Origin of the sequence: Chryseobacterium sp. MYb264, assembly GCF_035974275.1 — a bacterium.
GTDB lineage: Bacteria > Bacteroidota > Bacteroidia > Flavobacteriales > Weeksellaceae > Chryseobacterium.
In genome coordinates, this window is record NZ_CP142422.1 from 519,043 (window position 1) to 576,713 (window position 57,671).

Annotated in this window: 43 protein-coding genes and 1 tRNA gene (2 of these 44 only partly in view); 38 read left to right on the forward strand and 6 right to left on the reverse strand. The window is 37.3% G+C overall.

Annotated features, from left to right (window positions below; all coding sequences use genetic code 11):
- Positions 1-401, forward strand: the 3' portion of a protein-coding gene (gene frr / locus VUJ46_RS02245; RefSeq protein ID WP_326983390.1) for a ribosome recycling factor. The gene continues 154 nt to the left of window position 1, outside the view; 401 of the gene's 555 nt are visible here — the last part of the coding sequence; the start codon falls outside the window, past its left edge; the stop codon is at positions 399-401.
- Between the two features lie 54 nt (positions 402-455).
- On the opposite strand, the gene VUJ46_RS02250 is transcribed toward frr, so the two are convergent.
- The 4 genes from VUJ46_RS02250 to VUJ46_RS02265 all read right to left on the reverse strand — a co-directional run bounded on the left by VUJ46_RS02250 (position 456) and on the right by VUJ46_RS02265 (position 6,117).
- Positions 456-1,088, reverse strand: a complete 633-nt coding sequence (locus VUJ46_RS02250; protein ID WP_326983391.1) for a hypothetical protein — start codon at positions 1,086-1,088, stop codon at positions 456-458.
- Between the two features lie 151 nt (positions 1,089-1,239).
- The gene (locus VUJ46_RS02255; RefSeq protein ID WP_326983392.1) at positions 1,240-2,688 is read right to left on the reverse strand and encodes an LptF/LptG family permease; all 1,449 of its coding nucleotides are present in this window, start codon (positions 2,686-2,688) and stop codon (positions 1,240-1,242) included.
- A gap of 121 nt (positions 2,689-2,809) precedes the next feature.
- Complete coding sequence (locus VUJ46_RS02260; protein WP_326983393.1) at positions 2,810-3,457, reverse strand: LolA family protein; 648 nt, start codon at positions 3,455-3,457, stop codon at positions 2,810-2,812.
- 68 nt (positions 3,458-3,525) lie between these two features.
- Positions 3,526-6,117, reverse strand: coding sequence for an FtsK/SpoIIIE family DNA translocase (locus tag VUJ46_RS02265; protein ID WP_326983394.1), 2,592 nt, complete (start codon positions 6,115-6,117; stop codon positions 3,526-3,528).
- A gap of 526 nt (positions 6,118-6,643) precedes the next feature.
- Here VUJ46_RS02265 and VUJ46_RS02270 point away from each other — a divergent pair.
- The 8 genes from VUJ46_RS02270 to VUJ46_RS02305 all read left to right on the forward strand — a co-directional run bounded on the left by VUJ46_RS02270 (position 6,644) and on the right by VUJ46_RS02305 (position 19,235).
- Positions 6,644-10,813 (forward strand): T9SS type B sorting domain-containing protein, encoded by a 4,170-nt coding sequence (locus VUJ46_RS02270; RefSeq protein ID WP_326983395.1) that lies wholly within the window; start codon positions 6,644-6,646, stop codon positions 10,811-10,813.
- A gap of 595 nt (positions 10,814-11,408) precedes the next feature.
- A complete protein-coding gene (locus tag VUJ46_RS02275) occupies positions 11,409-11,960 on the forward strand; it encodes a cysteine hydrolase family protein (protein WP_326983396.1) in 552 nt (183 codons plus the stop codon).
- Between the two features lie 44 nt (positions 11,961-12,004).
- On the forward strand, positions 12,005-12,649 hold the full coding sequence (locus tag VUJ46_RS02280) for a cysteine hydrolase family protein (RefSeq protein ID WP_326983397.1): 645 nt from the start codon (positions 12,005-12,007) through the stop codon (positions 12,647-12,649).
- A gap of 43 nt (positions 12,650-12,692) precedes the next feature.
- Positions 12,693-13,337, forward strand: a complete 645-nt coding sequence (locus VUJ46_RS02285; protein WP_326983398.1) for a cysteine hydrolase family protein — start codon at positions 12,693-12,695, stop codon at positions 13,335-13,337.
- 75 nt (positions 13,338-13,412) lie between these two features.
- Complete coding sequence (locus VUJ46_RS02290; RefSeq protein WP_326983399.1) at positions 13,413-13,997, forward strand: Crp/Fnr family transcriptional regulator; 585 nt, start codon at positions 13,413-13,415, stop codon at positions 13,995-13,997.
- 432 nt (positions 13,998-14,429) lie between these two features.
- Positions 14,430-17,675: a cytochrome c biogenesis protein gene (ccsA, locus tag VUJ46_RS02295; RefSeq protein ID WP_326983400.1), complete on the forward strand. Its 3,246-nt coding sequence runs from the start codon at positions 14,430-14,432 to the stop codon at positions 17,673-17,675.
- Between the two features lie 313 nt (positions 17,676-17,988).
- Entirely contained in the window at positions 17,989-18,855 is an 867-nt protein-coding gene (locus tag VUJ46_RS02300; RefSeq protein ID WP_326983401.1) for an SPFH domain-containing protein, read from the forward strand.
- A 191-nt stretch (positions 18,856-19,046) separates the two neighbouring features.
- The gene (locus VUJ46_RS02305; protein ID WP_055986973.1) at positions 19,047-19,235 is read left to right on the forward strand and encodes a hypothetical protein; all 189 of its coding nucleotides are present in this window, start codon (positions 19,047-19,049) and stop codon (positions 19,233-19,235) included.
- A gap of 124 nt (positions 19,236-19,359) precedes the next feature.
- Here VUJ46_RS02305 and VUJ46_RS02310 read toward each other — a convergent pair whose 3' ends face one another.
- The gene (locus VUJ46_RS02310) at positions 19,360-19,560 is read right to left on the reverse strand and encodes a hypothetical protein (protein WP_326983402.1); all 201 of its coding nucleotides are present in this window, start codon (positions 19,558-19,560) and stop codon (positions 19,360-19,362) included.
- Positions 19,561-19,694: 134 nt separating this feature from the next.
- Here VUJ46_RS02310 and amaB point away from each other — a divergent pair, with 134 nt between their 5' ends.
- The 26 genes from amaB (at position 19,695) to hisIE (ending at position 46,965) form a co-directional block, all read left to right on the forward strand.
- Positions 19,695-21,245, forward strand: coding sequence for an L-piperidine-6-carboxylate dehydrogenase (amaB, locus tag VUJ46_RS02315; RefSeq protein WP_326983403.1), 1,551 nt, complete (start codon positions 19,695-19,697; stop codon positions 21,243-21,245).
- A gap of 111 nt (positions 21,246-21,356) precedes the next feature.
- Positions 21,357-22,685, forward strand: coding sequence for an L-lysine 6-transaminase (lat, locus tag VUJ46_RS02320; protein ID WP_326983404.1), 1,329 nt, complete (start codon positions 21,357-21,359; stop codon positions 22,683-22,685).
- 62 nt (positions 22,686-22,747) lie between these two features.
- Complete coding sequence (locus tag VUJ46_RS02325) at positions 22,748-22,978, forward strand: DUF2007 domain-containing protein (RefSeq protein ID WP_326983405.1); 231 nt, start codon at positions 22,748-22,750, stop codon at positions 22,976-22,978.
- 195 nt (positions 22,979-23,173) lie between these two features.
- Positions 23,174-23,449, forward strand: coding sequence for a SemiSWEET family sugar transporter (locus VUJ46_RS02330; protein ID WP_326983406.1), 276 nt, complete (start codon positions 23,174-23,176; stop codon positions 23,447-23,449).
- 223 nt (positions 23,450-23,672) lie between these two features.
- A complete protein-coding gene (locus tag VUJ46_RS02335) occupies positions 23,673-24,185 on the forward strand; it encodes a GNAT family N-acetyltransferase (protein WP_326983407.1) in 513 nt (170 codons plus the stop codon).
- 117 nt (positions 24,186-24,302) lie between these two features.
- Positions 24,303-24,758 carry a transcriptional regulator gene (locus VUJ46_RS02340; RefSeq protein WP_326983408.1) on the forward strand — a complete coding sequence of 152 codons (456 nt, stop codon included), beginning with the start codon at positions 24,303-24,305 and terminating at the stop codon, positions 24,756-24,758.
- 2 nt (positions 24,759-24,760) lie between these two features.
- Positions 24,761-25,945, forward strand: coding sequence for an efflux RND transporter periplasmic adaptor subunit (locus VUJ46_RS02345; RefSeq protein ID WP_326983409.1), 1,185 nt, complete (start codon positions 24,761-24,763; stop codon positions 25,943-25,945).
- A 1-nt stretch (position 25,946) separates the two neighbouring features.
- Positions 25,947-29,093, forward strand: a complete 3,147-nt coding sequence (locus VUJ46_RS02350) for an efflux RND transporter permease subunit (protein ID WP_326983410.1) — start codon at positions 25,947-25,949, stop codon at positions 29,091-29,093.
- An 84-nt stretch (positions 29,094-29,177) separates the two neighbouring features.
- Positions 29,178-30,593, forward strand: a complete 1,416-nt coding sequence (locus VUJ46_RS02355; RefSeq protein WP_267406305.1) for an efflux transporter outer membrane subunit — start codon at positions 29,178-29,180, stop codon at positions 30,591-30,593.
- A 469-nt stretch (positions 30,594-31,062) separates the two neighbouring features.
- Positions 31,063-31,136: transfer RNA gene (locus VUJ46_RS02360), tRNA-Ala, on the forward strand.
- 1,983 nt (positions 31,137-33,119) lie between these two features.
- Positions 33,120-33,500 (forward strand): hypothetical protein, encoded by a 381-nt coding sequence (locus VUJ46_RS02365; protein WP_326983411.1) that lies wholly within the window; start codon positions 33,120-33,122, stop codon positions 33,498-33,500.
- 163 nt (positions 33,501-33,663) lie between these two features.
- The gene (locus tag VUJ46_RS02370) at positions 33,664-34,236 is read left to right on the forward strand and encodes a C40 family peptidase (RefSeq protein WP_326983412.1); all 573 of its coding nucleotides are present in this window, start codon (positions 33,664-33,666) and stop codon (positions 34,234-34,236) included.
- 54 nt (positions 34,237-34,290) lie between these two features.
- Positions 34,291-34,893 carry a methyltransferase family protein gene (locus VUJ46_RS02375; protein WP_326983413.1) on the forward strand — a complete coding sequence of 201 codons (603 nt, stop codon included), beginning with the start codon at positions 34,291-34,293 and terminating at the stop codon, positions 34,891-34,893.
- 105 nt (positions 34,894-34,998) lie between these two features.
- Entirely contained in the window at positions 34,999-35,811 is an 813-nt protein-coding gene (locus VUJ46_RS02380) for a 2,3,4,5-tetrahydropyridine-2,6-dicarboxylate N-succinyltransferase (protein WP_326983414.1), read from the forward strand.
- A gap of 28 nt (positions 35,812-35,839) precedes the next feature.
- The gene (locus VUJ46_RS02385) at positions 35,840-37,009 is read left to right on the forward strand and encodes a glycosyltransferase family 87 protein (RefSeq protein WP_326983415.1); all 1,170 of its coding nucleotides are present in this window, start codon (positions 35,840-35,842) and stop codon (positions 37,007-37,009) included.
- 4 nt (positions 37,010-37,013) lie between these two features.
- A complete protein-coding gene (locus VUJ46_RS02390; RefSeq protein ID WP_326983416.1) occupies positions 37,014-37,943 on the forward strand; it encodes a glycosyltransferase family 2 protein in 930 nt (309 codons plus the stop codon).
- Complete coding sequence (locus tag VUJ46_RS02395) at positions 37,944-38,720, forward strand: polysaccharide deacetylase family protein (RefSeq protein WP_326983417.1); 777 nt, start codon at positions 37,944-37,946, stop codon at positions 38,718-38,720.
- Positions 38,717-39,814 carry a glycosyltransferase family 4 protein gene (locus VUJ46_RS02400; protein WP_326983418.1) on the forward strand — a complete coding sequence of 366 codons (1,098 nt, stop codon included), beginning with the start codon at positions 38,717-38,719 and terminating at the stop codon, positions 39,812-39,814. Before VUJ46_RS02395 ends, VUJ46_RS02400 begins: the two co-directional genes overlap by 4 nt.
- A gap of 250 nt (positions 39,815-40,064) precedes the next feature.
- Positions 40,065-40,922, forward strand: coding sequence for an ATP phosphoribosyltransferase (gene hisG, locus VUJ46_RS02405; RefSeq protein WP_326983419.1), 858 nt, complete (start codon positions 40,065-40,067; stop codon positions 40,920-40,922).
- 1 nt (position 40,923) lies between these two features.
- A complete protein-coding gene (gene hisD, locus VUJ46_RS02410; protein ID WP_326983420.1) occupies positions 40,924-42,219 on the forward strand; it encodes a histidinol dehydrogenase in 1,296 nt (431 codons plus the stop codon).
- Positions 42,206-43,231, forward strand: a complete 1,026-nt coding sequence (gene hisC, locus VUJ46_RS02415) for a histidinol-phosphate transaminase (protein ID WP_326983421.1) — start codon at positions 42,206-42,208, stop codon at positions 43,229-43,231. Before hisD ends, hisC begins: the two co-directional genes overlap by 14 nt.
- 4 nt (positions 43,232-43,235) lie before the next feature.
- A complete protein-coding gene (gene hisB / locus VUJ46_RS02420) occupies positions 43,236-44,330 on the forward strand; it encodes a bifunctional histidinol-phosphatase/imidazoleglycerol-phosphate dehydratase HisB (RefSeq protein ID WP_326983422.1) in 1,095 nt (364 codons plus the stop codon).
- Position 44,331: 1 nt separating this feature from the next.
- Positions 44,332-44,910, forward strand: a complete 579-nt coding sequence (gene hisH / locus VUJ46_RS02425; RefSeq protein WP_326983423.1) for an imidazole glycerol phosphate synthase subunit HisH — start codon at positions 44,332-44,334, stop codon at positions 44,908-44,910.
- Positions 44,911-44,913: 3 nt separating this feature from the next.
- The gene (gene hisA, locus VUJ46_RS02430; RefSeq protein ID WP_326983424.1) at positions 44,914-45,636 is read left to right on the forward strand and encodes a 1-(5-phosphoribosyl)-5-[(5-phosphoribosylamino)methylideneamino]imidazole-4-carboxamide isomerase; all 723 of its coding nucleotides are present in this window, start codon (positions 44,914-44,916) and stop codon (positions 45,634-45,636) included.
- Positions 45,629-46,381, forward strand: a complete 753-nt coding sequence (gene hisF / locus VUJ46_RS02435; protein WP_326983425.1) for an imidazole glycerol phosphate synthase subunit HisF — start codon at positions 45,629-45,631, stop codon at positions 46,379-46,381. The genes hisA and hisF overlap by 8 nt, the downstream gene beginning before the upstream one ends.
- Positions 46,378-46,965, forward strand: coding sequence for a bifunctional phosphoribosyl-AMP cyclohydrolase/phosphoribosyl-ATP diphosphatase HisIE (hisIE, locus tag VUJ46_RS02440; RefSeq protein ID WP_326983426.1), 588 nt, complete (start codon positions 46,378-46,380; stop codon positions 46,963-46,965). Before hisF ends, hisIE begins: the two co-directional genes overlap by 4 nt.
- A 511-nt stretch (positions 46,966-47,476) precedes the next feature.
- On the opposite strand, the gene VUJ46_RS02445 is transcribed toward hisIE, so the two are convergent.
- Positions 47,477-48,925, reverse strand: coding sequence for an IS1182 family transposase (locus VUJ46_RS02445; RefSeq protein ID WP_326980898.1), 1,449 nt, complete (start codon positions 48,923-48,925; stop codon positions 47,477-47,479).
- Positions 48,926-49,691: 766 nt separating this feature from the next.
- Between VUJ46_RS02445 and VUJ46_RS02450 the strand changes: the two genes are divergently transcribed.
- The 3 genes from VUJ46_RS02450 to VUJ46_RS02460 form a co-directional block, all read left to right on the forward strand.
- Positions 49,692-51,287, forward strand: coding sequence for a T9SS type A sorting domain-containing protein (locus tag VUJ46_RS02450; protein WP_326983427.1), 1,596 nt, complete (start codon positions 49,692-49,694; stop codon positions 51,285-51,287).
- 6 nt (positions 51,288-51,293) lie between these two features.
- The gene (locus tag VUJ46_RS02455) at positions 51,294-54,089 is read left to right on the forward strand and encodes a hypothetical protein (RefSeq protein WP_326983428.1); all 2,796 of its coding nucleotides are present in this window, start codon (positions 51,294-51,296) and stop codon (positions 54,087-54,089) included.
- Between the two features lie 116 nt (positions 54,090-54,205).
- A protein-coding gene (locus tag VUJ46_RS02460; protein ID WP_326983429.1) for a DUF6443 domain-containing protein crosses the window boundary here: on the forward strand, positions 54,206-57,671 show its 5' portion. It continues 227 nt past the right edge of the window; the window shows 3,466 of its 3,693 coding nt (coding positions 1-3,466); its start codon is at positions 54,206-54,208; its stop codon lies beyond the right edge, outside the window.

Consider the following 57,671-nt stretch of genomic DNA (forward strand, 5'->3'; position numbering starts at 1 on the left):
CGCTTAATCAGGTTGCCAACGTTTCTGTACCGGATGCCATGACAATCTCTATTCAACCTTGGGACAGAACAGCGATTAACGCTATTGAAAAGGCAATTATTAATTCTAACTTAGGTTTTGCACCTTCTAACAACGGGGAAAATATTATCCTTAATGTACCGCCTTTAACAGAAGAAAGAAGACGCGAACTGGCAAAACAGGCTAAGGGAGAAACTGAAGATACAAAAATCGTTGTAAGAAACGCAAGACAAAACGGTTTGAAAGAACTTAAAAAGCTAGACGGTGTTTCTGAAGATCTTGTTAAAGGTATTGAAGCAACTATCCAAGAGCTTACAGATAAATATGTGAAAGCTTGTGATGATCATCTTAAAGTAAAAGATGCTGAAATTATGAAAGTATAATTTTCAGTCTTGAAAATAAAAAAGAGGTTTCCGTTTTGGGAACCTCTTTTTGTTTTATAAGCAAAGTACTTTGTCTTTTTTATCTTTATTTTTCAGGATGGTTTGGTAGGTTTTCATTAATTCTTTCACATCACATTTGCCTTCTTTATTCGGAACCGTTTCAGGGTCTATATTTTTACCGACAGATCTTATGATAAAGTTTTTCTCTAAACATTGGATCGGGTTATCGTTTTGCAGATAAATTCTTTGTTGATTGATGCTGTCTTTGGTAATCGGTTTTTCAGGAGTTCCGCCATCAAACTGCCATAAGGTATCTTCTTTAAATATAAAAAATACCTTGTCGTTTTTTATATAATACTTTGCTACCGAAGAATAATGACTGTCTGATATGAAATGTTTGACCATTCTCAGTTTTTGCTGATCATAATAGAAATGCACTTCGCCTTCTAGTTCCTCACAGTGGTAGTCAAAGCCTGTTGAATCTAATTTTTTAGCCAGCAGCTGTTCATTGAGAACAGTAAATTCCTGTTTGATCTGGTCTGTGGTTTCCGGGGATTTACCGGATGACAAAGTGCCTGCCTGGGCTACCGTGCTGTCCTTTGGTGATCCGTGTGGAACATCAGGATTATTTTCTTTTTTACATGAAACGAGCAATGCCAAGCAAAGACCGGAGATAAAAATTTTCATATTATTAATTTGGATGGTCAATAATACAAAAAATAGAAGGAATAACAGGTCACCATGGGGAAAAATATAAGTCAAAAATTTTTCATCAAAAGGAGATAAAATTGTCCTCCATAAAAAAAGACCCGTTATGTCGGGTCTTTTGTATTGTTTTTTATTGATATCTTTTATGTTCTTCGCTTTTCACAAATAGTTTTCTGATAGGCTTGAAGAATGCTTTGTATTTTTCAGCATCAAACAACTGAGAGTCGGTGAGTGCTTTGAAGGTCATCCATATTCCAAAAGGAAATAAAATCATATTCGGAAGCCATGCTGCGAGATAAGGATCCATTTTTCCACCCCATGCGATATTTTCGATCCCAAGGTTCATAACATAAAAAATAATGAATATGACAATGGCAATAATAACAGGAACTCCCATCCCTCCTTTTCTGATAATAGATCCCAAACTGGCTCCAATTAAAAAGAAAATAATACAGGTTACTGAATAGGATATTATTCTTTGCTGATAGATAATTACTTTGCTGAAATATTTTACATTTTGGTTAATTTCTGTTGTTTTTCCCTCTACTGTATTTTTAAGGTTGTCCAGACGACTGTGTGCAGAATAAATCATTTCCAGCTTTTTAGCCTCTTTTACGGTATCCAGCTTTACCTGTTGTTTAGGTTTGGCTTTTGACTTATTCTGATCCATATAACCAATAACCGGATTGGCCTGGTTAATGGCATCACTGCTTACTGTCGTAAAAAATGTCTGGTTATCTTTTTTTATTTTTGAAATGGTCGTATTGAGTTCATTGTAGGTGTTAAAACGATAGTCATCCGTAATTTGCTCTTTTTCAATAGCCTGATCAATAAGTTCACTAATATCGAAGTGGGAAACGAGTGTATCAAATTTTATAGCCTGATCGGGTTGCTTTTGCCTTGCATCGCCACCTTTGATATTATCTTCGTAGATATACCCATTGTATAACACCAGTTTTAAAAAGTTTTTATTCACTGCCGGAGCAAATTTTCCTTTTTCAGCAACAATGGTCTGTTGATTTTCGTAGGTACTTGCTTTTTTATGAACGAATACACCTTCAATATTTTCTCCGTTTTCACCATAGATCTTATCAAATTTTACCATATATCCCGGAAGCTGATCCAGAAACTGTCCCGGCGTAAAGTTAAGCGCGGGTTTGGTTTGGGCGATATTGAAAAGCATATTCTTGGCTTTCTTCTGAAAATCAGGAATGATATTATTGGAAAAGAAATAGAGGAGGATAGCCAAAACGGTAGTCACACCCAGTAGTGGAAGCATCACCCGGGTCAGCGATATCCCGGCTGCCTTCATGGCAGCAAGTTCATAACGCTCTCCAAATTCTCCGAAAGACATGATACTGGCCAGAAGAATGGTAAGGGGCAGTACCAGACTGACAACGCTGACTCCCAGATAAAAGAGAAGTTTTAGGATTTGCCAGTAGCTTAATCCCTTTCCCATAAATTGCCCCAATTGAACCCAGATAATGTTTACAATAAAAATGAAAAACAAAACACTGAATATAAAGAAAAACGGTCCAAAGAAGGTTTTTATGATATATCGATCGAGTATTTTTAACATGCGCCAAAATTAATGAAAAAGCCACAAAGTTTTCTTTGTGGCTCTTATATTTTATGAAATTTTTATGAAAGCAAATGACCTTTTCTCGAATTCACTGTCGGATATCATCTGCCACAGAGTTTTATAATTCTGTAATCACGTAATTTTTAAATTTATTCTTGTCAAATACGAACATATTGGGATCCAGATCCTGGTTTTCCTTGTATTCTTTAATGGCGATTACGGCAACATCCTTATTGTTTCCGTGCTGTTCAAGTTTTACCATCTGGTTTTTCGAAGAGTCTACGAAGAGATAGACATATTTTAATCCGTTGGCTTTTACCGGAGTCAGTTTGATGAAATCAGCATTAACGCCATTGACATTCTTTTTGCCTCCATAGCTTACGTTATAATCATTTCTGTAGGTTGTCAGATAATTGATAGGGGAGAACATGCTGCTGCTGCCATTGGGTTTTGCTATTGTCACCTCCATGTCTTCGGCGTTGATATTATAGATTTTACTGCCATCAAAGATCTGTTCAGTGTCCATGATCTTCAGTTTGTATTTGTTGCCTGCCGAGTAATAAATACCGGGTTCTGTTTTGGCAACCTGACCGTTCACGCCTGTCCCGAATGAAAATTTAAAATAGGAGTTTTTTTTAGAATTATAATTGGCGGTAATATCATCTAGTATTTTTTTTGCTTTGGCATCTATTTTCTGTGCATTCGAAAAACCAACAGCTCCTGCAACGAAGCTTCCCAATATAATTTTTGAAATAATACTTTTCATTTTTTCTTAATCTTTAATTTTAGATTTTTAAAAGTCTTAAAAGTTAAACATAAATCCTTTGTTCAGGCTTAACTGCGCAGATCTTCCAAAAATTGTTCCAAAGAGTGAAGGTCGCTTATAATAACTTCCCGAGCCTTAGCTCCGTTGAAACCACCTACAATTCCGCTTGCTTCCAGCTGATCCATAATTCTTCCCGCCCTGTTGTATCCTAACTTCAACTGTCTCTGAAGCATTGAGGTAGAGCCTTGCTGTGTTGAAACAATAATTCTTGCTGCTTCTTCAAATAACGCATCTTTTTCATTAGGGTCAAAGGCTCCAACTGAACTTGTCGCTTCTTCAGAAACGTATTCCGGAAGAATAAATGCCGAAGGATATCCTTTCTGTTCCCCGATAAATTCTGCTAATCTTTCAACTTCCGGCGTATCTACGAAAGCACACTGAAGTCTTAAAATTTCGTTTCCATTAAAGTAAAGCATATCTCCTTTACCAATTAATTGGTCTGCTCCCGGAGAATCCAGAATCGTTCTGGAATCTACACTTGAAATTACTCTAAATGCCGCTCTTGCAGGGAAATTCGCTTTAATCATACCTGTAATTACGTTTACAGACGGTCTTTGTGTTGCAACAATTAAGTGAATTCCAACCGCTCTCGCAAGCTGTGCTAATCTGGCAATTGGTAATTCTACTTCTTTTCCGGCTGTCATAATCAAATCTGCAAACTCATCCACCACCAAAACGATGTAGGGTAAATAACGGTGACCGTTTTCAGGATTTAATTTTCTTTCCGTGAATTTTTTGTTGTATTCTTTTAAGTTTTTACAGAAAGCGTTTTTAAGCAAATCATACCTCGTATCCATTTCGATACAAAGAGAGTTCAGCGTGTTGATTACTTTATTGGTGTCTGTAATAATCGCTTCTTCCGCATCCGGAAGTTTTGCCAGATAATGTCTTTCTATTTTAGAATATAAAGAAAGTTCCACTTTTTTAGGGTCTACCATCACGAATTTCAGCTCGCTTGGATGTTTCTTATAAAGAAGGGAAGTCAAAATAGCATTAATCCCAACTGATTTACCTTGTCCCGTGGCCCCGGCCATCAGTAAGTGAGGCATTTTTGAAAGGTCGGCCATGAAAATTTCATTCGAAATCGTTTTACCAAAAACAACAGGCAAATCCATATCTGTATTTTGGAATTTCTGAGAAGCAATCACCGAACGCATTGAAACCATCGTAGGATTTTTTCTCGGAACCTCAATACCAATTGTTCCTTTTCCAGGCATCGGAGCAATAATTCTGATTCCTAAAGCAGAAAGATTTAACGCAATATCATCCTGCAGTTTTTTAATGGCTGCCACACGGATTCCCGCTTCCGGTACAATTTCATATAATGTAACCGTTGGCCCGATCGTCGCTTTAATTTCCGAAATTCCTACATTAAAGTTTTTCAGCAATCCAACGATTTTGTTTTTATTTTCTTCTAATTCATCTTTGTTAATAGAAATTTCTTCGTTTCCGTAATCTTTCAACAATTCGATAGGGGGCATCTGGAATTTAGCCAAATCAAGCTTATGATCGTAAAGGCCATGCTGATCTACTAAATCCTGAGATTTTCTGTCTGCATCATCCAAAATATCTATAACCGGAGCTACCTCAACATTAAATTTAATTTCCTCTTTTACTGCCGTAGAAACTGCTGCCACAGGAGTTGGAGTAGGTGTAGGTGAAAGATCAAAAGCCTGTTCCGGAGTTGAAGTCGGGAAGTTAGGTTTAGTATTTACGTTTAAATTAATCGAGTTTGAAAAATCATTTTTGTTGTCTTCTTCAAAGGAAGTATGATTTGGCGTAACGATCGTATCTAAATTGGCAGAAACCGGAACTTCAGGAAATCCTTTCGGAACGCTCACTGGCTCTGGTTCTGTAAATTTCGGAGCCGGTTTTTGAACAACTTCTGTTACGGTAACTTTTGGTGTTTCTATTTTTACCTCTTCGATTTCTTCTGGCGTTTCAATTTCTTCGATCAATTCTTCATCTGCTTCAAAGTTTTCTTCAGAACTTGGCATCATTGATTTTACTTTTCCAATCGTGTTTTCGTTGATTTCGTTGAATTTATTTTTAATCGAACTTGGTCTTAAATTAAATTCCAGTACGAAATACAGAATAATGCTCGATGCCAGCACCAGCCAAAGACCGTACGTCCCGATAATGGCGTTCAGGGAATCCATGATCTGGTACCCGTAGACTCCACTTAAAACACCCTGGCCTTTAGTAATGGCTCCGAATAAGATGGGTAGCCAGCATATGAAAAATAGAGAATGTCCTACGGTTTTCCATGGCTTAAAGATTTTCTTCTTCAGAATAAGGGTTCCGAAAACCAAAAATAAAAAAGCGATAATAAAGGAAGCTACTCCAATACTCTCAAAAATAAAAATATTTCCAAGCCAGTCGCCTAATTTTCCGAAAATGTTTGAAGATTTTATGCTTTTATCCAGCATAGTTCCTGCCTGACTTTGATCGGCTTTCCAGTTTGTTAAATAGGAAACAAATGAAAAAGTAAGAACTATGGAAAAAAGGATAAAGGTGAGCCCTGAAAATACTCTGGGCTTTGATAGGAGTTTGCCTTTGTCAGGCGATTCTTTCTGCGTATTCTGTGTCTTTTTATCCATAATATGTGGGCAAATTTAGTGCTTTTTTTTCAGGATTAAACGGAATTTTTTCTGAAAAGATTCTTAAATATACGGAAAGATTTTATTTGTTTAATACAGGCATATTGCAGATGTGAAAAATTGTGTATGCTTTTATTTTCTATTCATTTTTAGCTGTTGATCTACTACAATTATGCTCCTTTTAGTATGGTAAATTGTTGTATTTCAAATTTTTATAAAGTTGCTGTTAATATGTAGTATAGGTACCTGGGCAGCCCTCTGTTATTTTTGTTTTTATTAATATCTGCTACACGTTGAGATTTTTATGGGGTATCTGAAGGCTGTTGTCTCTGGAAATCAACAGGATATTGAATCTTACTGGTTTAGGCAGATAAAATTTTAAAGTTATAGTGACCCAATATTCTCTTATTAAGTGTATTTAATGATGAAAAAAAAACTACTTGTATTTATTGCTCTTTTAACATGCTGTAAAATATATACACAAATTGTTACAAGATATCACGAATCGATAAAAGGGGGAGTAGCCATGATAGGAAATTCATGGTATTACAGTACTTCCCCTACCGGTTCCCGCCTGATACCGGATATAGACAATGATTCTTCTACGAATTGGTCTACTTCAGCAGATCTTATTTTACCGGCAGGATCTACGGTTGAGAAGGCATATTTGTCTGTAGAAAATGATCTTTCGGCTTTCAATTCCGTGCGTTTTAAAGCTCCGGGCAGTAATTATACAACTTTAAATCAGAGTTCAAGTGTGGTCAACCGAACATCTACGGGATATTCTCAACGGATATGGGATGTAACTGCTCTTATTCCCACTAACGGTTATGTAAGCGTGGCCGCAGGTGGTGCAGGCGGAAGATATTATCTGGCAAATCCCTCACCAGTGCCTTCTAGGATGGGTGGCTGGTCGATAATAGTAGTTTATAAAAATGCAGGTTCCAAGTACAGAAATATAACGATTGCCGATAACTGGAGATATTTCGTTAATTCTTCGGTGACAACAAATATTACAGGAATAAAAGTTCCTGCGAACGGTAGTGTAAAAGCCGTTGTTGGGGTTACCGGAACTTACGGTGACCGTGGATATACTGATCTGCTGAATTTTGGGAGAACAGGGACTGCTCTCACTGCACTGGCAGACCCTATGACTCATTCCAAGACTGATGTTCTTAATTCATCTATTGCATGGGCACCTGTGAACAATGTTACTGCCGATGGGGGGCCTGCTATTTCCGGGAATTATACGGCAAGAAATCCGATAAGTAAGGGGCACCTCTATGGAGCTGCCGAAGCTTATGACTTTGATGCAGATATTTTCGATGCCTCCGGAATCTTACAAGGGTCTCCTAATCCGGTTGATATTACGCTTGAACAGCGAGGGTTGGGGGGAGATGTCTTGGTTAGCGGTTCCTATTTTATTTCTGTCGATCTTGCTGAAGCTCCGGTTCTTACAAAGAATTTATCTCCTACGGTAATTAACGATGGGGAGACGGCTACTTATACATGGACAGTTACCAATACAAAATCTGATGCAGTTGTACAGACCATTGCTTTTACAGATACTCTTCCCGCGAATATAAAAGTAGCTGCAGTTCCTAATGCTTCCGTGAGCGGAGGCAGTGGCGGGACTGTTGCTGCAGTGGCGGGCTCAGGTACTGTTACAGTCAGTAATCTTGTTCTTAATCCCGGGGAATCAGCCACTATAAAAGTGGATATTACCAATGTTCCGGGACAGCTCAATGCCAGCTGTACCGGAAATCCATCTCCTTTTACCAATAGCTCTGCAAATATAAGCTTTCCCTCGGGGATTAGTCTGGATACGACATTGATGCTTCCTCAGTGTTTGATTGTTAATGATTGTGCTTCTGTACAAGACAGTAGTCTTAGCGTATGTTCAGAGACTTCATCTGCTGATTTCGATCTTACTGCGGCTGAAGGGGCGATTTCTCCTGGACCCGGACTAAGTTTTCAGTATTATGAAAATCTTTCCGATGCTACTGCAGGCAACCTGAATATTATTCAGAATCCATTGGCTTATCATTCAGATACAAAGACGGTATATGTACGTGTAGGGAAAGGGTCGTGTTTTAAAGTAGCTGAACTACATTTGAATGTAAGCATAAAACCCCAATTTCAGAATGCGGGCTTAAGTGTATGTTCCGATACGCCAACAGGGGTCTTTAATCTGAATGCTGCAGAAGGAAATATATCGGTTGATCCCGGTGTTGTGTTTTCGTATTATGAAAATGCGGCAGACGCGGATCTAGGTAATGGAAATATCATCACAACTCCATCAGCCTATTCTTCGGCAAGTAATATTATTTACGTCAGACTTACGAAAGGACTTTGTTTCAGTGTGGCAGAATTAAAGCTTACAGTTAATGTAAAGCCTGTTGTCTCAATTATCGCTCCCGATACGGTGATTTGTCATAATAATCCGGTTACGCTGACTTCGAGTCTTGCTTCCGGAAATCTCTGGTCTACGGGAGAAACTACGCAAAGTATTGTGGTTAACAACGGAGGGGTGTACACACTGTCAAATAACGATGGGGTATGTGAAAGTGATCCTGTAGCTGTTACCATTTATAAAGATGAAGATCCTGATCTACAAATCAGCGGACCTGCTTCTACCTGTGGAGAAACAGTTGTTCTTACGGCTGTGGCGAAGGGTACAGGCAATATTTTCAGCTGGTCGACAGGCGATTCAGGTGATACAGTCAATGTGAATAATCCGGGAACCTATTCAGTAACTGTGAAAACTCCTTTGGGTTGTGAGTATCAGAAATCATTTACGGTAAGTATAGGATCATCACCTTCTGTTCATAATTCTGTAATAAGCCTCTGTTCTGATACACCGAATGCAATTTTTAATCTGAATACTGAGGAAGGGAATATATCAGTGGATCCCGGTGTTGTTTTTTCATATTATGAAAATGCAACAGATGCAAATGCGGGTAACGGAAATATTATCGCATCACCTTCTGCCTACTCTTCGGGAAGTCAGATTATTTACGTCAGAGTGGCGAAAGGAATTTGTTTCAGTGTGGCAGAATTAAAGCTTACAGTTAATGTAAAGCCTGTTGTCTTAATTATCGCTCCCGATACGGTGATTTGTCATAATAATCCGGTTACGCTGACTTCGAGTCTTACTTCCGGAAATCTCTGGTCAACAGGAGAAACTACGCAAAGTATTGTGGTTAGCAATGGAGGGGTATACACACTGTCAAATAACAATGGGCTATGTCAAAGTGATCCTGTAGACGTTACCGTTTATAAAGATGAAGATCCGGATGTACAGATCCTGGGAAATCTGATTTTTTGTGAGGGAGATTCTACCATACTAACCGCTTCGGCAAACGGTACAGGGAATACTTTTCTTTGGTCCAATGGTGTTGCCGGCCCTGTCAATACGGTAACCTCGCCAGGATTATATACGGTAAAAGTAACAACTCCTTTAGGCTGTATATATGAAAGGACAGTCACTGTTGAAATGGATCCTTTGATTATTATCAATATCAATCCTCCCACAGAAAACATTACCTGCAATGTTCAGGATATTATGTTGGATGGTTCAGGTTCTGTTTATCAGCCGGGCTCTGTATTTTTATGGACAGCGACCGGGGGTGGAAATATCGTTTCCGGTGCCGATACGCTTACTCCCGTTGTTAATAAAGGCGGTACGTATACCCTTACCCTTACCAGCCCTGCTTCTGGTGGTTGCGTAAAGCAGTCTTCAGTGAATGTATTGGAAGATACGGTACCTCCACCGGTCACATTAACTGCTTCCAGCTTAATTATCTGTAAAGGAGATTCTGTAACATTAAACGCTCTGGGAGCAGTTTCTTATGAATGGACGGGGATTCCCGGAAATGCTGCGTCCCAGGTAGTATCTCCGGAAACCACCACTGTTTATACTGTAACAGGAACAGGTAATAATGGTTGTAAAACAAGTGTTTCCGTCACTGTTGCGGTGGTTCCGGCAATTGTTTCCTCCCTTCATGATATTCAGATCTGTGAGGGGCAGAAGGGAATGCTGGATGCAGGGGCAGGTCCGGATTATACTTATCAGTGGAATACAGGAGAAAGTACTCAAACCATTGAGGTAAATCTGAACGGAGTATACACTGTAACCATTGATAATGGTGTTTGTTCCAAAGTCTACACCGCCGAAGTGCATTATACAAAAGTTCCCGATATTATTGATATCGCATACAAAGATAACATCCTTACCATAAAAGTTCAGAATAATGAAAATATTGCTCTGCAGTATTCTATTGATAACGGGGTATCCTGGCAGGATTCTAACATATTTTACAATGTGCTGAAGAATACAGAATATACGATCAGGGTAAGGAATATACGGACGCTGTGTGATGCATCTGTTCTGTATTATACCTTTATGCTCCCCAATGTTATTACGCCGGAAGGGGATGGGCACAACGATGACTTCAGCTTTGAGGGGATTTCAAAATTCAAAAACTTTTCAGCAACCATTTTTGATCGGTATGGGCAGCAACTTTTCAAGGCTACTCCACAGAAGCCCGTTTGGGACGGCAAGTATCTGGGAAGGGTAATTCCCACTGCTACGTATTGGTATATTGCATCCTGGGAAGATCGCCTTAGCGGAAAGCTCTTTAAAATTTCCGGGTGGATATTGCTTAAAAACAGAAACAATTATGATAGGCGATGAAATAATGTAATACACTAAAGGAGCCGGAAGTTAGCCATATCCTTTTGTGTTTATCAGTAGATTCCCCATATATTAAGGTTTGCTTCTTTCTGCTTCCGTTTTTACTTAGCTCCTGTTTAAAATTTTAAGCAGGAGCTACACTTTACTGATGATATTTTTTATTTTTCCATGTCTGTTATGTTTTGGTGAATATTTGACTATGAAATAAAATCTATGTCGAAAAGAACGATGAAATTTCATCAATGAAATCTAAATGGGGTTTTATACTATTTTATCTTTGAAATTCCCTTTCAATTATTTACCATTTTCAGCGTTATAATAGCATTGAATTCATATACATCGGGTTTCACCCGACGCTACTGATATTTAACCCCTTCTGGGTTTTTGAGGTGAATTCAAGAAGAAAACAGTATTACACTTATTGTATTATTGAAAATCTGTATTTCAACGGTTTTTTATAACGATTCTTCGCACTGTTATGTTCCTGTTCTCGATCTGTGAGGTTCTGTTCTTCTTTTTTGAACTAGTTCAAAGGAAATGGGTTTTCGGCGCGATAACTTTGCCAAAGTAAAATTAATACAAAAATATAATTCTTATGAAAAATGCACTTTTAATTATTGATATTCAGAATGATTATTTCCCAGGTGGAAGTCATACGCTTGATCAGCCGGAAAATGCAGGGGAGAATGCAGGGAAATTACTTGAAAATGCCCGTAAAATTGGTATGGAAATTATCCATATTCAGCATATTGCCGTGAATGATGGCGCAGATTTCTTTCTACCCGATACATACGGAGCTGAGATTCATGAATGTGTAAAACCTGTGGGAAATGAAAAAATAATTAAAAAGAATTATCCTAACAGTTTCAGAGAAACTGAGCTTCTTACTTATTTACAAGCAGGGCAGATCGAAAATATTGTGGTGTGCGGAATGATGACAGATGTCTGTGTAGATGCAACTGTAAGAGCGGCAATGGATTTAGGTTTTTCCACCACGCTCATTGGTGATGCCTGCGCTACGGAAAGTAGAACACTGTATGGTGAAGTCATAGAAGCTCGCGGTATTCATTCCGGTTATCTTGCCGGGCTTACAGCATTAGGCGGGCTTTATGCCAACGTGATAACTACCGAAGACTATCTTAAATAAGACCGAAAACAATTTATAATAATTAACTAAAATTAAAACGAATAATGAAATTTCTTTTGAAAAGCTGTACGGTCGCATTTGTCCTGCTTATTTCTTTTTTCCAAAATGTACATGCACAAAATGCAAATATTGATAACAGTGCACTCCTTATTATTGATGTTCAGAACGATTATTTTCCTGGGGGAAAAATGACTCTTGTTAACGCTACAGAAGCAGGCGTGAAAACACAGGAGCTTCTAAAGATCTACCGGGCAAAAGGACGACCGGTGATCCATATCAAACATATCGCGACCAATGCGGGAGCTACTTTCTTCCTACCCAATACTCCGGGTGCGGAGATTAATGAACTGGTAACTCCCAAGGCTGATGAAAAAGTGATTGTTAAACACTATCCCAACAGTTTTCGGGAAACAGACCTGTTGCAATATCTTAAAAGTATAGGAGTCAAAAACCTTGTGATAACCGGGATGATGACCGATGTCTGCGTAGTTTCTACCACAAGAGCGGCTTTCGATTTCGGCTTTGGCAATACAGTTATAAGTGATGCTACGGCTACAAGAGACCGTAACCTTAACGGAAAAACAATCCCCGCAGCCAATGTACAGAAATCTTACCTGGCAGGGCTAAATGCTTTGGGGAGTTTGTACGCGAAAGTAAAGACCACGTCGCAGTTTGTTAACGGGCAGTAAATAAAATAAAAACAAAAGTTACAATTTAATTCAATAAAAAAACATGAAAAAATTATTTTTAGGGGTATTATCTTTAATGCTGATTGTACTTACAGCGTGCCACGATTCGGACGCTGTTAAAAATAGCCAGTCGGATACAGCGTTACTTATTATCGATGTGCAGAATGATTATTTCCCTGGAGGAAATATGGAACTTGTAGGAGCGAATGAGGCGGGAGAAAATGCCCGGAAAATGCTGGAGTACTTTAGGGTTAACAATCTTCCTGTTATTCATATTCGGCATATTGCTAACAATGAAGGAGCCACTTTTTTCCTGCCTAACACGCCGGGAGCCGAAATCAACGCTGTGGTGGCACCTAAAAAAGGAGAAAAAGTAATCGTTAAACACTATCCTAATAGTTTTCGTGATACCGACCTGCAGGAGTATTTGCAGTCTAAAGGAATCAAGAATCTTGTGATTACTGGAATGATGACAGATGTCTGCGTAGAGTCTACAACAAGAGCGGCTTTTGATCTGGGTTATAAAAATACCATTATCGGAGATGCATGTGCCACGAGAAACCGAGAGCTTAACGGTGAGATGATACCTGCAGGTATTGTTCATGAGTCTTTTCTGGCGGGAGTTTCGGCGCTTGATAATCTTTACGCCATAATTGTTAATACACAAGACTATATCAGAGGAAAATAGCAGTCATAAAAAAATAATATGATGATAAATAAAGATACCAGTATTATTGGTATCTTTATTTGTAAAAAATAGAGAATGTTTGAGAAGCTTTATCAAAATATAAGTCTCAGGGTCCGCTTTTCTGAAGAAGAGTTTAAACATTTTTCGGCTCCGTTTGAGCATAAAAAGTTTAAGAAAAGGGAAGTCGTTCTCAGTGAAGGAGAGTACTGTCTGTTTGAAGGTTTTGTTATCAGCGGATGTTTTAAGGTGTATTTTCTGAATGAAGAAGGGTTTGAACAGACGCTGTATTTTGCGGTTGAAAATTGGTGGATCGTAGATCTTGACAGTCTTATTAATAATGTTCCGAGTACTTTGAATATTGAGGCTCTGGAAGATAGTGAGGTTTTGATGATCTCCAAAAAAGAGAAAAACAGATTGTATGAGACTATGCCTCAGGTAGAAAAGCTGTTCAGAATAATGAATCAGCAGACCTCTATTTCTTTGCAGAGAAGAATTTTATCGCTTATGAATAAAACGGCAGATAGGAGATATCTGGAATTTTTAGAAAAATATCCGACCCTTGAACAGCGCTTAACTCAGCAGCAGGTGGCTTCCTATCTGGGTATTTCCCATGAGTTTTTGAGCAAAATCAGAAAAAGGATTGTTCTGGGGAGATCATGAATTTCCATAAAGATTTGCCTAAACAGCTATTTACACTCATATCACCTCATTTTTGGTGTCTTTTGAGGCTCTTTTAAACATTATTTATCATTTTTACGTGAATAGGAATCCGTTAGATCTTCGGATGATCAGTAAATTTTTATCTCAAAACAAAAGTGAAATAATAAATTCATGAAATTCAGTAGGTTATTGGTTGATTGCGGAGGGGATTTTAATAGCCACCTGCCGTAGGAATAGAATTACTCAATCAGATGAATAGCTATTTTTAATCTCATTTTATTTTAACTTTCATTTTAAATTTTTCCTAATAAAATACATCTTATTAAGAATGATTCAAAATAGCGCTAACAGGGGCTAAAGTGATAAAAAACAGCTTTTTTTAACGTCTTTATGGTTTATCATGCTTATTTTTGCATGTCAAGTATATAAATCATGAAGAAGCTCCAAGATATTCTTATCTCAACCAGGACAATGGCAGTGTTGTTGCTGGTTTACGCGTTCGCGATGGCTTATGCAACGTTCCTTGAAAATGATTATGGAACGCCTACAGCAAAAGCCTTAATTTATGAAGCAAAATGGTTTGAACTCATCATGCTGTTGCTCATTCTCAACTTTATCGGAAATATCGGAAGATATAGACTTTGGAAAAGAGAAAAATGGCCGATTTTGGTTTTCCACTTAGCATTTGTATTGATCTTCGTTGGAGGTGCTATCACAAGATACATCAGTTTTGAAGGAACAATGCATATTCGTGAAGGGGAAACATCCAACGAAATTGTGACCGACAAAAATTTCTTTAAAATTAAAATTGAAGAAAAAGGAGATGCCCTGGATTATCAGGATATTCCATATATGATGTCGCCGTTGCACAAAGATTTTAATGCCACTTACGATTTCCGCGGGAAACAAATCAAAATTGAAACTAAAGATTATATTCAGAGAAAAAAAGACAGCTTAATTGCTGATCCTAATGGTGCTGAATATCTTCATTTGGTATCCACAGGAAATACAGGAAGACAAAATATCTACATTAAACCGGGAGAAACCAAATCGATCAACGGAACTTTGGTGACGTTTAACAGAGCGATTGATGGCGCTGTTGAGTTTAGAAATGATGGTGGAAAATTATTCATCAAAACTCCTGTAGATGCAACGTATATGACGATGGCAACACAGGCAACGGGAAATACAGCGAAAGACGAATTTCAGCCGTTGGCTATGAGAAGCTTATATACAATTAATGAATTGAAATTAGTTGTACCTGAGGGACTTAAAAAAGGAAAGTTACTGGCTTATGAAGGCGACAGAAAAAAGGATCTGAACGTTCCTGATATGTTGAAAGTTGAAATTCAGGGTCCTAAAACAAAACAATTGGTTGAATTATCAGTTGAGAAAGGAAATCCAAATGGTTTCAAACAAATCACCATGGATGGTTTAAATATTATGTTAGGTTTCGGACCTAAAGTGTATAACACTCCTTTTGCACTTAAATTAGATGATTTCGTGATGGAAACCTATCCGGGAAGTTCATCGCCAAGTGCATATGAAAGTCATATTAAAATTATTGATGAAGGAAAGGAAACTCCTTTTAAAATTTATATGAACCACGTTTTGAATCATAAAGGATATCGCTTCTTTCAGTCTAGTTTCGATCCGGACAGAATGGGGACTGTACTTTCTGTAAACCACGATTATTGGGGAACATTGATTTCTTATATCGGATATACATTTTTATTCGGGGGAATGTTCTTTATGTTCTTCTGGAAAGGAACACATTTCTGGAAATTAAATAAAATGCTGAAAGATGTAAACAAAAAGAAAACAGCTGCTGTTGTTTTATTACTTTTAAGCTTCGGTTTAAATGCTCAGAAAATTGAAACCCACGGAACAACCGACGGAAGCAGGGAACATATTCATGTAGAAGGTGATGGTCATACGCATGATACGAACGCTGAAACCATTCGCCCTCAGGGGGCGCAGCCTTTCGGTAAAATGAAAGTGGTTTCTGCAGATGAAATTATTGCCAGAAACAAAATCAGCGCAGAACATGCCGATAAATTCGGACATCTTTTAGTGCAGAACTTTGAGGGAAGAATTGTTCCCATCAATACGGAAGCACTTGATGTATTAAGAAAACTGTATAAAAAAGATGAATTCAAAGGAACTGACGGCAAATCCCTTACTGCAGACCAGTGGTTTTTATCAGTAAATACAGATACGCCGAGTTGGACAATGGTTCCTATGATTAAAATAGGATCAAAAGGAGGTGATGCATTAAAGCAAAAAACAAAAGCTAATGATGATGATTATACATCATTAATGAATCTTTTTCCGGCAGATAAAAACGGAAACCTAACGTATATTCTTGAAGGTGATTATAATGCAGCTTTCCGTAAAAAACCGTCTGAACAAACGAATTATGATAAAGAAGTCATTGCTGTCAATGAAAGAGTTCAGATTTTTAATGAATTTTTCAGCGGACAGTTTATGAGAATCGTTCCTGTAAAAAATGATGCCAATCACACATGGCATTCCTGGCTGGATCAGAAATTCGAACCGGATACGGAATCTCAGCAGGTTATGGGACCTTATTTTGCTGAGGTTTTACAGGCTCAGCAATCCGGAAATTGGTCTAAGGCAGATACTGAATTAGCAAAGCTTTCAGAGTATCAGCAAAAATGGGGTAAAGCGGTTGTTCCTGCAAAATCTAAAGTAGATCTTGAGGTTTTCATGAATAAGGTTAATATCAATTTTAAGTTGTTGATCTTCTATACCATTGTTGGAGGTCTGCTTCTCATTCTCGGTTTTGTTGAATTATTTAAGAAAAATAAAGTTTTAAATAAAGCGATTAAAGTAATTATCGTACTTGGGATTATTGGCTATGCTTTCCATTTCTTAGGATTGGTGGCGAGATGGTATATTTCAGGTCACGCACCTTGGAGTAACGGTTACGAAGCTATTATCTTTATCTCTTGGGTAGGTATTACTGCTGGTTTAATTTTATATAGAAATTCAAACGCTTTGATTCCTGCAGCTGGATTTATGGTGGCGGTTATTATGATGGGATTTGCACACGGCGGTTCAGCGCTTGATCCGCAGATTACACCGCTTGTGCCTGTATTAAAATCATATTGGTTGATCGTTCACGTAGCGATTATTACTTCAAGTTATGGTTTCTTCGCCTTGTCGATGATCATCGCTGTAATTTCACTGGTATTCTATATTATTTCAAATAAAGAAACGTATAAAATTCACCATGATACCACATTGAAGGAATTAGTAATTGTCTCTGAAATGTCTTTAACGATTGGTTTGTTTGCGTTAACCGTAGGAAACTTCTTAGGAGGAATCTGGGCCAACGAATCCTGGGGAAGATATTGGAGCTGGGACCCGAAAGAAACCTGGGCATTCATCTCAATCATGGTGTACGCATTTGTATTACACATGAGATTGGTTCCGGGATTAAGAAGCAAATGGGCATTCCACGTAGCGACAATGTTTGCATTCTGTTCAATGGTAATGACGTATTTCGGAGTTAATTATTACCTAAGCGGATTACACTCTTATGCGGCAGGAGATCCGGTTCCGGTTCCGGCTTGGGTCTATATCGGATTGGCCTCAATGGCACTTTTATCAGCTGTTTCTTTCTTTAAATTTAAAGCGTTAAACAAGAAGTAAATTCCATTTATAAATAAAAAAGAATCCCTGAAATTAATTTTCAGGGATTTTTTTTATGCAATTTTAGCAACTTAGGAAACTGAAACGTTAAGAAAATTAAAAATTAATCCGTTAAAAATTCCCACTGTTCGAAGTGCGACACAAATGTTCAATCCAAGAACCAATCCTGAAATCGCGTAAGTTTTGGGGATTTTAGTATTAAATTTTAATTTTTAGCGGAAGTTTCCAAGTCTTGAACTTTTGTTTCAAGACAAAAGAAATTATTACTATCTTTATGATATCAAAATAATATCAAATTTAAAAAATAATATTTATGGAAAAAATCTTAAAACCAATTTCAGGTTACCTTACATTAGTCATTTGTTTAGGCTTATTTATTGTATCGGCATACCTTTTTATTACGGCTGTTGAAACTAATATTTTGCTGGTGGGTGTGGCATTGATCTGTTTTCTTCTTTCATGCTTTTTACTGAAAGGTTTAATGATCATTCAGCCCAACCATTCAAGAGTGCTGAATTTTTTCGGGAAATATGTAGGTACCGTCAAGGATAATGGTTTGTTCTTTATCAACCCTCTTTATTCATCCCAAAAGATCAGTCTCCGTTCTGAAAATTTACAAGGTCAGACTCTTAAGGTAAATGACAAAATGGGAAATCCCATTGAGATCGCAGTAGTCATCGTGTGGAAAGTGGGAGATACCTATAAAGCAGCATTTGATGTAGAACGATATTCAGATTTTGTGAGAATGCAGAGTGAAGCTGCGGTACGTCATCTGGCGATGAGCTTTCCTTATGATAATCTTGAAGATGATCATGCGCCGATTACCTTAAGAGAGGGTGGCGATAAAATTAATGCAATTTTAGAACAGGAACTTACGGACCGGCTTTCAAAAGCGGGAATTACGATTCAGGAAGCAAGAATTTCACACCTGGCCTATGCCTCAGAAATTGCAGGGGCAATGCTGCAAAGACAGCAGGCTACGGCCATAGTTGCAGCGAGAACTAAAATAGTTGAAGGTGCTGTGGGAATGGTCGATTTAGCCTTGAAAAAACTTTCGGAAGAGAATATTGTTGAATTGGATGATGAGAGAAAGGCAGCGATGGTAAGCAATTTAATGGTCGTTCTTTGTGGAGAAAAAGCAGCAACCCCAATTTTGAATGCAGGAACGCTTTATAATTAATCGGGAAGGATTAATAATTAAATTTTGCTTTGTAAAGTTTGCAATAAAGAGTTCTCGCACTGTCAGTCTGAGCGTAGTCGAAGATTTTGATAGTCTATCATGGCCTTTGCGACCTTAAATAAAGTAATTAAAAGAAAATCCTTGCGACCTTTATGTTAAAAATCAAGGGAGAAATTAGAAAAAAATCAAAAATGAAATCAGAAAAAGCTCAAAATCCTTCCGAAAACAAAGGCAAAAAATCTTTCGTCTTAAGGATCGATGAGTCCACATACAAGCTTTTGGAGAAATGGGCGAATGATGAATTCCGAAGTGTAAACGGGCAGATTGAGTATTTGCTGCATCAAAGTTTAACAAATTCGGGAAGAAAAAAGAAAGAATAGTAGGTGCCTCCCAGGTGCTTATTTAGAATTTGTATTCGAGATGTGAGTCCTAAAGAATTCGGAGACCTCCTAAAAAAAGCAGAGAAAATATCTCTGCTTTTTGTGTTTTTTTATTTCAATTAAATTAATCAAATATTCCTGTAAAATACCCTGCAATCACACTCCATGCATTTTTTCCGAGAAAATAAATAAGTGTAGAGGAAATGATTCCTTTTACGGTAAAAAATATAATCCCACCGATTCCAAATTTCTTCACCAGGCTTTTCCATTTCGATGGTTTCTTTTCTTCTGCAGCCGGCTCGTTGATCGTCTTATTATTTTCCATTTCTGAAATTCAAATGATTACCTTACAAAGATAAGCATGTTTATAATTAGTCCAAATAAAAAACAACTTAAAAAATTAAAATTTTGCGGTTCGCATAATATTTTTAACTTTAGGCAAAACGAAAAGTAATATTTATGTCTAAAAAAGTAAAGGATTTTGGAATCGAGAAAACACTCAAAAACTTAGGAATTAAAGAAGAGAATAAAGGAACTTCAGTAGGCGGAAAATATTTTGCATCAGGAAAGACAATAGAAAGCTATTCTCCCGTAGATGGCAACTTAATTGCTAAAATAAAGACTTCCGGAGCATCAGATTATGATAAGGTAATCGAAACTGCTGAAAAGGCTTTTAAAGAGTTCAGACTCATTCCGGCTCCTAAAAGAGGGGAAATGGTAAGACAACTTGGTCAGAAATTAAGACAATATAAGGACGATTTAGGAAAACTTGTTTCTTATGAAATGGGTAAATCTCTGCAGGAAGGGCTGGGTGAAGTTCAGGAAATGATCGACATCTGCGACTTTGCGGTGGGAGTTTCAAGACAGCTTCATGGCTACACAATGCACTCCGAAAGACCAGGACACAGAATGTACGAGCAGTATCATCCACTAGGAATTGTAGGAATTATTACCGCATTCAACTTTCCGGTAGCAGTTTGGGCTTGGAACACGGCATTAGCGTGGATCTGCGGTAACGTAACGATCTGGAAACCGTCTGAAAAAACTCCGTTCTGTGCAATTGCTTGTCAAAACATTATGAATGAAGTTTTAAAGGAGAATAATCTTTCTGACGGAATTTCAAGTGTATTGGTGGCAGATCACGAGATCGGACAAAAATTGGTAGATGATAAGAGAGTGGCTTTGGTTTCTTTCACAGGTTCTACAAGAGTGGGAAGAATGGTTTCTACTAATGTGGCTCAGAGATTTGGGAAGTCTATTCTTGAATTGGGAGGAAACAATGCAATTATTATTTCTAAAGATGCCGACATCAATATGTCGATTATCGGTGCGGTTTTCGGAGCTGTTGGAACGGCTGGGCAGAGATGTACCTCTACAAGACGACTGATTATTCATGAAAGCGTTTACGATGAAGTGAAAAACAGACTGGTAAAAGCTTACGGACAATTAAAGATAGGAAATCCTTTGGATGAAACTAATCACGTAGGTCCGCTTATCGATACTGATGCGGTAAATATGTATCAGGAAGCGATTAAAAAAGGTAAAAAAGAAGGTGCTAAATTCATCGTTGAAGGCGAGGTTTTAAAAGGAAAAGGTTACGAATCCGGTTGCTATGTAAAGCCGTGTATTGCTGAAGTGAAGAATTCTTATGAGATCGTTCAGCACGAAACTTTTGCTCCGATTTTATATTTAATTAAATACAAAACGTTAGACGAGGCTATTGCAATTCAGAATGATGTTCCTCAGGGATTATCATCTGCGATTATGACGCAAAACCTTAGAGAAGCGGAATTATTCCTTTCTCATGCAGGTTCAGACTGCGGAATTGCCAATGTAAATATCGGAACTTCCGGTGCTGAAATTGGCGGAGCATTCGGTGGAGAAAAAGAAACCGGAGGTGGAAGAGAGTCGGGATCAGACGTTTGGAAATACTATATGAGACGTCAAACCAATACTATAAATTACACGACTAATCTTCCTTTAGCACAAGGGATTAAGTTTGATATATAAAAGCATCACTTTAATAATTTAAAAATTAAAAGATTAAATAATTAAGAGATTCTGGAATGTCTAATTTTTCAATTTTTTAATCTTTTACTAAATTTTCAATTCACATCAAATATGGAACAGACAACAATTGATATACAGGCAAATAAAGTAAAGGAAACTATAAGCAAACACGTATTGGCAGATGGTTTTGATTTCGTAATGGATATTGAAAGATCTCATGGGTCATGGCTTTATGACAGGCTTACTAACAGAGAATATCTGGATATGTTTTCGATGTTCGCATCCGCATCCATAGGATATAACCACCCTTATCTTGTCGAAAAATCGGCTTGGTTAGGGAAAATGGCGGTGAACAAACCGACGTTGGCAGATGTTTACACTGAGGAATATGCAAACTTTTTAGAAGTTTTTGAGAGGGTTGTGATTCCTGAAGAATTGCAGTATGCTTTTTTCATAGAAGGCGGAACAATGGGCGTTGAAAATGCTATGAAAGCTTGCTTCGACTGGAAAACGCGTAAGAATTTTGCGAAAGGTCTTGACACCGAAGCCGGAATTTGCATCCACTTCAGACAGGCATTTCACGGAAGAAGTGGCTATACGTTAAGCTTAACAAATACTTCAGATCCAAGAAAATATCAGTATTTTCCGATGTTTGAATGGCCTAGAATCCTGAATCCTAAACTGACGTTCCCGATTACGGAAGAAAATCTTGAGGAAACGGTTAAAAATGAAAATCTGGCTTTAATTCAGATCGAAGAAGCTATTCTGATGAACCCTGATAAAGTCGCGTGCATCATCATTGAGCCTATTCAGGCTGAAGGAGGTGACAACCATTTCAGAGATGAATTTTTACTGGGATTGAGAAGAATTTGTGATAATCATGATATTTTACTGATTTTTGATGAAGTGCAGACAGGTATCGGAATTACCGGTAAAATGTGGGCATTCCAGCATTTTACGGCGAAACCCGATATTATTTCTTTCGGTAAAAAAGCACAGGTTTGCGGAGTGTTGGCGAATAAAGAGAAATTTGATGAAGTACCTGATAATGTGTTCAGAGAGAGTTCCAGAATCAACTCTACGTTTGGAGGTAATTTTATCGATATGCTTCGTTTCCAATTGACGATGGAGGTGATTGAGAAAGAAAATTTGGTGGAAAATGCGAGAGTGGTGGGAGATTATTTATTGGAAGAGCTTACATTATTAGCAGAAAAATATCCTGAAAAAATTTCAAATGCAAGAGGCCGAGGATTGATGTGTGCCATAGATCTGCCGACTGCCGGGCAAAGAAATAGGCTTCGTGAAGAGCTTTGGAACGACGGTTTGATTATCTTACCTTGTGGAGATCAGTCGATTCGTTTCCGTCCCCATTTGAATGTGACGAAAGACGAAATCAAGCTTGCTTTAGACAAAATAGAAAATAACATTAATAAAATTTAAAACTGTTAATTTGTAATTGTGAAAAAAATGTTCTATATTTAGATACTCAAACGGAAAAGAATATGGAAAGAAGTACAAGAGTATCAGTTTTTGAAAGCGATAAGCAGGCAGAAATACAATTAATCAAATCCAAGTTGGACGATGCGCAGATTAAAAATGCGGTTGAAAACAACTATCTTACTTTTACGACCACGCCCACGGCAACATCGTTGAAAGTTATGGTAAAATTGGAAGATGAGAAGAAAGCATTTGAAGTAATCGACGGCTATCTTCAGCAAAGTGAAAATCAATAAAAAAACAATTTCATAATTTTAAATTTTACTACTTCGAACCGAAAATTAATTTTAATTAGTTTTCGGTTTTTTTTGGTTAATAGAAGAAATTGATCAGTTAATTCTGAAGTTTACATTTAATTATAAATAAAGATTTAACGTTTAAGCTTTATTTTATTTTTAATATCTTTAAAGTAATTCTTAAAAATATTAATTATGATAGAACAAATCATCGGATACTCAGGAGCGCTTATTTCATCGATATCATTCTTACCACAGGTGATCAAATTGTGGAAGACGAAATCAGGGCATGACCTCTCTATGGTTACCTTATTTTTTCTAACACTGAATGCTATACTGTGGGTTATTTACGGATTGATGAAAGATGCAAAACCACTTTGGATCACCAATATTCTGATGTTAACAATGCTGATTGTTATGATTATCCTTAAGATCCTGTACCGAAATAATGTATCGATTTCTAAAAAATGAATAGGAAGGATGTCGTAATCATCTTTATGTAAACAAAATTTAATCAATTTATTTTGAATTAAATCATTAATATTCAGGGGTTAAATAATTTTTAAAGATACAAACATAAATTCTGTTTTAACTTATGCTCATAAAAACTATCAATGAATATAGTTTCCATGAGCTTTTTAACATAAAAATACATGATAAACTATACTTTTAAATTATTCAATTTATTATCAACATGGAGCAAGAAATTAAACTAAGAAAGGCGGAAATTGATGACAGAGATATTATCTGGGATATTTTGCAGCAGGCCATTGAAAGAAGAAGAATAGACGGAAGCACGCAATGGCAGCAAGGATATCCCAATCTTGGAACTGTGGAAAGTGACATTGAAAAAGGTTTCGGATTTGTGATGACCGTGGATGGGGAAATAGCGGTATATGTTGCACTGATTCTAAATGACGAACCCGCTTACAGCTCAATCGAAGGAGCCTGGCTGAGCGACGGAGAATTTGTGGTGGTACATCGTGTGGCGGTTGATGAAAAATTTGCCGGACAGGGAATGGTTAAAAAATTATTTGATCATATTGAAGATTTCACAAGATCTCATGACATCCAAAGTGTTAAAGTAGATACCAATTTCGACAATGTAGCAATGTTGAAAATCCTTGAAGCTAAAGGATATTCATACTGCGGAGAGGTTTTTCTGGCTGGCGGAATGAGGAAGGCTTATGAGAAGATTATCATTTGATGCAAAAGTTAAATCTAATTTCATTGAATTTTTAAAAGACCCAATATTTATAAACTCTATTGAGTTTGTTCGTTTGGTTCAGAACTAATTTCTACATTTGTTCAAATTTTATATACAATGCATAATAGTATAGAGATTGATGAAAAAATTTTTCAGGATGCCGTAAGATTTTATGGTGCCATTTTCAACATACCTCCTTTAGCGTCAAAAATATACGCCTACCTGCTGTTTGATCACGAACGGGTTGGGATTACTTTTGATGAGTTCGTGGAAGTACTTTCTGCAAGTAAAAGCTCGGTTTCAACGAGTCTTTCTCTTTTATTGAACGCAGAACTGATTGTGGATCACAATAAAATGGATGAGAGAAAAAGGTATTTTTTTCTCAACGATGAATACAAAAAAATAAGATTTGAAAAAATAGTGCAGAAAATGCAAGACGAATTAAAACTACTGGATGACCTTAACAATTTTAAAAAAAATCAGGACGATGAATACAATGAAAGAATTGAAGCTTATAAGGCACTTTTAAATAAAAACATAATAAATATTCAAGAATCTCTTAATAAACTATAATAATGAACAACAAGCTAGTTATACTTTCTGTTGCAGTGCTTTCACTTACTGCCTGCAACAAAGAAGCTCCGAAGCAGGATGGTGCAAAACCTTATCCTGTGATTAATGTGGAGACAAAAAATATAGTGGGCTATCAGACGTTTCCGGCTACCATTCAGGGTAGAGTAAACAATGATGTTCGCGCGAAAATACAAGGATATATTACTCAGGTTTTAGTAGATGAAGGGCAGTACGTTACCAAAGGACAACCACTTTTCCGTCTTGAAACGAATATCCTGAATGAAAGTGCGGCGGCTTCCAAAGCGGGAATCGGTGCAGCTGAATCTACCATTGCGGCAGCTCAGGCAGCTGTAAGTGCAGCGAATGTGGAAGTGAATAAACTTAAACCACTGGTTCAGAAAAATATCATCAGTAATGTTCAGCTACAAACGGCTCAGGCAAATTTAGCGCAGGCTCAGGCTCAGTTAAAACAGGCTCAGGCTTCTAAAAGTCAAGCGGTTGCGAATTATAAAGGTGTAGAAGCGAATATCGAATATTCCATTATTCGTGCGCCTATATCCGGAGTGGTGGGAAGACTTCCTCTAAAAGTGGGAAGTTTAGTTGGTCCTACGGATCAGACGGCTTTAACAACAGTTTCGGATACATCTCAGATCTACGCGTATTTTGCAATGAATGAAAAAGAATATTTCGATTTCCTTGAAAAATCTCCGGGAGCTTCAATGCCTGAAAAGATCAAAAACCTTCCGATGGTTGAGTTACAATTGGCCAACGGAAGTCTTTATCCTGAAAAAGGTAGAATTGAAGCGATTACAGGGCAAATTGATCCTACAACAGGTACCATTCAGTTCAGAGTTGGATTTACCAATGCACAAAAATTATTAAGTAACGGTAATAGCGGAACGATCAGATTCCCACAAACGTACGACAATGTTTTGGTGGTTCCGGAAAGTGCTACTTACGAGCAACAGGGTATCGTTTACGTTTATAAAGTGGAAAAAGATACAGCTAAAAATGTGGTGGTGAATGTAATCGACAGAATCGACAATATGGCTTTAATTAAAACGGGGGTAAACAAGGGTGAAATGATTGTGGCTGCAGGAATCGGAGGTTTGAAATCCGGAACTGCCGTGAAGCCTAAGCCTGTGAAAATGGATAGCCTTGTTCAATCTATAAAACCGAAATTCTAAGATGATTAAAAATTTTATAAACAGACCGGTCTTATCCACCGTAATCTCAATCTTGATTGTGATTCTCGGGGTGCTAGGGCTGATCTCGCTGCCGGTTACCCAGTATCCGGACATTGCGCCGCCTACGGTGAGTGTAAGTACAACCTACACCGGAGCCAATGCCGAGACTGTAATGAAAAGTGTGGTAGTACCTTTGGAAGAGCAGATCAATGGGGTGGAAGGTATGGATTATATTACTTCTACTGCCGGAAATGATGGTTCTGCGCAGATTCAGGTATTCTTTAAACAAGGGATAGACCCGGATATTGCTGCGGTAAACGTACAAAACCGTGTATCGAGAGCTACTCCGCTTCTTCCAAGTGAGGTTACTCGTTCCGGGGTCGTTACGCAGAAACAGCAGACGAGTGCCCTGATGTATATGTCTTTCTATTCTGAAAATAAAGATCTTAATGATGTGTACCTTCAGAACTTTTTGAATATCAATGTAATCCCCAATCTTAAAAGAATTAATGGGGTAGGTGATGCCAATGTTTTCGGAGGTAAAAACTACTCGATGAGAATTTGGCTTGATCCTGCTAAAATGGCGGCTTACAGCGTAACGCCTACTGATGTTACCAATGCCATCAACGAGCAGAGTCGAGAAGCGGCGGCTGGTTCTATCGGACAAAACAGCGGTAGCTCTTTCGAATATATTATTAAATATGTTGGTAAATTCAACGATAAAGAACAATACGATAATATTATCATTAAATCTCTTGCAGACGGACAAAACCTGATGCTGAAAGATGTTGCCAAAGTAGAATTGGCAGGTCAGTCATACACAGGAATCGGGGAAAACGGAAATTATCCGTCGATCAGTATGGGGATCTTCCAGACACCGGGATCTAATGCTCAGGAGATTATTGCTAATATCAAAACGTATCTGAAATCAGCGGAAGGAAGCTTCCCTCAGGGAATTAAATATACGTACAACTTCGATACTAACGAATTCTTGGATGCATCCATTGAAAAGGTAATTCATACCTTGATTGAAGCATTTATTTTGGTATTCATCGTGGTATATATCTTCCTTCAGGATTTTAGATCTACATTAATTCCGGCTATTGCGGTTCCGGTTTCTATTGTGGGAGCATTCTTCTTCCTGAATTTATTCGGCTATTCATTAAACTTATTAACGTTATTCGCTTTAGTACTTGCCATTGGTATTGTTGTGGATGACGCGATTGTCGTCGTGGAAGCCGTTCACGCCAAGATGGAGCACGGTATTCCTGATGCTAAAAAAGCGACGGTAGCAGCAATGGACGAGATCACGGGCGCGATTATTTCAATCACCCTGGTAATGGCATCAGTATTCGTTCCGGTAACGTTTATCACTGGTCCTACAGGGGTTTTCTATCAGCAGTTCGGTATCACACTAATTGTGGCCATCGTAATTTCTGCGGTAAACGCCTTGACGTTGAGTCCGGTTTTATGTTCATTATTCTTAAAACCACACGATGCTCACCATGCAGAATATAAAAATTTAAATTTCCTTCAGAAGTTTTTCTATAAGTTCAATATTGCTTTTAAAACAACAACAGACCGTTACGGAAGAGGATTTGTATTCTTATTGAGACATAAATGGGTAACCTTACTTATCTTCGCTATTACAGGTGGAATTTTATATTGGGCGAGTACAACCATGAAGAAAGGTTTCGTACCAACGGAAGATAGAGGGATCATCTTTACCGATGTTCAGTTGCCTCCGGGAGCTTCTATGGAAAGAACATACAACGCTTTGAAAACGCTTCAGGCTAATGCATTGAAAGTGCCGGGTGTTCAGAACGTAACGATTTCTACAGGTAGAGGTTTCTTATCTGGGAATGGTAGTAATAATGGTTTGGCTTTCATTAAATTAGCGCCATTTGAAGACCGTAAAAAAGACGGACAGACTTCTGAAGATATCACGAAAAAATTATTCGGTATTTCGGGTAAAGTTCCTGATGCTAAAGTTGTATTCTTCCAGCCGCCAAGTGTACCAGGTTTTGGTAACAGTGCCGGTTTTGAGATGGTACTATTGGATAAAGCAGGTGGTGAATATGCAGATTTGGATAATACGACCAATGAATTCATCGGAAAACTAATGCAAAGACCTGAGATTGAATTTGCGCAGACTTCATTCAATACAAAATATCCTCAGTATGAAATGCAGGTAAACGTTCCTCTTGCGAAAAAAGTAGGAGTTTCGGTAAGTGATATCTTATCAACTATGCAGGGATATATCGGAGGTATTTATACTGCTGACTTTACGAAATATGGTAAGCAGTTCAGAGTAATGGTGCAGGCTCTTCCTGAAAACAGACAAAACATTGAGAATCTTAATGAATTGTATGTGAAAACAGGTTCAGGCGTGATGTCTCCGATTTCACAGTTTGTAACAATGAAAAAAGCATACGGACCACAGTCGGTAAGTCGTTACAACTTGTTTACTTCTGTGAAGATTACAGGTTCAAACTCGGGTGGATATAGTTCCGGAGATGCGATTGCTGCAGTACAGCAGGTGGCTAAGGAAAGCCTGAATCAGAATTATGATGTAGAGTTTACAGGATTGACGAGAGAGGAATTAAACTCAGGTTCTCAAACCGTTCTGATCTTCGGGTTAAGTTTAATTTTTGTGTATTTCATCCTTTCGGCTCAGTATGAAAGTTATATTCTTCCTTTGGTAGTGGTAATTTCTCTTCCTCTTGGGGTAATGGGAGCGTACTTTGGGCAAAAAGTGATGGGCTTGGAAAACAATATTTACTTCCAGATCGCCCTGATCATGTTGGTCGGGTTGCTCGCGAAGAATGCGATTTTGATCATTGAGTTTGCTGTCCAGAGAAGGAATCATGGCGAAACCATCGTTATGGCTGCTATTAATGCTGCAAAAGCGAGATTAAGACCGATTCTGATGACGTCATTTGCCTTCATCTTTGGTTTATTACCATTGGTTTTAGCAAGCGGAATTGGTGCGGTTGGTAACAGATCTATTGCAACAGGTGCGGCCATCGGGTTATTAATAGGTACTATTTTAGGACTTTTCGTAATTCCGGTGTTGTTCGTTATTTTCCAGACATTACAGGAGAAAGTAAAACCTATCAAGCACGAAGAAATCAATTTAGCAGAATAAATTAAGTTAGTTTAAGGTTTTGGGTTTAAAGTTTAATAACTAAAAAACCGAAGACCTTAAACCTTAAATTTAAAACTTTAAAGAATGAAGAGTTTATTAAACATCATAAAAGGAATCACTTTTTCAGTCGCTATTCTTGCTGCCGTATCATCTTGTATGGCAAGAAAAGAATATGAAAGGCCGAAAAATGTGGTAGACGAAAAGCTTTTCCGTACAGATATGCTTCCTTCCGACAGTACAAACGTCGCGAATGTTTCCTGGAAAGAAATTTTCACAGATCCTATACTTCAAGGGCACATCAACAAAGCTTTAGATAATAATTTAGATATAAGAATTGCTTTACAAAGCATTAATTCGGCGGAAGCTTATTTAAAGCAAAGTAAAGCAGCCTATCAGCCGACATTGTCAGTTGGTCCGAACTATACTTTCCAAACACAGTCAATCAATACACAGTTTGGACAGATCATCGGATCTAGACGATATGTAAACCAGTTTGATATTACAGCAAGTCTTGCTTGGGAAGCGGATGTTTGGGGTAAATTGAAAGCTCAGCAAAAAGCTCAGTTGGCAACTTATCTGGGGACTGTTGCTGCTCATAAAGCAGTAAAAAGTGACTTGGTGGCATCTATTGCTTCTGCATACTATCAATTGTTGACGTATGACGAGCAGAAAAAAATCATCACAGAAACGATTAAAGTTCGTGAGCAGAATTTAGAAACAACAAAAGCGTTAAAAGAATCAGGAACATTAACGGAAGTTGCTGTTCAGCAAAGTGAAGCGCTTGTTTTTAATGCTAAATCTTTATTAATTGATATTGATACACAGATTCAGTTATTGGAAAACACGATGAGCCTTTTAATGGGAGAGCCTTCTCATGCGATTGAAAGATCTACATTAACGAGCCAAAAAGTTCCGATTGATCTGAAATTAGGATATCCGGCTCAATTATTGGCCAACAGACCAGACGTAATGCAGGCTGAATTTAGCTTGATGAATGCTTTTGAATTAACAAATTCAGCAAAAGCTCAGTTTTATCCAACGTTGAAGCTTACCGGAAGTGGAGGTTTCCAATCAGTAGATATTGATCATTTGTTCAGTGTAAACTCTTTATTTGCAACGGTAGTCGCTGGTTTGGCACAACCAATTTTGAATAAAAGAGCGATTCAGACCAATTACGATGTCAGTTTGGCGAACAAAGAAACGGCTTATCTGAATTTCAGAAAAACGGTTCTTACCGCTGGAAAAGAAGTATCAGATGCGATCAGAGTTTTCTCGGTTCAGGATCAGTATATCGATTTGAAGCAAAAAGAATTGGATGCCTACAAAAAATCAGTTGACTTTTCTCAGGAATTGGTAAACTACGGTATGGCAAATTATCTTGAGGTATTAAATGCAAGCGTAAATTCATTAAACGCAGAATTGAATATTTCAAATGCAGAATATAGTAAAATGAAGGCTGCTGTTGAGCTTTATCAGGCTCTTGGCGGTGGCTGGAAATAATCATTACTAGATATTTTTCTTGGAAACGTATGTTATTGTATAGCATACGTTTTTTTGTTTAATTAATTTAGAAAACATGAAGACGTTTATACATTATGATAGTAAAAAGATAAAAGTAAAAAGAGCCAAGTGGATGAAGTCTTTGAGGATAAACATATGTAAATAGTAGACATAAAGGTTTTATTAATACGGTTAGTACAATCGCTTCATCAAATCAACTTGTTGATTCCTCTTTGCTCACTTAAATTTAAATATTCAATGAGTTAAAAAAAAGACTTTGCGTCAAAAGAATATTTGAAAAATCTTTCTTAATTCCCTAATTCAGTTGAATTTCATATCCATCTCAAATTTAAATGTCAGAAAAAGTGATTGTTAATTAGTGAATTACAAAACCTATTCAATAAAATTTAATAAACTGTTTGTATATGTGGTTTAAATGATTACTTTTGTACCGCTTTAAGGGCAAAATGGGGGATTGGCGCAGTTGGCTAGCGCGTTTGACTGGCAGTCAAAAGGTCACGGGTTCGAATCCCGTATTCTCCACATTGATAATCACAGAGTTGCAAATTTTAAAATTTGTAACTCTTTTTTATTTGTATAAGATTTGCACAAACATAATTACTTTTTAGGGATCAAGTACAAAATTTGGGGACTAGGCAAAAGAGTTTAGATACTATAAGGTGAGATTTTTTGCTCTCGCAGATTTTGCAGATGATGCAGATTCTTTTCCTTACACTTTACATATTTAACACGAAGCCCCGCCAAGTTTTTTGACAACTCCCGTTTTAAGTCTCACCAAACCTTTCTACCTATAAAAGACCGCAAAGGTTAAACAAAGAAAATCAACGATACCATCTGTGGAAAATCTATGCGATCTGTAGGAAATAAAAATATTCGAGTATCCGTGGCGATAATATGCAGCCCTCAATTTTATCTTTGATAAAATCCTTGCGTCTTAAAAACATAAAGTATTAAAAAATATCTTTGCGGCTTTGCGAAAAACCAACAAATAGAGCAGGATCTGTGGGGAATAAAAATATTCGTGCATTCGTGACAAAAAATACATCTAAACAATTTCTCCCCAAGTTTTGAAACTGATCCAAAAAAGTTTAGATCATGTAAGGTGAGATTTTTTGCTCTCGCAGATTTTGCAGATGATGCAGATTCTTTTCCTTACACTTTACATATTTAACACGAAGCCCCGCCAAGTTTTTTGACAACTCCCGTTTTAAGTCTCACCAAACCTTTCTACCTATAAAAGACCGCAAAGGTTAAACAAAGAAAATCAACGATACCATCTGTGGAAAATCTATGCGATCTGTAGGAAATAAAAATATTCGAGTATCCGTGGCGATAATATGCAGCCCTCAATTTTATCTTTGATAAAATCCTTGCGTCTTAAAAACATAAAGTATTAAAAAATATCTTTGCGGCTTTGCGAAAAACCAACAAATAGAGCAGGATCTGTCGGGAATAAAAATATTCGTGCATTCGTGACAAAAAATACATCTAAACAATTTCTCCCCAAGTTTTGAAACTGATCCAAAAAAGTTTAGATCATGTAAGGTGAAATTTTTTGCTCTCGCAGATTTTGCAAATGATGCAGATTCTTTTCCTTACACTTTAAATATTGAACACGAAGCCCCGCCAAGTTTTTTGACAACTCCCGTTTTAAGTCTCACCAAACCTTTCTACCTATAAAAGACCGCAAAGGTTAAACAAAGAAAATCAACGATACCATCTGTGGAAAATCTATGCGATCTGTAGGAAATAAAAATATTCGAGTATCCGTGGCGATAATATGCAGCCCTCAATTTTATCTTTGATAAAATCCTTGCGTCTTAAAAACATAAAGTATTAAAAAATATCTTTGCGGCTTTGCGAAAAACCAACAAATAGAGCAGGATCTGTCGGGAATAAAAATATTCGTGCATTCGTGACAAAAAATACATCTAAACAATTTCTCCCCAAGTTTTGAAACTGATCCAAAAAAGTTTAGATCATGTAAGGTGAAATTTTTTGCTCTCGCAGATTTTGCAAATGATGCAGATTCTTTTCCTTACACTTTAAATATTGAACACGAAGCCCCACCAAGTTTTTTACTGCTTACCGCTTTAAGGCTTACCAAGCCGTTCTATTGATAAAAAATCACGAAGATTAAGCAAAAATAGATCAGCAGCATCATCTGTGTATTCTAAGACATCTGTGGGAAATAAAAATATTCGTGCATTCGTGGCGATTATTTTTCAGCCTTCAATTTTATCTTTGATAAAATCCTTGCGCCTTAAAAACATAGCGTATTAAAAAAAATCTTTGCATCCCTTTAGAAAAACCAACAAAGACATCGATAAAAAATAAAATTTATTATATAAAACTAAAAACTTTATACCATTGATAGTATTTATTGAAAATTATTGTATTTTTACCCCGAAATACTGGATTTGTAATGATTATGATGATTTTAAATTCATCTGATTCTCTACAGAGGTAAATTTTAAATATACTAGAAGCTATTATTAAAAAACTATGAAGAAACTTTTTTTACTTTTATTTACAATGCTTTTGTTTGTGGGATGTAGTACGGATGATGACACCATTTATGATTATATCGGAACCTGGTCCGGAACCTACGAAGGAGCTGACAAAGGAACCTGGAATATCGTGGTAGCCAGTGACGGAAAAGTAACGGGAACTATGCATTCTGAAGATAATAATGAGAATTATTATATTTCCGGCCGTCTTTCTGAAACTGGTGATTTGAATGCAGTGGTGGGTACTCCTGAAGACGGAGAGTTCAGAGGAACCCTGAATAGAAAAGATAAAAACGGAAGCGGAAACTGGAGAAATTCAATTCCTACACCGATCAGAACCGGAACCTGGAAAGGAGAAAAAAGTAAACAGAAATAATATAATTTCAATATATATCATGAAAGCCTGTAATTTTTACAGGCTTTTCTGTTGCCTAAAGATTATTTTTAACATTTCTTTAAGTATGAAGAATGCGTATTCTATCGTTAATATTAATGTATATTTGTATATATTGACTTGCTTTAATGAAAATCAGATGCGTATGACAGCCAGATTACTTTCAAATACTACCAGGTGGAACAAGATTTTTATACTGCTGATCGCCTCATCCGTTGCTGTATCTTGTGGAAGTTCAAAAGGTGTGGCTTCTAAAAATAAATCGGGGAATAAAACGGTTGCGAAGTCGGAAAATCTACGAAATCTGGATTCAAAATTTGACGGGAAAGTTTCAAAATCCATCAGCAGTATTCTTAAAGATGCCGAAAAATATATCGGAACGCCCTATAAATTTGGCGGAAATACCTCTTCAGGCTTTGATTGCTCGGGATTTACGGTGAAGGTATTCGACGAAAACGACTATCAGTTACCCAGAAGATCCTCTGATCAGGCCGAAGCGGGCAATAAAATAGATATCAGGGATGTGAAACCGGGCGATCTTTTATTTTTTGCGACAGCAGGTGGCAGTCGCGTTTCCCATGTTGGTATTGTTCATGATATCGGAGGTGATGGGGAAGTGAAATTTATTCATGCTTCTACTTCAAAGGGCGTCATTATTTCTTCATTAAATGAAAAATACTGGAATAAAGCGTATCTGCATGCAAGAAGAGTTTTATAATTTGCAATAGCATTGCATTCTTATAAAAAGGACATTTGTTGAAAATTATTAATTATGACAGATTTCCTGAGATTATTTATTCCTTTATATTTTATCCTGTTTTTTGCAGTTGCCTTTTTCGGAGCAAGCTTTGTTGTGGCCAGAAGAATCGGTAAAAATCCAAACGTACTTCCCAAAGACGATTCTGCGTATGGATTAATCGGTCAGTATTTTAAGCTTTGTCTTTTCGGACTTTTCGCCTATACTGTGCTGCTATTTTGTTTTGCTCATTTTCTCTTTCGTCTTTATTTAATTCCTTTTTTAGATGTTCATTATTTGAAATATATCGGAATTTTTTTGATGATTTTGAGCTTTACTTGGGTGGTTATTGCTCAAATTCAAATGAAAAATTCATGGCGAATCGGAATTGATGAAGATTTAAAAACAGAGCTGATTACAGTTGGACTTTTCAACTATTCCCGAAATCCCATTTTTCTAGGGATGATTTTCAGCTTAATCGGATTTTTTCTTACGCTGCCTACGATGTTTTCATTACTATTTATGATTCTGGGAATTATTTTAATTCAGATTCAGATCAGGCTGGAAGAAGAGTTTCTTTTAAGACAGCATGGTGAAAGTTATTTACATTATGAAAGTAGGGTGAGACGTTTATTGTAGATTGATAGAAATCATTCACGCATTATCGATTTTCAAAATTATTTGCTTGATCTTTTTTGTATCTTTGGCGACGTATAATTTTTTAATTTAAATTAAATAAGAGACATGTCGTTACAACAAACTATTGAAAATATCTGGGACAACAGAGATTTATTGCAGAATGAGGACAGCCAAAAGGCGATCAGAGAGGTTATTTCTTTGGTGGACAAAGGGGAACTTCGTACCGCTGAGCCTACAGAAAACGGATGGCAGGTAAATGAATGGGTGAAAAAAGCAGTGGTTATGTACTTCCCGATCCAGAAAATGGAAACAATTGAAGTAGGTCCGTTTGAATTTCATGACAAAATGCCTTTGAAGAGAAATTATGCTGAAAAAGGAGTAAGAGTTGTACCGCATGCCGTGGCGAGAGAAGGTGCTTATATCGCTCCGGGAGTGATCATGATGCCGTCTTATGTAAACATCGGGGCTTATGTTGATTCGGGAACCATGGTCGATACATGGGCAACGGTAGGAAGCTGTGCACAGATCGGTAAAAATGTTCACCTGAGTGGTGGTGTAGGTATCGGTGGTGTGTTGGAACCACTTCAGGCTGCTCCGGTAATTATTGAAGATGACTGTTTCATCGGTTCAAGATGTATCGTGGTGGAAGGTGTTCATGTAGAAAAAGAAGCTGTTTTGGGAGCTAATGTTGTTTTAACGGCATCTACAAAAATTATTGATGTTACAGGACCGGAGCCTATTGAGATCAAAGGAAGAGTTCCTGCCCGTTCAGTGGTAATTCCTGGAAGTTATACCAAGCAATATCCGGCTGGAGAATATCAGGTTCCTTGTGCATTGATCATCGGTCAGAGAAAAGAGTCTACAGATAAGAAGACTTCTCTTAATGATGCATTGAGAGATAATAATGTAGCTGTATAAGCTTGTTTAAAAACTAATACGCACAATCTTGAAAGATAAATTTCTTACAATACTTTTAAACCCTAAATATATATTTGGGGTTTATCTTATTATAGCTGTGGTGACTGCGCTATCTAAATTTTCCAGAGGGTATCAGGCCATTAATAACTATATGATTTTCAAAAATGTATTTTTCAATACCATTGATGAAAAAAATCTGTACCTGCAGTATCCCGAGCGTTATTTTGATATGAATCATTATGGCGTTTTTTTTAGTTTGCTAATTGCTCCTTTTGCCTTAATGCCGGATTGGTTAGGAATTTCTCTTTGGAATATTGCCAATACAGCTGTTTTTCTTTACGCTATTCATAAACTTCCGTTTTCAGATCCAAAGAAGGCTATTTTTGCGCTTCTCTGTTTACAGGAATATATCACAGCGGCCATAAGTTTACAGTTTAATATTGCATTGGTAGGGCTTCTCATGTTGTCAGCAACTTACATTTACGAGAGAAAAGAAGTAAAGTCTGCATCAGCTATTGTGGTAGGTATTTTTGTGAAGCTTTACGGAATCGTTGGCTTATCCCAATTCTTTTTCATTAAGAACAAGATGAAATTCATTCTTTCCGGAGTGGTGATCGCTATTCTCTGTCTTATAATTCCAATGGCGTATTCAACGCCTCAGTTTGTTATTCAGAGCTATGCAGACTGGTCTCATTCTCTTATTTCAAAAAACAATGATAATCAGGTTTTAGGGAATATGCAGGATATTTCATTAATGGGCTTTGTAAGAAGAATTTTAGGAGATGCTTCTATTTCAAATCTTACTTTTCTGGCTTTTGGAGTTCCTCTATTTGCACTGCCTTATATCAGAATCAAGCAGTATAAGCATTATGCATTTCAGCTGATGATTTTAGCTTCCACTTTACTTTTTTTAGTGTTATTTAGCTCAGGATCAGAGTCTCCAACTTATATTATTGCCGTAGCAGGGGTTATGATCTGGTTTACGCTTCAGAAGGAAAAAACTCCTTTTATTTTAGCATTATTGATATTTGTAATTATTTTAACCTGTTTTTCTCCGTCAGATTTGTTTCCGAAATTTATTAAGAAAAATTATATTATAAAATATTCTTTAAAAGCAGTACCTTGTATTATCGTTTGGTTAAGAGTTATTTATGAACTTCTGACAAAGGACTTTGATAAAGATTATACTTTGAATTAGTTTTATGAAGAAAATTTCAATTGTCATTCCTGCCTATAATGAAGGAGGTAATGTTGCCCTGATCCATGAAAAAATTAAAGAAGTTTTTACAGGGTTAAAGAATTATGATTTCGAAATAATCTTTGTAAACGACGGCAGCAGAGACGATACCCAACAGAGGCTGGAGGAATTATCTCAGCAGTTTGAAGAAGTGAAATTTATTGAATTTTCAAGAAATTTTGGACATCAGCCTGCTGTAAAGGCGGGTATGGACAATGCCCACGGAAATGCAGTCATTTCGATGGATGGTGATCTTCAGCATCCTCCCGAACTTATTCCTCAAATGATAAAAAAATGGGAAGAAGGCTATGACGTTGTCTTCACCATTAGAACATATCCCAAACAGATTTCATGGTTTAAAAGAAAAACTTCGGATTTTTTCTATAAACTTTTATCAAGCCTCTCTGACGTCAATCTTACAAAAGGAGGAGGTTCAGATTTCCGGTTACTAGATGCCAATGCGGTTCAGGTCATGAGAGATTTTAAAGAGGATGACTTATTCTTAAGAGGACTGACAAGCTGGATGGGGTTTAAACAGACAGGAATTGATTTCGTTGCCGCTGAAAGAATAGCAGGAGAAAGCAGTTATAATATTAGAAAAATGCTCACTTTTGCCTTTACAGGGATTACGGCATTTAGTGTAAAACCTCTCTATATAGCGGCTTACTTAGGTTTTTTATTCTCAGGATTATCGGTTTTAGGGTATATAGGGTATGTAATTTATGCCTTCGCGGCTCATACCGAAATTTCCGGTTGGGCATCCTTAATTATGACCATTGTATTTTTTGGAGGACTTCAGCTGATTATTATGGGCATCATCGGTATTTATTTAGGGAAGATTTTCAAACAGGTTAAGGAAAGACCCAACTATATTGTAAAAAATAAAAATTTTTAAATGGTTTTATTAAGTTTTGATATCGAGGAATTTGATATGCCTTTGGAGTATAAAGGTGAAATTTCCTTTGATCAACAAATCTCCATATCTCAGCGGGGGCTTGAAAATATTTTAAATATTTTAAAAAAGCATCAGGTAAAAGCTACCTTTTTCTCTACAGTCATTTTCGCTGAAAACAGCAAAGATTTAATTAGAAGATTAATTAATGAAGGTCATGAGCTGGCTTCTCATACATGGTTTCATTCCGAATTTGAGGAAAAACATTTGAAGGAATCCAGAGAACGTCTGGAAGAATTATTTTCTGTAAAAGTGACGGGATTAAGAATGCCCCGAATGATGCCTGTGGACGAAAAAGCGGTGGAAAATGCAGGATATTCATATAATTCGTCTGTCAATCCTACTTTTTTACCGGGAAGATACAACAATCTGAAAGTTTCCAGAACATATTTTAAAGAAGGTAATGTGATGCAGGTTCCTGCTTCGGTTTCGCCTAATTTCAGAATTCCTTTATTTTGGCTGAGTTTTCATAATTTTCCTCTGTCTTTCTACAAAAAATTGTCTTCAGATACCTTAAAGAAAGATAATTATCTCAATATTTACTTTCATCCCTGGGAATTTTCGGAGATAAAAGATCAGGCGTTTAAATTGCCTGGTTTTACAGTAAAAAACTCAGGAAAGGATATGGTCAGAAGATTTGATGAATTTGTGGGTTGGCTTAAAAGTAAAAACTATATCTTTGGAACCTTTCAGGAATTTCAAAAACAGATAACATTATGAAAATTGCATTTGATGCAAAGCGTTTTTTTCACAACACTTCAGGCTTAGGCAACTATTCAAGGGATTTGGTTAGAATACTTTCTCAGTTTTATCCTGAAAATGACTATGTTTTGCTGAATAAAAATAAATCCGAGAGAGGGAAAGATATTCTTGAAAAAAAGAATGTCCATTTCATTGAAACCTCCAAAGGAAAACTTTCCCGACAGCTGAAAATGGGAAAAGATGCCCAAAAACAAAACGCTGATGTATTTCACGGATTATCAGGTGAATTGCCCTTAAAATGGGATTCTAAACCCATCAAAAAAATAGTGACGGTTCATGATTTGATTTTCGTAAGATATCCACAGTATTATTCTTTTTTCGACCGGAAAATTCATCTTTGGAAATTTAAAAAAGCCACGTCGATGGCTGACGAAGTGATTGCTATTTCTGAACAGACGAAGCAGGATATAATGGACTTTTTAAAAGTTCCGGAAAGTAAAATTACCGTCATTTATCAGGGCTGTCATAATGCTTTTAAAGAAGAGCAGTCAGAAGAATTAATTAAGGCTGTAAAGGCCAAATTTCAGCTTCCCGAAAGGTTTATTCTGAATGTAGGAACCATTGAGGACAGAAAAAATCTTTTGAGTGTTGTGAAAGCAATAAAAGATACCGGTATTCCGTTGGTTGTTGTCGGGAAAAAAGCAAAATATTTCAGGAAAATCGAAGATTTTATTCAGAAAAATAAGATGGAAAAGCAGGTTCATTTCCTCGAAGGTGTATCGATGGATGAGCTGGCAGTAATCTACAAACTGGCTGATATTTTCGTCTATCCGAGCTTTTTCGAAGGCTTTGGAATTCCTGTGATTGAGGCTCTCTTTTCAAAAACGGTGACTATTACGAGCAATACCAGCTGTCTTCCTGAGGCAGGCGGACCGGATTCTGTTTACATCGATCCTGAAAATTATTTAGATCTTCAGTCTAAAATTAAATTTTTATGGGACAATGAGTCGGAACGTAAACGCCGTGCTGATAAGGGGTTTGACTTTGTTCAGAAGTTTAATGATGAAGCCATTGCAAAAGAACTCATGACGCTTTATCAAAAAAATAAATAGAAAAAATCTTGCAGGTTTAAAAATAAGTCCTACATTTGTAGCACAAATTTCAACAATGAAACCGAATTTTTTAACAGTACATCATTATCATCATCATCTCTGCTAAGACGGAATTGATTGATATATTACTATGTTAAAAATCAAAATAATTAAAAACCGTCTGAGTAAATTAGGCGGTTTTTTTGTTTTCTAATATTTCAGGAAAATACTTAAAGTATCACTTTATTTGCTCAGATTCAACGACAAAGAAATGAGTAAATTAAAAATTGCAATTCAAAAAAGCGGCCGGTTATACGAAGAGTCTTTACAGCTATTGAAAGATTGCGGGATATTCGTGAATAACGGCAAGGATCAACTCAAAGTTTCTGTAGATAATTTTCCGATGGAGATCATGTATCTGCGCAATTCCGACATTCCTCAATATCTGGAAGATGGAGTCGTAGATATCGCTATTGTAGGGGAAAATCTGTTGGTCGAGAAACAGAAAAATATTGAGATTATCCAGCAATTGGGATTCTCAAAATGCAGAGTTTCTTTGGCAGTTCCGAAAGAAGTAGAAACGGATGATCTCAATTATTTCCAAGGTAAAAAAATTGCTACCTCTTATCCAAATACCCTTAGAAAATTCTTAGAATCGAATAATATCTCTGCCGATATTCATATCATTTCAGGTTCCGTAGAAATTGCTCCGAATATTGGTCTGGCAGACGGGATTTGCGATATTGTAAGTTCCGGAAGTACGTTGTTTAAAAACGGATTGAGAGAAACCGTAGTGTTATTAAAATCGGAGGCTGTCCTGGCCCAAACTTCTCTTTTAGATGCTGGAAAAGTGAAAATCCTTGATAAATTTTTGTTTAGAATTAAATCGGTCTTAAAGGCAAAAAATTCAAAATATATTCTGATGAATGTTCCGAATGATAAGATCCAGGATATTTCAAATGTTCTTCCTGTATTGAAAAGTCCGACCGTGATTCCTTTGGCCGAGGAAGGGTGGAGCAGTATTCATTCAGTGATTGATGAACTGAGGTTCTGGGATGTCATCGATGAATTGAAGGAGAATGGCGCACAGGATATTTTAATCATTCCAATTGATAAAATGGTGATCTGATATGAAAATAAATACATACCCAAAGAGAGAAATCTGGCAGGAATTGGTAAAACGACCGATTATTGAAAGAAATGAAATCTCAAAAATTATAGAAAATATTTTCACGGAAGTAGAAAATAAGGGAGATGAAGCAATGTTCAGTTTTAATAAACAGTTTGATAAGGTTGAAATTGAAAGTCTTAAAGTTTCGGAAAATGAATTAAATGACGCTGGAAATTCGATCAGCGAAGATCTGAAGGCTGCTATTCAGCAGGCAAAGGAAAATATCACAAAGTTTCATGCTTCTCAAATTGCTGATATTGAAAAGATTGAAACCACAAAAGGCGTGGTTTGCTGGCGAGAAATTCGTGCGATTGAAAAAGTGGGAATTTATATTCCCGGAGGTACGGCACCGCTTTTTTCAACGGTTTTAATGCTTGCGGTTCCGGCGCAGCTGGCCGGCTGTAAGGAGATTATTCTTTGTTCACCAGCTGATAAAAACGGGAATATCAACCCTGCGATTTTGTATACGGCACAGTTGTGTGGAGTAAGTCAGGTTTTTAAAATAGGTGGTGCTCAGGCAATCGCAGGATTAACATTCGGTACAGAATCGATTCCCCAGGTGTATAAAATTTTCGGACCCGGAAATCAGTTTGTGGTTGCGGCCAAAGAATATGCTCAGAAGTTTGGGGTCGCGATCGATATGCCTGCAGGACCGAGTGAGGTTTTGGTCATTGCTGATCAACAGGCAGATCCTGGGTTTTGTGCAGCCGATTTACTTTCACAAGCTGAACACGGAAGCGACAGTCAGGTGATTTTTATTTCCGATAATGAGAAAATTATTAACCAAACTATCGAAGAGATAGAAAAACAAATCAAACTGCTTCCGCGAAATGAGTTGGCTCAAAATTCTCTGAATAACAGTCATTTTATCTTGCTGGAGAATATCGAACAAGCTCTTGAATTTAGTAATTTATATGCTCCCGAACATCTTATTCTGGCCATTGAAAATTTTGAAAACTATATTCCGAAGATTCAGAATGCGGGTTCTGTTTTTCTGGGAAATTACTCATGTGAAAGTGCCGGAGATTATGCGAGCGGAACCAACCATACTTTACCAACCAACGGATTCGCAAGGAACTACAGTGGTGTTTCGCTCGACAGTTTTTTGAAGAAAATCACTTTTCAGAATATTTCAAAACAAGGAATACAGAATTTAGGAAAAACGATAGAGTTGATGGCCGAAGCAGAAGGTTTGTCAGCTCACAAAAATGCAGTTTCCATCCGATTAAAACAAGTAGAAAATGACAACAATTAATATCAATTCATTCGTTCGAAAGAACATTCTCAACTTACAACCCTATATAAGTTTCAGAGATCATAACGAATTTAAGGCTCCTGTGCTATTGGATGCCAACGAAAATCCTTTTGGTGAGTGTAATCGTTATCCGGATTCTACTCAGAAAAAATTAAAGCAAAAGCTGTCTCAGGTTAAAAATATTCCGGCTAATCAAATAGCAATTGGAAATGGAAGCGATGAACTTATTGATCTGATTATTAAAGTGTTTTGCGAACCGAAAACAGATTCAGTTTTAATGATGAATCCTTCTTTCGCGATGTATGGTTTTTATGCAGCGATTAATGAAAACAAAGTCGTAAAGCTTAATTTAAATGATGATTTTGATATTGATAAAGAGTTTTTTTTAAATATAATTAATGCAAATCAATTAAAAATATTCTTTTTATGTTCACCCAATAATCCGACAGGAAACAGCATTGAGGATATTGAGTTTTATATTAAAAATTTCAATGGAATTGTGGTTGTCGATGAAGCTTATATCGAATTTTCTCAACAGAAATCTGCGTTAGCTTTATTGGGTAAATATCCTAATCTTATTGTACTGCAAACCTTTTCAAAGGCTTGGGGAAAAGCCGGCGCGAGGGTTGGGGTTGCGTACGCTTCAGAAGAAATTATCAATTTTATCAATTTGGTAAAGGCGCCGTATAATGTCAATTCTTTAAGTCAGGACTTAATTATGAAGACTCTTGAAAATACAACTGAATTTAATCAAAGTGTTAAAAATATACTGACTGAAAGAGAATGGCTTCGTGAAGAATTTGAAAATTTAAAGTGTATCAATAAAGTATATCCCACAGATGCTAACTTCTTTTTAGTTGATTTTGAAGATATTGAAAAGGTTTATGAAAATCTTACTTCAGGTGAAATTCTGACCAGTAAAAGAGCACCTGCCATCCCCAATTGCATCCGAATTAATATCGGGACGCGAGCTGAAAATGAAAAACTGATTAATATCCTAAAAAACTGTTGATTGTATGAAAAAAGTATTGTTTATAGATCGTGATGGCACTTTGATCCTGGAGCCGCCTGTTAATTTTCAGGTCGATTCTTTGGAAAAGCTGGAATTTTATCCGGGTGTATTTCAAAACTTAGCCAAAATTGCAAAAGAGTTGGATTTTGAGCTGGTGATGATTACCAATCAGGATGGTTTGGGAACAGAGAGTTTTCCGTATCAGGATTTTATTAAACCTCAGGAAAAAATGATTCAGGCTTTTCAGAATGAAGGGATTATTTTTAATGATATTCTGATCGATAAAAGTTTTGAACATGAAAATCTGCCTACAAGAAAGCCTGGAACGGGGATGTTGGGTTCATACATCTATGGAGATTATGATCTCGAAAATTCTTTTGTAATCGGTGACCGGATCACGGATATTCAGCTGGCAAAAAATTTAGGAACGAAAGCTATTTTTATTAATAAAATTCAGAATAAAGATGCCGATCTTACAACAGAAAGCTGGAGTGAAATTTATTCTTATTTAAAACTGATTCCACGAAAGGCAAAAGTTTCAAGAAAAACAAATGAAACCGATATTGAAATAGAGATTAATCTCGATGGAAAGGGTGATTCTGAGATCTCCACCGGTTTATATTTTTTTGATCACATGCTCGAACAGATCTCAAAGCACGGAAATTTAGATTTAAAAATTAAAGTGAATGGCGATTTACAGGTTGATGAGCATCACACGATAGAAGATACGGGAATTGTCTTAGGGGAGTCTGTTGTAAAAGCTTTAGGCAAGAAAAAAGGAATTGAAAGATATGGCTTCCTGCTTCCTATGGATGATTGCCTGTCGCAGGTAGCGCTGGATTTTGGAGGAAGACCCTGGCTGGTTTGGGATGCCGATTTTAAAAGAGAAAAAATTGGAGATGTACCTACGGAAATGTTCTTTCACTTCTTTAAATCTTTCACCGATTCTGCTAAATGTAATGTAAATATTAAATCTGAAGGTGAAAATGAACACCACAAAATAGAATCGATCTTTAAAGCCTTTGCAAAAGCAATAAAAATGGCTGTAAAACAAACAGATACTAATTTTAATTTACCTTCCACAAAAGGAAGTTTATAATATGATTGCCATTATAAAATACAACGGAGGAAATGTAAATTCTGTACAGAATGCGCTGGATAGACTGAATGTGAAATCAATAGTTACCGATGATTTTGACCTGATCCAAGGTGCGGATAAAGTAATATTTCCGGGAGTCGGTGAAGCTTCGTCGACCATGAAAATTTTAACGCAAAAAGGATTGGATGAGTTAATTCCAACTCTGAAGCAGCCCGTTTTAGGGATTTGCCTCGGAATGCAGTTGATGTGTGGAGATAATGAGGAAGGAAATACAACGGGAATGGGAATTTTTGATGTTAAGGTTAAAAAATTTCCACCACAGGATTTGGTTCCTCACATGGGGTGGAATACCATTTCTGATTTTAAATCAACACTTTTTTCGGGAATTTCAGAAAGTGACGATCTGTATTTTGTTCATAGTTTTTATTGTGAGCTTTCAGAAAATACAACCTCTGTCTGTGATTATATTTTACCTTTCAGCGCTTCGCTGCAAAAAGATAATTTTTATGCCATGCAGTTTCACCCTGAAAAATCGGGAAGCATCGGAAGTGAACTATTAAATAACTTTTTAAAGCTGTAAAAAATGAAAATTATTCCTGCAATTGACATTATTGACGGAAAATGTGTACGTCTGTCAAAAGGTGATTATAATACAAAGAAGATTTATAATGAAAATCCTGTAGAAGTCGCGAAAGAGTTCGAAAGTTTTGGGATACAATATCTTCATTTGGTGGATCTTGACGGGGCAAAGTCAAAGCATATTGTGAATCAAAAGGTATTGGAAAATATTGCGAATAAGACTTCCTTACAAATTGATTTTGGGGGCGGACTGAAAACTGAGGGAGATATTGAAACAGCCTTTAGTGCTGGGGCAAAGCAAATTACTGTGGGCAGTATAGCGGTTCAAGATCCTGAGTTTTGTTTTGGTTTAATTCAAAAATATGGAACTGAGAAAATTATTCTGGGTGCCGATTGTGATGCTAGAAAAATAAAAACGTCAGGATGGTTGGAGGAAAGTGATCTGGATGTGATTGATTTTATTATTAAATATCAACAAAAGGGGTTAAAAAATGTGATCTGTACTGATATTTCAAAAGACGGAATGTTACAGGGACCTTCAACAGAATTGTATACAGAAATTTTAAATAAAACGGATATTCAACTGGTCGCCAGTGGTGGTATTTCAGGAATGGAAGATGTGTATCAAATGAAAGAAATTGGTTGTGCCGGAACGATTATCGGAAAAGCAATTTATGAAGGAAAAATAAGTCTGAAAGAAATTAAAAATTTTATTGAAAATGCTTAAAAAAAGAATTATTCCATGTCTCGATATAAAAGACGGAACTACGGTAAAAGGGATTAACTTTGAAGGGCTTAGAAATGCCGGAGATCCTATAGAACTGGCAAAAAAATATGAAATTGATGGTGCGGATGAATTGGTATTTCTCGATATTACGGCCACGATTGAAGAGCGAAAAACTTTCATTGATCTCGTGCAAAAAATAGGAAAAGAGTTAAGCATTCCTTTCACGGTGGGGGGGGGAATTTCGACGGTTGAGGATGTCCGTAAATTGCTTGATGCCGGAGCGGACAAAATTAGTGTCAATTCTTCAGCGGTAAAAAATCCTGAACTTATTTCGAATCTTGCCAAAGAATTTGGCAGCCAGTGCATTGTGGTGGCTATTGATACGAAATGTGTAGACGGTGATGACTGGGTTCACATTAAAGGAGGAAGAGAAAAAACAGATCTTAAAACACTGGATTGGGCTCAAAAAGCAGAAGAATTGGGGGCTGGTGAAATTCTTCTGACTTCAATGGATGGAGATGGCACAAAAAGTGGCTTTGATTTGAGAATTACTCAACTTATTTCAGAAAATATCAATATTCCCGTTATTGCCTCAGGAGGTGCTGGAAATGTTAAAGATTTCGAAGATGTTTTTACCTGCACTTCGGCGACAGGTGGTTTGGCAGCCAGCATTTTTCATTTTGAAGAAATTAATATATCAAATTTAAAGAAAGAATTGAAAACTAAAAAAATTGACATACGATGAAAATTAATTTTGATAAAAGTAACGGATTGGTTCCTGTTGTCATTCAGGATGGCAGAACGTTGCAGGTTCTAATGCTGGGATATATGAATCAGGAAGCTTTCGAAAAAACTCAGACTGAAAAAATAGTCACTTTTTTCAGTCGGTCCAAAAACAGATTATGGACAAAAGGAGAGGAATCCGGAAATTTTTTAGCTGTAAAAAGTATTGCTGTTGATTGTGATCAGGATACGATATTAATTAAAGTAAAACCTACGAATACCGTCTGTCATACGGGAAGTTTTAGTTGTTTTGGCGAAAAAGACTCTAAAGGTTTTGTATATGAGTTGGAAGAAAAAATTTCGCAGAGAATTGATGATCAGGTTGAAAACTCCTATACATATTCTTTATTTCAAAAGGGAATTAATAAAGTGGCTCAAAAAGTAGGCGAGGAGGCCGTAGAGGTCGTGATTGAAGCGAAGGATAATAATGATGATCTGTTTAAAAATGAAGCGGCAGATCTGTTGTATCACTACTTAATTTTGTTGAAAGCGAAGAATTTTACTTTACAGGATATTGAAAATGTTTTAATGTCACGTGATCAATAAATTGTAATTTTATCCAGATCCAAAACAAATCATCATGCAGGAAAAAGAAGAATCAGAAAAAGAAAAACCACCGGTACCGACAAAAGTAAGGGAAAAAACCAAAATTCCCTCAGAAACGGCAAAAAGCGGAACCCGGGGAGGGTAAAGTAAAAATAAGCTGGCATTTGTATAGGAAGTGGGTCTGGTATTGAAGATTTACAATTAAATAATGGTAAATCAATATTATGTGTGTTTTGATGGAATTGAGATGATAAGATCCAAGAAATTTTTGAAAGCTTAAGCCAGGAAGAATGAATGAAAAAGACTGTTCAAGAGAAGAGGGCACTGAAAAACCCCGTTCATATAGAATTACCAATTGATTTGGATTTAGAATTAAGAGTTTATTACGAAAATTAAACCTTCGTAATAAGCTTTTTTTCTTTTTTTCAGTATCAAATTTTTGAGGTTTAACGGGATTGATATTGCGCCACGCCTGCGATGTTTATAAAAGACGGAGTATAGATCGATTTCTCTATATTAATTTCAGGATTCTCTTCAAATTGACAGTGAAAATAGCCATTGCACCCTGCATTTGCATATTTTCAATACCATTTGCAATCGCCCTGTCGTAGCCGTGTACGTTTTTAAGCTCGCTGTTTTTGGCTTCGATTTTATAGCGGTGTTTCGATTTTTCTTTGTAATAATCGCTTTCCTGAAAAATCATTTGCTCCTTATGTAAGTCTGATTTTATGGAAACCGAATAAGTTTTAGATTTTGCTCCTTCTTTATAACATCCTTCTTTTAATGGGCAAACCTTGCATTTTTCAATATCAAAATAATAGGTATCCACTTGATTTCCGCCTACGTGTTTCTTCCCGCCACGAGCTTTGCGAATCGCCAAATGCCCTGCAGGACACACAAAACGGTCGGCATCTTTATTGTAATCAAAACGGTCTTCATCTTTTCGAAAACCCTGGGTGATGGAAGGATTAAGTCTGGCTACTATTTTAATATTTTGTTCGCCCGCAATTTTCAGATTTTCTTTTCCGCTGTAAGCAGCGTCACCAATGATGGCATCTACCTCCATCCCGTTGTCCTGGCTCATCTGCAGTAATTTTGGCAGTTCCGGGCCGTCGCCTTTTTCTCCCGAAGTTACCACGGCCGCCGTAATAATCCGCTCTTCGCTCATCGCCAAGTGCGTTTTGTATCCGAAAAAAGAACTGTCAGCCGATTTGTGACCCGTTTTAGCGTCGGCATCTTTTGAAAAAACCATCTGCTCCCCGGTGTCTCTCACTGTTTCCTTCAAAAGATTCAGCTTCTCCTTTACAGCAGGAATCTCCCTGATAGAAGCTTCGTTTTCAATGCGTTTTTCGAGTTCTCTGCAATAATCCAATTCTTTGTTTAAATCATTTTCAATATTTTTTGAGGGCATTTTAGTTTTAAATTCTTCATCAAACTGATAAACGGTCTTGCGAAGCAGTTTTGAGCGCTCCCGCAATACTTCTATCGTTGAAAAAGGATTGCTCATCGACAAGGTGTGAGTGGCATCTACAATGATGGATCTGGATTTGATGATGCCTTTTTCAATCGCAATACTCACGGTTTTACCAATGAGCAAGCTTAAAAGATCACTATCTTTCAAACGCAGTTTTCTGAATTTTGTAAGGGAACTGGGATTGATTACATCTTCTTCCGGAGTCATATCCAAGAAATATTTAAAGGACATATCATACCGGGAACGCTCTACCACATCTACATCAGAAACTGTATAAATACTTTTTAAAAGCAGGTATTTAAACATCCGTACCGGACTTTCAGCATTGCGACCATTGTTTAAGCAGTATTTGCTCAAAAGCTCATCATAGATGAAAGAAAAATCAATCAGCTCATTAATTTTTCTAAGAAGGTTTTCCTTCGGTACAATTAAATCATACAAACCGGAATAGGCACTCAACGGAAGTTTTTCTTGCTGTATTAACATTTGCTTTGCTATTGAAATTTACATTGAAGATAAAAAAATAACCAAAACTTTTAAAGTTTTGCTTATTTTTTTTAATGAAGTTTACTTTTTCAGTGCCCTCCAAGAGAATAGTCTTTTTTTGTGGCTAAAATTTTTTTTTGTTTAAAGGTTTAATACTGTCATCTTTTTGAATTTACCTTAATAAACCCCGAAGGGGTTAAATATCAGTAGCATCAGGTAATACATATTCGAAGATGTTATAATGCTGAAGGGGTTGAATAATGTAAAGGAAATTTCAAAGATAAAATGGTATAAGCGTGTGTTTAGAATGTAAAGATGCTCTTACAATACACCATATTTTTCAACACAGGAGTGAATTATTTTATTTTCGTTAAAAAATTTCCTTTTCACTGTGTTTTGATTAATGTTATTTCTTTAAAAGGTTAAATTATATATCGTTGTTAATCAGTTGACTACTATCTATTGTGTGGTGTTTTACGAATACAATATATTTACCAGGGTGGAGCATGGAAAAAAACAGGCAGGAATTTTAACTGCGAAAATAATAAGAGTTTGGGATTATTTGTATCCTGATAACTTGTTGCTTTGCGGATAGAATGACACGTGGGTTTAAGAAAACCAATGATTTTCTTCTGATGGTTGAAGGAGGCTGTTTGGTGATCGATTGTTCAGCCTGAGTATAAAGCATTTATAACTTTTATCTCTTTTGGGGTAAAAGTACAAAGGAATAAAAAAACATACATCAATTTTAAAAACATAAACATCAATGAAAAAACTTTATGCGAGCGCCCTTACAATAGCGGCATTTCTGGGTGTATCGGCTCAGGAAATTCTCTGGCAGAAAGAGATAACCTCCTCGACTCAGGATTTTCTAAGCCAGATTACAACAACTATAGATGGTCAGTACCTGATCTCGGGAAGCATTATTCAGCCTGATCGTCAGCTGAAAACGGAAAATCGGGCATCTTCGGGATACGATATCCGCCTGATGAAACTGAGTCCTCAGGGTGAAAAAAAATGGGAGAAATTTTTTTCCGGAAACGGACATGATTATGTGGCTTCCACAATAGCGACCCGAGAAGGTGGTTTTTTGGTGGCTGCAACCTCTTTCAGCGGTAAGGGAATGGATAAAAAAGAGGATTCCGGCGGAACTTCCCAAATCTGGCTGATCCGCCTGAATGAGGAGGGTGATGAACTGTGGCAGAAAAGCATTGGCGGAAGTTCGAATGAAGAGGCCAGAGCAGTTGTGCAGACGGCGGATCTTGGCTTTGTGGTCGCTGGAAATATCACTCAGGCTTCAGAGGGATATGGATTGAGGGATATTCTGATGGTAAAACTCGACAAAGAAGGGAAAGAAGTATCACGATCGGTTCTGAAGGGCAGCGGAAATCATGTTGTTGAAAAAATGATTCCCACCCGGGATGGAGGTGTATTGCTAGGGATATATTCGAGAGAATCCGGATTTCAGAACGAAGCCCGGAAATCTGAATCAGGAGACCGGAGAATGGCAATTCACTCATTAAAAACGGCTACCCATTATGGCGAAGGCGACTTTCAGTTGATAAAACTATCCAAAGAAGGGCATCCCGAATGGCAAAAAACGTATGGAGGGACAGGGGATGACCATCTTCGAACGTTGGCGTTGACCTCCTATGGATATTTAATCTGTGGGGAAAGCCGGTCAAAAATTTCCGGTTCGAAGACGGTAGACATTCAAGAGGGTACCGATATATGGCTTGTGGCAGTTAACGAAAGAGGAGAGGAGGTCTTTCAGAAGTCTTACTCATTTGGTAACCGCGATGTGGCAATGGGACTTAGTGTTTTAAACGGTTCGGACAATACAACAAAAAAAGTGATCATCGGAGGCTACACGCAGACAGAAGGCAGAATGGAAACTGGAGAAGAGACGTTCTGGCTGCTCTGTCTTAACGGGGAGGGAAATGAAGAATTCCGGAAATACGTGAAAGGGGAATCAGGCAGCCGGGAAGAAAGACTATCCGATATTCAGCTGAACAAAGACGGCTCTATCCTCTTAGCTGGAACCAGCGCCCACAATGGATTGGGCTCTGAAAACTGGAAAGTTGTGAAACTGGGAGACAAACAAATCGATCAGATGATTGAAAGACAGGATATTAAAATTTATCCGAATCCTGTTGCTGATTATGCGTATGTAGAAATCGGATATGATTTCAAAGAGGCTGAAATTAATGTATTTGATATGAGCGGAAGGCAGTTACAAGGTCTGAAAACGAAGAATAAAGTGACGAAGATCAATACGCAGGCTCTTATCCAGGGAGCGTATTTGGTGACCATAAAAACGGATGAGAATAAAACCGCGAATGCAAAATTGATTAAAAAATAAATACAGATGAGAAAAATACAACTACTGCTTATATGCTTTATAATACAGGGTATCATGTATGGGCAAAGTAAGAATACAGGTGTTGAGAGACCTGTTCCCACTATATCATCATTAGGAAATTATACCAATATGCCTGTTTCTATCCAAACGGGAATACCTAATATTTCATATAATTTAATTCATGTACCTACGAATAACAAATCATTGAGTATAGATTTAAGTCTGAATTATCATGTAGGGAATGTAACGGAAGATACCTGGTTGGGAGATTTAGGTTCCGGGTGGTCATTATTAGGGCAAGGCGTAATATCAAGGGAGATCTACAATGATCCGGATGAATCATTTGACGACAAAACAAAACCGGGTTATTTTAAAAATGGTTTTGATGATGTTTATAATTATCAAATTCCGGGAGAGTCCGGTAAGTTTAAATTTATAAGGGATACTGCTAATAATGCGAACAATTTCAGACTTGTTCATCTGACTGCTACCAGTTCTAAAATCGAATATCATAGAAATAACAATCTATCTACATTAATATTGGATTCTTTTACCATTATCAGTGACAAAGGAATTAAATATAAGTTTGATACGTATAATTTTTCTACAGCAACGACTTGGACATGGGGGTATATTAATGGTCCGGTGATGTATAGAAAACTTAAATACAGAAGTGCCTTTTTCTTGACATCTATAGAAGACGAGAATGGTCAACAATTGGTTAAATATAACTATTTCAGGAGTTTGGTCTATCCCATTGGAATGGGACAGGCAGCGACAGAAGCAGAATACAATAAGCTCACGAGTATCGAGATCAAAGACAGGGGATTAATTGATATACAGTATACTGAGAAAGCTCTGCCTAATAACAAAGAAGATAAATACAACCTTAAAAGTGTACTTCTTAAAGATAAAAATAATCAGTTTATATCAAAACACTCATTTGAAATAGAGGGTCATCTTAAATCTTTCAGTAAAATAGATAAGAACGAAAATACAATACAAAAAACGAGTTTTGGATATGAGGTTGTTAATTTGGCTATTATCTATCCTCCTTCAGTGCCGGGTGGAGAGAGCTCATATGGTAAAGCATTACTAAATAAAGTATATTTGCCTACAGGAGGTATTGTAGAATATAATTTTGAATTTTCTCCTTACGGAAATTATTATGTGGATGTAACCGGACCTGCTCCCTCAGAAAAAATAGGTGAGGTTTTATTTAATAAGTTTGCGAATAATGTAAGAAAAGCTTTTTTTACCTTGACGGAGGAAAAAGAAGTGGTTATTAGCACACCTAACGGTACACTTTCTAATTTCCTGTGGTCGCTTGTTTTTTATCGAAAAGTAGGAAATACATACCAGTATACACCTTACTCTTTAGGAAATGCGGTGCTTGAAGATCCGAGTAATTATGCTGAACGTCATCATATCGTTTTTGCTCCCGGAGATTATTATGTGGCATTAAGTGCACTGCCACCTGGAGGCAATATCCCTGAGATTTCTTTTACCGCAGAAAAAATTACCGGTCCCCCTGTTATTCATCAAGAATTAAGATCTTCAACACGGGCTGGTGGCGTGGTTAAGAGCGTTAAGTATTATGATGCATCGGCGATCAACAATTCTTCAGTTCCATCAAAGATTGAAGAATATCAGTATGGCCTTTTCAATGATCCTACTAAATCGAGCGCAGTTTATATTGGGGAACGATCTGATGATGGAAAAGAGTATACTAATCCTTTATTAGTGTATGTAAATGTCAGAGTTTCGGCCGGAACAGAAGGGTATACAGATTATTATTTTAAAACCACAAAAGATTACCATTCTTATTTGGAGTCTTCATCCGATCCGAAAATAAACAATGACGGAAGCCCTTATTATTTCATTCTCAAAGATGGATTACTTTCTAAAAAAGAAACCTATAATATTTCGAATCAAAAAGTATCTGAAGATATTTTTGATTATCGGTTGGAAGAAAGCGGAGAATCCTTTCCTATTTCTTTTAGAGACCAAACACTTACCAAAACATCTTGGATCAAAGAAAGCAAAATCACTTCCCGCAACTACTTTAGCTCAGGTGTTGCCGAGACCAAAAAAGAAGTCTTCAACAATACCAACAATTATCTTCCGAATTTAGAACGAGTGACTTCATTCGACGGCAGCATTCAGGAAACGAGCTACAAATACGCTTTAGACTTGAATAATCAAAAATTGATTAATGCTAATATGACGGGTATTCCTTTGGAAACCACTTCTGTGATTAAGAAAAATATTTCCGATGCGGGAAAAACCATCGTCAAAGCAGAAACGAAATATGAAAATTCGGCAAATCGGCTTCCTTCCTCTGCCCTGTCTTTTGACTCTCAAAATATGAAGGCTTCGTCTGTAACCTTCAATCAGTATGATGCTAAGGGAAATCTGGAACAATACACGACCCAAGATGGAATTCCTGTATCGGTGATCTGGGGGTATCATAAAACCCAGCCTATTGCGAAGATTGAGGGTGCAACCTACAGTCAGGTGGCTCCTTATGTTAGCGATATTGTCAATAAATCGAATGCTGATATCAATGATGCTACCGAGAAGAGCTTTCAACAGTCCCTGGATACTTTCAGAAACAATGGCCAACTTAAAAATTATCAGATCACTACGTATGTATACGATGCTTTGGTGGGGATGAAGAGCATGACGCCTCCTTCGGGAATTCGGGAAATCTATCTATATGATACTGCAGGAAGACTGCTTCGCGTGCAGGATGAAAACGGAAAACTACTGAAAAAATACGGATACAATTATAAGCAGTGATTGTACGGAGGCAGCAGCGAACAGAGATTAGGGATTCATGTTGGAAATCATTTGATACCATCTCCATCTTCTATCTACCATAAGCCAACTCCGGCTTTTAATAAAAAAAAATAAAGATGAAAAAAATACTCTCATTATTCAGTTTCATGTTTGTTGCAGGATTGTCGCATGCGCAAACAAGCTCAGAAAATTATATCTCGAGCACCACCTGTCTTAACGAGGACTGTACCAAAAAAATAGAGCGGGTACAATACTTTGATCTCTTGGGGAGACCCAAGCAGTTGGTAGATGTAAAAGCTACCCCGCAGGGGAAAGATATCGTCACCCCAATGGTGTATGATGAATTGGGAAGACAGACCAGAAATTACCTTCCCGTTCCTCAAAGTTCGAGCGCCAACGGAAATATTTATCCCCAAGCTTCGGGAATGGTGGCTTATCCGATTGCAGATGTGACGAATATCTACGGAGGCGAAAAGATCTTTACGGAAAAAATACTGGAAAAATCTCCTTTGGAAAGGGTACTCAGCCAAAAGCAGATCGGGAATGCCTGGAATACCAAATCCACGACGTTTGGTTACGATCTGAACACGGCAGCCGACCGTGTGAAAAAATACGGGATGGTGACCACTTGGAATTCTGCCGAAAAAATATATAAAAATACGCTTCAGTATACCGCAACGGAATATGCAAAAGGTCAGTTGGTTAAAAATACGGTAACCGATGAAGACGGAAATACCGTGGTAGAATTTAAGGATGGCTCGGGACAGACGGTTCTGATCAGAAAAGTGATCAGTGCCTCCGAAAATGCCGACACGTATTATCTGTACAATGATTATAAGCAGCAGGTGTATGTAATTCCGCCACTGGCTTCTGCCTCAGCACTGAATGCCACGGCGGTTGAGACGCTTTGCTATCAGTATAACTATGATAGCAAAAACAGGCCCGTAGAGAAAAAACTGCCCGGAAAAGGCTGGGAGTACATGGTGTATGATAAGGCTGATCGGCTTGTGATGACCCAGGATGCGGTCATGAAGTCTCAAAGCAAATGGTTGATGACCAAGTATGATCAGTTCGGAAGAGTGGTATATACCGCAATGCTTTCGGGAGGTGAGCGATCTGGTATGCAAGCCCAGGCAAATGATCATGTGATTGTTGAAAGCAGACAGAGCGATGGCTTTACTCAAGATGGAATGCAGATATTTTATACGAATAATTATTTTCACGTTCTGGAAAAAGTATTAACAGTCAATTATTACGATACTTATCCTTCATATGGTTTTAACCCACCTTTCCCTTCTTCTATTATGGGAAAAACGGTACTATCGGATAACTCCACGGCTCAAGCAATCAGTACCAAGAGCCTTCCGGTAATGAGTTTGGTAAAAAATATCGAAAATGACAACTGGACCAAGAGCTATTCCTATTACGATACCAAAGGAAGAGTGATCGGAACCCACGCTATCAATCATCTTGGAGGATACAGCAAAACCGAAATCGATCTTGATTTTACCGGGCTGATTCAGAAAAGCAAAGTTTACCATAAAAGGCTGAATTCGGATCCCGAAAAGGTGATCACTCAATATTATGAATATGACAGTAAAAACAGAATGCTCGTTCATAAGCATCAGATAGACAGCAATCCCGTGGAGATTTTAACGCAGAACGAATACAACGAACTGTCCCAGCTCAAGACCAAAAAAGTAGGCGGAACGAATGCGGCATCCCCGCTTCAGAGCATTGATTATGCCTATAATATTCAGGGGAGACTAACAAAAATCAATGATCCTAAGAATCTGAACGGCAAGCTATTCGGATATGAGCTAAAATATGAAGATCCAGGATACAGCCATATGGGAACAAGCAAGCACAATGGATTAATATCAGAAGTAGACTGGAGAAATGCAAACGAGGATGTCATGAAAAGATATATCTATATTTATGATGGATTGAAAAGGCTGCAGCATGCCCTATATACAGAGCCTTATTCTACCACTCCTTATAAAAGGCATTTTGATGAAATGATAAACTATGATCTCAACGGAAATATAAAGACACTCAAAAGAAGGGCTTTTCCTGTTAACGGAAATACGGCAACTCTGGCTGATGATCTGGTATATGAATACACAGGAAACCGATTGGACAAGATCACTGAAAACTCTTCAAATAATGCCGGCTACGAAGGCGGAAACAATACCATTTCCTATGATCTTAATGGAAATATGAAGGATATGCTGGACAAAGGAATCCGAAGAATTGATTATAACTATCTCAATTTGGCAAACGGGCTCGCCATAGTACAACCCCAATCTATTGGTCTGGCTCGTAATACAACAATTAATTATTTGTACAGGGCAGACGGTACAAAGCTTAGAAAAACCAATACGACCTCCGGAGGCAGAGGCTCGTCCCAAACTACGGTAACCGTAGATTATCTAGATGGTTTTCAATATGAGAACTTCACCGGAGGAAGAGGTTGCCCGACATGTAAAACCGAGGTTGCCTTTGAACAGCAGGCATATACGCCAAGTGAAAGACCAATAGGACCTATAGCCCCTGTTTGGGTTTTAGATTTTGTAGGTACTTCAGAAGGATTTTACAGTTTTATAGAAAACCGTTATATTTACAATTACAGAGATCATTTGGGAAATGTGAGGGTAAGCTTTGCAAAAAATGACCAGGGAATTGCTCAGATCAGAAATACCAATAATTATTATCCTTTAGGATTAAACCATATTGGAGGGGCTAATGCTTCAAGTTTTGGAGGTCTGCATTCCTATAAATACAATGGGAAGGAGCTTCAGGAGACGGGGTTTTATGACTACGGCTGGCGACAGTATATACCGGATCTGGGAAGATGGAACGGAATCGATCAGCTGGCTGAAATGTACCTCTCCACCAGTACCTATGGCTATGTTGCGGGAAATCCTGTTTCGTATGCGGATGTAGACGGAAGATGGTTTAATTCTGACGGCTCTATTGACACCTCGGGATATACGCCTCGGTTTACCTCTTCAAGACAGATGCGTAACTCGTTTTTAGGAATAAGCCCGAATGATGGCAGCGGCAGTGGTATATATAACCATAGCTCACAGGCACTGATTGACAGGGCTTTTAATTTAGGAGGAGATTGGTATAATACAGGTACCGGATTTAGCAGCTCTGAAGGGATAGGATTAGGATATGACGGAAGCTATACGAGCCTTAATAGCGGATTTTATAATGGAGGAATTGGAGAGTCCATTATAGATATTCCAGGAGTAACCGTAACAAAAAAAGCGGGGTGGGGAAATTCGCTGCAGAATCATTTTAATTCTTATATGAATAATTGGTATAATACAGGCGGCAAGGCAAATTGGTTTGTATCAGCAGCTGGCTCCGGTGTCGGTGCTTTTGCAAACAGATTTTATATTGGTACAGCCAGACCCAATGCTCCCATTAGCTTTTTTGGCAGAAATTATTATGGTAATGGCAGAACCTTTATTAAATCGGCACCTATGGCAGGGGTTATAGGGAAATTTTCGTTTGGTCTTGGATTAGCGATGGATTTTAGAGGAGTGATAAATTATTATCGTAATCCAAATT

Bases quoted from the DNA above. Each gene is read 5' to 3' on its own strand.
- VUJ46_RS02335 (WP_326983407.1), top strand. From the start codon at position 23,673: ATGGAGCAAGAAATTAAACTAAGAAAGGCGGAAATTGATGACAGAGAT.
- VUJ46_RS02345 (WP_326983409.1), top strand. From the start codon at position 24,761: ATGAACAACAAGCTAGTTATACTTTCTGTTGCAGTGCTTTCACTTACT.
- ccsA (WP_326983400.1), top strand. From the start codon at position 14,430: ATGAAGAAGCTCCAAGATATTCTTATCTCAACCAGGACAATGGCAGTG.
- VUJ46_RS02305 (WP_055986973.1), top strand. From the start codon at position 19,047: ATGAAATCAGAAAAAGCTCAAAATCCTTCCGAAAACAAAGGCAAAAAA.
- VUJ46_RS02445 (WP_326980898.1), bottom strand. From the start codon at position 48,925: ATGTTAATACAGCAAGAAAAACTTCCGTTGAGTGCCTATTCCGGTTTG.
- VUJ46_RS02455 (WP_326983428.1), top strand. From the start codon at position 51,294: ATGAGAAAAATACAACTACTGCTTATATGCTTTATAATACAGGGTATC.
- hisH (WP_326983423.1), top strand. From the start codon at position 44,332: ATGATTGCCATTATAAAATACAACGGAGGAAATGTAAATTCTGTACAG.
- lat (WP_326983404.1), top strand. From the start codon at position 21,357: ATGGAACAGACAACAATTGATATACAGGCAAATAAAGTAAAGGAAACT.
- VUJ46_RS02365 (WP_326983411.1), top strand. From the start codon at position 33,120: ATGAAGAAACTTTTTTTACTTTTATTTACAATGCTTTTGTTTGTGGGA.
- hisC (WP_326983421.1), top strand. From the start codon at position 42,206: ATGACAACAATTAATATCAATTCATTCGTTCGAAAGAACATTCTCAAC.
- VUJ46_RS02400 (WP_326983418.1), top strand. From the start codon at position 38,717: ATGAAAATTGCATTTGATGCAAAGCGTTTTTTTCACAACACTTCAGGC.
- hisA (WP_326983424.1), top strand. From the start codon at position 44,914: ATGAAAATTATTCCTGCAATTGACATTATTGACGGAAAATGTGTACGT.
- amaB (WP_326983403.1), top strand. From the start codon at position 19,695: ATGTCTAAAAAAGTAAAGGATTTTGGAATCGAGAAAACACTCAAAAAC.
- VUJ46_RS02270 (WP_326983395.1), top strand. From the start codon at position 6,644: ATGATAGGAAATTCATGGTATTACAGTACTTCCCCTACCGGTTCCCGC.
- hisIE (WP_326983426.1), top strand. From the start codon at position 46,378: ATGAAAATTAATTTTGATAAAAGTAACGGATTGGTTCCTGTTGTCATT.
- hisG (WP_326983419.1), top strand. From the start codon at position 40,065: ATGAGTAAATTAAAAATTGCAATTCAAAAAAGCGGCCGGTTATACGAA.
- VUJ46_RS02375 (WP_326983413.1), top strand. From the start codon at position 34,291: ATGACAGATTTCCTGAGATTATTTATTCCTTTATATTTTATCCTGTTT.
- VUJ46_RS02280 (WP_326983397.1), top strand. From the start codon at position 12,005: ATGAAATTTCTTTTGAAAAGCTGTACGGTCGCATTTGTCCTGCTTATT.
- VUJ46_RS02260 (WP_326983393.1), bottom strand. From the start codon at position 3,457: ATGAAAAGTATTATTTCAAAAATTATATTGGGAAGCTTCGTTGCAGGA.
- VUJ46_RS02285 (WP_326983398.1), top strand. From the start codon at position 12,693: ATGAAAAAATTATTTTTAGGGGTATTATCTTTAATGCTGATTGTACTT.
- VUJ46_RS02325 (WP_326983405.1), top strand. From the start codon at position 22,748: ATGGAAAGAAGTACAAGAGTATCAGTTTTTGAAAGCGATAAGCAGGCA.
- VUJ46_RS02350 (WP_326983410.1), top strand. From the start codon at position 25,947: ATGATTAAAAATTTTATAAACAGACCGGTCTTATCCACCGTAATCTCA.
- hisD (WP_326983420.1), top strand. From the start codon at position 40,924: ATGAAAATAAATACATACCCAAAGAGAGAAATCTGGCAGGAATTGGTA.
- VUJ46_RS02450 (WP_326983427.1), top strand. From the start codon at position 49,692: ATGAAAAAACTTTATGCGAGCGCCCTTACAATAGCGGCATTTCTGGGT.
- VUJ46_RS02265 (WP_326983394.1), bottom strand. From the start codon at position 6,117: ATGGATAAAAAGACACAGAATACGCAGAAAGAATCGCCTGACAAAGGC.
- VUJ46_RS02340 (WP_326983408.1), top strand. From the start codon at position 24,303: ATGCATAATAGTATAGAGATTGATGAAAAAATTTTTCAGGATGCCGTA.
- VUJ46_RS02290 (WP_326983399.1), top strand. From the start codon at position 13,413: ATGTTTGAGAAGCTTTATCAAAATATAAGTCTCAGGGTCCGCTTTTCT.
- VUJ46_RS02380 (WP_326983414.1), top strand. From the start codon at position 34,999: ATGTCGTTACAACAAACTATTGAAAATATCTGGGACAACAGAGATTTA.
- VUJ46_RS02255 (WP_326983392.1), bottom strand. From the start codon at position 2,688: ATGTTAAAAATACTCGATCGATATATCATAAAAACCTTCTTTGGACCG.
- VUJ46_RS02310 (WP_326983402.1), bottom strand. From the start codon at position 19,560: ATGGAAAATAATAAGACGATCAACGAGCCGGCTGCAGAAGAAAAGAAA.
- VUJ46_RS02250 (WP_326983391.1), bottom strand. From the start codon at position 1,088: ATGAAAATTTTTATCTCCGGTCTTTGCTTGGCATTGCTCGTTTCATGT.
- VUJ46_RS02390 (WP_326983416.1), top strand. From the start codon at position 37,014: ATGAAGAAAATTTCAATTGTCATTCCTGCCTATAATGAAGGAGGTAAT.
- VUJ46_RS02300 (WP_326983401.1), top strand. From the start codon at position 17,989: ATGGAAAAAATCTTAAAACCAATTTCAGGTTACCTTACATTAGTCATT.
- VUJ46_RS02355 (WP_267406305.1), top strand. From the start codon at position 29,178: ATGAAGAGTTTATTAAACATCATAAAAGGAATCACTTTTTCAGTCGCT.
- VUJ46_RS02395 (WP_326983417.1), top strand. From the start codon at position 37,944: ATGGTTTTATTAAGTTTTGATATCGAGGAATTTGATATGCCTTTGGAG.
- VUJ46_RS02330 (WP_326983406.1), top strand. From the start codon at position 23,174: ATGATAGAACAAATCATCGGATACTCAGGAGCGCTTATTTCATCGATA.
- VUJ46_RS02275 (WP_326983396.1), top strand. From the start codon at position 11,409: ATGAAAAATGCACTTTTAATTATTGATATTCAGAATGATTATTTCCCA.
- VUJ46_RS02370 (WP_326983412.1), top strand. From the start codon at position 33,664: ATGACAGCCAGATTACTTTCAAATACTACCAGGTGGAACAAGATTTTT.
- hisF (WP_326983425.1), top strand. From the start codon at position 45,629: ATGCTTAAAAAAAGAATTATTCCATGTCTCGATATAAAAGACGGAACT.
- hisB (WP_326983422.1), top strand. From the start codon at position 43,236: ATGAAAAAAGTATTGTTTATAGATCGTGATGGCACTTTGATCCTGGAG.